This window comes from Maridesulfovibrio sp. (assembly GCF_963678865.1).
GTDB lineage: Bacteria > Desulfobacterota > Desulfovibrionia > Desulfovibrionales > Desulfovibrionaceae > Maridesulfovibrio.
Window position 1 is genome coordinate 152,501 of sequence record NZ_OY787459.1, and the last position, 57,671, is coordinate 210,171.

The 57,671-nt window shown below is 45.9% G+C and carries 39 protein-coding genes and 2 rRNA genes (2 of these 41 running past the window's edge); 23 read left to right on the forward strand and 18 right to left on the reverse strand.

The window, feature by feature from the left end:
• From ACKU41_RS00700 to ACKU41_RS00720, 5 genes are all read left to right on the forward strand, one after another.
• A 23S ribosomal RNA gene (locus ACKU41_RS00700) occupies window positions 1–2,046 on the forward strand (it extends 889 nt beyond the left edge of the window).
• Window positions 2,047–2,143: 97 nt separating this feature from the next.
• Window positions 2,144–2,258, forward strand: a 5S ribosomal RNA gene (gene rrf, locus ACKU41_RS00705).
• A gap of 478 nt (window positions 2,259–2,736) precedes the next feature.
• On the forward strand, window positions 2,737–4,023 hold the full coding sequence (locus ACKU41_RS00710) for a diguanylate cyclase (RefSeq protein WP_321403418.1): 1,287 nt from the start codon (window positions 2,737–2,739) through the stop codon (window positions 4,021–4,023).
• Between the two features lie 206 nt (window positions 4,024–4,229).
• Window positions 4,230–5,171, forward strand: a complete 942-nt coding sequence (locus ACKU41_RS00715; protein WP_321403420.1) for a hypothetical protein — start codon at window positions 4,230–4,232, stop codon at window positions 5,169–5,171.
• Between the two features lie 83 nt (window positions 5,172–5,254).
• Entirely contained in the window at window positions 5,255–6,595 is a 1,341-nt protein-coding gene (locus ACKU41_RS00720) for a PpnN family nucleotide 5'-monophosphate nucleosidase (RefSeq protein ID WP_321403422.1), read from the forward strand.
• Between the two features lie 71 nt (window positions 6,596–6,666).
• On the opposite strand, the gene recQ is transcribed toward ACKU41_RS00720, so the two are convergent.
• The gene (recQ, locus tag ACKU41_RS00725; RefSeq protein WP_321403424.1) at window positions 6,667–8,889 is read right to left on the reverse strand and encodes a DNA helicase RecQ; all 2,223 of its coding nucleotides are present in this window, start codon (window positions 8,887–8,889) and stop codon (window positions 6,667–6,669) included.
• A 5-nt stretch (window positions 8,890–8,894) separates the two neighbouring features.
• On the reverse strand, window positions 8,895–9,674 hold the full coding sequence (map, locus tag ACKU41_RS00730) for a type I methionyl aminopeptidase (protein ID WP_321403426.1): 780 nt from the start codon (window positions 9,672–9,674) through the stop codon (window positions 8,895–8,897).
• Window positions 9,675–9,897: 223 nt separating this feature from the next.
• On the opposite strand from map, the gene atpD reads away from it, so the two are divergent.
• From atpD to ACKU41_RS00775, 9 genes are all read left to right on the forward strand, one after another.
• Window positions 9,898–11,271, forward strand: a complete 1,374-nt coding sequence (atpD, locus tag ACKU41_RS00735) for a F0F1 ATP synthase subunit beta (RefSeq protein ID WP_321403427.1) — start codon at window positions 9,898–9,900, stop codon at window positions 11,269–11,271.
• Window positions 11,268–11,648, forward strand: coding sequence for a F0F1 ATP synthase subunit epsilon (locus ACKU41_RS00740; RefSeq protein ID WP_319779478.1), 381 nt, complete (start codon window positions 11,268–11,270; stop codon window positions 11,646–11,648). Before atpD ends, ACKU41_RS00740 begins: the two co-directional genes overlap by 4 nt.
• Window positions 11,645–12,016 (forward strand): AtpZ/AtpI family protein, encoded by a 372-nt coding sequence (locus ACKU41_RS00745; RefSeq protein ID WP_319779479.1) that lies wholly within the window; start codon window positions 11,645–11,647, stop codon window positions 12,014–12,016. The genes ACKU41_RS00740 and ACKU41_RS00745 overlap by 4 nt, the downstream gene beginning before the upstream one ends.
• Window positions 12,003–12,320 (forward strand): ATP synthase subunit I, encoded by a 318-nt coding sequence (locus ACKU41_RS00750; protein ID WP_319779480.1) that lies wholly within the window; start codon window positions 12,003–12,005, stop codon window positions 12,318–12,320. The genes ACKU41_RS00745 and ACKU41_RS00750 overlap by 14 nt, the downstream gene beginning before the upstream one ends.
• A complete protein-coding gene (locus ACKU41_RS00755; RefSeq protein WP_319779481.1) occupies window positions 12,311–12,982 on the forward strand; it encodes a F0F1 ATP synthase subunit A in 672 nt (223 codons plus the stop codon). The genes ACKU41_RS00750 and ACKU41_RS00755 overlap by 10 nt, the downstream gene beginning before the upstream one ends.
• A gap of 244 nt (window positions 12,983–13,226) precedes the next feature.
• Window positions 13,227–13,505, forward strand: coding sequence for a F0F1 ATP synthase subunit C (locus tag ACKU41_RS00760; RefSeq protein WP_015852105.1), 279 nt, complete (start codon window positions 13,227–13,229; stop codon window positions 13,503–13,505).
• 2 nt (window positions 13,506–13,507) lie between these two features.
• Complete coding sequence (locus ACKU41_RS00765) at window positions 13,508–14,239, forward strand: ATPase (protein ID WP_321403431.1); 732 nt, start codon at window positions 13,508–13,510, stop codon at window positions 14,237–14,239.
• Window positions 14,240–14,316: 77 nt separating this feature from the next.
• Window positions 14,317–15,843 (forward strand): F0F1 ATP synthase subunit alpha, encoded by a 1,527-nt coding sequence (locus ACKU41_RS00770; protein WP_321403433.1) that lies wholly within the window; start codon window positions 14,317–14,319, stop codon window positions 15,841–15,843.
• Window positions 15,830–16,690 carry a F0F1 ATP synthase subunit gamma gene (locus tag ACKU41_RS00775; protein WP_321403435.1) on the forward strand — a complete coding sequence of 287 codons (861 nt, stop codon included), beginning with the start codon at window positions 15,830–15,832 and terminating at the stop codon, window positions 16,688–16,690. Before ACKU41_RS00770 ends, ACKU41_RS00775 begins: the two co-directional genes overlap by 14 nt.
• Window positions 16,691–16,791: 101 nt before the next feature.
• Here ACKU41_RS00775 and ACKU41_RS00780 read toward each other — a convergent pair whose 3' ends face one another.
• The 6 genes from ACKU41_RS00780 to ACKU41_RS00805 form a co-directional block, all read right to left on the reverse strand.
• On the reverse strand, window positions 16,792–18,210 hold the full coding sequence (locus ACKU41_RS00780; protein WP_321403436.1) for a carbon starvation protein A: 1,419 nt from the start codon (window positions 18,208–18,210) through the stop codon (window positions 16,792–16,794).
• Window positions 18,211–18,414: 204 nt separating this feature from the next.
• Window positions 18,415–18,981: a flavodoxin family protein gene (locus tag ACKU41_RS00785; RefSeq protein WP_321403437.1), complete on the reverse strand. Its 567-nt coding sequence runs from the start codon at window positions 18,979–18,981 to the stop codon at window positions 18,415–18,417.
• A 147-nt stretch (window positions 18,982–19,128) separates the two neighbouring features.
• Window positions 19,129–19,491 (reverse strand): hypothetical protein, encoded by a 363-nt coding sequence (locus ACKU41_RS00790; RefSeq protein WP_321403439.1) that lies wholly within the window; start codon window positions 19,489–19,491, stop codon window positions 19,129–19,131.
• 1 nt (window position 19,492) lies between these two features.
• On the reverse strand, window positions 19,493–19,921 hold the full coding sequence (locus tag ACKU41_RS00795) for a hypothetical protein (RefSeq protein ID WP_319779490.1): 429 nt from the start codon (window positions 19,919–19,921) through the stop codon (window positions 19,493–19,495).
• A gap of 68 nt (window positions 19,922–19,989) precedes the next feature.
• Entirely contained in the window at window positions 19,990–21,726 is a 1,737-nt protein-coding gene (locus tag ACKU41_RS00800) for a LytS/YhcK type 5TM receptor domain-containing protein (protein WP_321403441.1), read from the reverse strand.
• Between the two features lie 165 nt (window positions 21,727–21,891).
• Entirely contained in the window at window positions 21,892–22,683 is a 792-nt protein-coding gene (locus tag ACKU41_RS00805) for a LytTR family DNA-binding domain-containing protein (RefSeq protein ID WP_321403443.1), read from the reverse strand.
• Window positions 22,684–22,881: 198 nt separating this feature from the next.
• Between ACKU41_RS00805 and ACKU41_RS00810 the strand changes: the two genes are divergently transcribed.
• Window positions 22,882–23,763: a mechanosensitive ion channel domain-containing protein gene (locus tag ACKU41_RS00810; RefSeq protein WP_319779493.1), complete on the forward strand. Its 882-nt coding sequence runs from the start codon at window positions 22,882–22,884 to the stop codon at window positions 23,761–23,763.
• 46 nt (window positions 23,764–23,809) lie between these two features.
• Here the strand turns inward: ACKU41_RS00810 and ACKU41_RS00815 are convergent, their stop codons facing one another.
• The 10 genes from ACKU41_RS00815 to ACKU41_RS00860 form a co-directional block, all read right to left on the reverse strand.
• A complete protein-coding gene (locus ACKU41_RS00815) occupies window positions 23,810–25,516 on the reverse strand; it encodes a hypothetical protein (protein WP_321403445.1) in 1,707 nt (568 codons plus the stop codon).
• Between the two features lie 161 nt (window positions 25,517–25,677).
• Window positions 25,678–27,678, reverse strand: a complete 2,001-nt coding sequence (locus tag ACKU41_RS00820) for an HD domain-containing phosphohydrolase (protein WP_321403447.1) — start codon at window positions 27,676–27,678, stop codon at window positions 25,678–25,680.
• Window positions 27,679–27,698: 20 nt separating this feature from the next.
• On the reverse strand, window positions 27,699–28,991 hold the full coding sequence (locus tag ACKU41_RS00825; RefSeq protein ID WP_319779497.1) for an HlyD family type I secretion periplasmic adaptor subunit: 1,293 nt from the start codon (window positions 28,989–28,991) through the stop codon (window positions 27,699–27,701).
• 2 nt (window positions 28,992–28,993) lie between these two features.
• Window positions 28,994–31,201: an ATP-binding cassette domain-containing protein gene (locus tag ACKU41_RS00830; RefSeq protein ID WP_321403450.1), complete on the reverse strand. Its 2,208-nt coding sequence runs from the start codon at window positions 31,199–31,201 to the stop codon at window positions 28,994–28,996.
• A 13-nt stretch (window positions 31,202–31,214) separates the two neighbouring features.
• A complete protein-coding gene (locus ACKU41_RS00835) occupies window positions 31,215–32,156 on the reverse strand; it encodes a hypothetical protein (protein ID WP_321403452.1) in 942 nt (313 codons plus the stop codon).
• 36 nt (window positions 32,157–32,192) lie between these two features.
• Window positions 32,193–40,436, reverse strand: coding sequence for an Ig-like domain-containing protein (locus ACKU41_RS00840; RefSeq protein WP_321403455.1), 8,244 nt, complete (start codon window positions 40,434–40,436; stop codon window positions 32,193–32,195).
• 2 nt (window positions 40,437–40,438) lie between these two features.
• Complete coding sequence (locus ACKU41_RS00845) at window positions 40,439–41,986, reverse strand: TolC family protein (protein WP_321403456.1); 1,548 nt, start codon at window positions 41,984–41,986, stop codon at window positions 40,439–40,441.
• Window positions 41,987–42,017: 31 nt separating this feature from the next.
• Window positions 42,018–43,100 (reverse strand): hypothetical protein, encoded by a 1,083-nt coding sequence (locus tag ACKU41_RS00850; protein WP_321403457.1) that lies wholly within the window; start codon window positions 43,098–43,100, stop codon window positions 42,018–42,020.
• Window positions 43,101–43,820: 720 nt separating this feature from the next.
• Entirely contained in the window at window positions 43,821–44,717 is an 897-nt protein-coding gene (locus ACKU41_RS00855; protein ID WP_321403459.1) for a phosphatidylserine decarboxylase, read from the reverse strand.
• 224 nt (window positions 44,718–44,941) lie between these two features.
• Entirely contained in the window at window positions 44,942–46,894 is a 1,953-nt protein-coding gene (locus ACKU41_RS00860) for an ATP-binding protein (protein ID WP_321403461.1), read from the reverse strand.
• Window positions 46,895–47,543: 649 nt separating this feature from the next.
• Here ACKU41_RS00860 and ACKU41_RS00865 point away from each other — a divergent pair.
• The 8 genes from ACKU41_RS00865 to ACKU41_RS00900 all read left to right on the forward strand — a co-directional run.
• Window positions 47,544–48,683, forward strand: a complete 1,140-nt coding sequence (locus tag ACKU41_RS00865; RefSeq protein ID WP_321403464.1) for a site-specific integrase — start codon at window positions 47,544–47,546, stop codon at window positions 48,681–48,683.
• A 144-nt stretch (window positions 48,684–48,827) separates the two neighbouring features.
• A complete protein-coding gene (locus tag ACKU41_RS00870; RefSeq protein WP_321403466.1) occupies window positions 48,828–49,061 on the forward strand; it encodes a hypothetical protein in 234 nt (77 codons plus the stop codon).
• A 134-nt stretch (window positions 49,062–49,195) separates the two neighbouring features.
• Window positions 49,196–49,927 (forward strand): DUF6088 family protein, encoded by a 732-nt coding sequence (locus ACKU41_RS00875; RefSeq protein ID WP_321403468.1) that lies wholly within the window; start codon window positions 49,196–49,198, stop codon window positions 49,925–49,927.
• Window positions 49,924–50,889, forward strand: coding sequence for a nucleotidyl transferase AbiEii/AbiGii toxin family protein (locus tag ACKU41_RS00880; protein WP_321403470.1), 966 nt, complete (start codon window positions 49,924–49,926; stop codon window positions 50,887–50,889). The genes ACKU41_RS00875 and ACKU41_RS00880 overlap by 4 nt, the downstream gene beginning before the upstream one ends.
• Window positions 50,890–50,943: 54 nt before the next feature.
• On the forward strand, window positions 50,944–51,570 hold the full coding sequence (locus tag ACKU41_RS00885) for a hypothetical protein (RefSeq protein ID WP_321403472.1): 627 nt from the start codon (window positions 50,944–50,946) through the stop codon (window positions 51,568–51,570).
• 36 nt (window positions 51,571–51,606) lie between these two features.
• Window positions 51,607–52,185: a hypothetical protein gene (locus ACKU41_RS00890; protein WP_321403474.1), complete on the forward strand. Its 579-nt coding sequence runs from the start codon at window positions 51,607–51,609 to the stop codon at window positions 52,183–52,185.
• 102 nt (window positions 52,186–52,287) lie between these two features.
• On the forward strand, window positions 52,288–56,787 hold the full coding sequence (locus ACKU41_RS00895; protein ID WP_321403476.1) for an AAA family ATPase: 4,500 nt from the start codon (window positions 52,288–52,290) through the stop codon (window positions 56,785–56,787).
• Between the two features lie 396 nt (window positions 56,788–57,183).
• Window positions 57,184–57,671: the 5' end (the start) of a VPA1262 family N-terminal domain-containing protein gene (locus ACKU41_RS00900; RefSeq protein ID WP_321403479.1), read on the forward strand. Its footprint extends 964 nt past the window's final position; the window shows 488 of its 1,452 coding nt (coding positions 1–488); the start codon lies at window positions 57,184–57,186; its stop codon lies beyond the right edge, outside the window.

Genomic DNA, 57,671 nt, shown 5'->3' on the forward strand with positions numbered 1-57,671 from the left:
CTTGCGGAGGTAGAGCACTGACAAGGCTAGGGGTCCCACCAGATTACCAAACCTTATCAAACTCCGAATGCCGTAAGATATATCCTGGGAGTCAGACTGCGGGTGCGAAGGTCCGTAGTCGAAAGGGAAACAGCCCAGACCGTCAGCTAAGGTCCCCAAATCCATGCTCAGTGGAAAAGGTGGTGGAGTTGTATAGACAGCCAGGAGGTTGGCTTAGAAGCAGCCATCCTTTAAAGAAAGCGTAATAGCTCACTGGTCTAACGATTCTGCGCCGAAAATGTAACGGGGCTAAGCATGGTACCGAAGCTACGGGATGCGTCTTTGACGCATCGGTAGGAGAGCGTTCTCAGATGGGATGAAGGTGAATCGGAAGGTTCGCTGGACTAATGAGAAGTGATTATGCTGGCATGAGTAACGATAAAACAAGTGAGAAACTTGTTCGCCGTAAGACTAAGGTTTCCTGGGTAAAGCTAATCTTCCCAGGGTTAGTCGGTCCCTAAGGCGAGGCCGAAAGGCGTAGTCGATGGAAAACGGGTTAATATTCCCGTACCTGTAAGTGTGTGCGATGGAGGGACGCAGTAGGATAGCTCAGCCGGCTGTTGGATATGCCGGTGTAAATGCGTAGGCTTGAGAAATAGGCAAATCCGTTTCTCTTTAGGCCGAGACATGATGCCGTAACTTTACGTTTGAAGTGAGTGATTCCAGACTGCCTAGAAAATCTTCTAAGTTTAGCACTTATAGACCGTACCGCAAACCAACACAGGTAGTCGGGTCGAGTAGACCAAGGCGCTTGAGAGAACTCTGGTTAAGGAACTCGGCAAAATGATCCCGTAAGTTAGCGAGAAGGGATGCTCCAGACGGTGAAGTTATTTACTCTCCGAGCTGTTTGGAGCCGCAGAGAATCGGGGGGGGCGACTGTTTACTAAAAACATAGGTCTCTGCTAAGTCGTAAGACGATGTATAGGGACTGACGCCTGCCCGGTGCTGGAAGGTTAAAAGGAGGTGTTAGACTTCGGTCGAAGCTCCGAATTGAAGCCCCAGTAAACGGCGGCCGTAACTATAACGGTCCTAAGGTAGCGAAATTCCTTGTCGGGTAAGTTCCGACCTGCACGAATGGCGTAACGATCTCCCCACTGTCTCAACCAGAGACTCAGTGAAATTGAATTACCGGTGAAAATGCCGGTTACCCGCGGTAAGACGGAAAGACCCTGTGCACCTTTACTATAGCTTGACATTGGGTTTAGGGCTATCATGTGTAGGATAGGTGGGAGGCTTTGAAGCCGGCACGCCAGTGTCGGTGGAGCCAACCTTGAAATACCACCCTTGATAGTCTTGAATTCTAATCCAATGCCGTTATCCGGCTTGGAGACAGTGTCTGGTGGGTAGTTTGACTGGGGCGGTCGCCTCCCAAAAAGTAACGGAGGCTTGCAAAGGTTCCCTCAGGCTGATTGGAAACCAGCCGTCGAGTGCAAAGGCATAAGGGAGCTTGACTGTAAGACAGACATGTCGAGCAGGAACGAAAGTTGGTCTTAGTGATCCGGTGGTTCCGCATGGAAGGGCCATCGCTCATAGGATAAAAGGTACGCCGGGGATAACAGGCTGATCGCGCCCAAGAGTTCACATCGACGGCGCGGTTTGGCACCTCGATGTCGGCTCATCACATCCTGGGGCTGAAGCAGGTCCCAAGGGTTCGGCTGTTCGCCGATTAAAGTGGTACGCGAGCTGGGTTTAAAACGTCGTGAGACAGTTTGGTCCCTATCTACCGTGGGCGTAGGATAATTGAAGAGGGTCTGTCCCTAGTACGAGAGGACCGGGGTGGACGAACCTATGGTGTTCCTGTTGTCACGCCAGTGGCATTGCAGGGTAGCTAAGTTCGGAAGGGATAACCGCTGAAAGCATCTAAGCGGGAAGCCTGCCTCAAGATTAGTTATCCCTATGCTTTAGCATCTAAAGATTCCAGGTAGACCACCTGGTTGATAGGCCGGAGGTGTAAGTGTGGTGACACATTCAGCTGACCGGTACTAATAAATCGTGCGACTTATTTTTCTTCTCTCCCTATAACTTTAACCACTAAGGTTGAAGGTAAGGGTAAATTCTTCTCTATTAAACAATATATTTTGCTCATCGATAGCAAGCTGAATTTGCTTGCGACCATTGAGGAGAGGTCACACCCGACCCCATTCCGAACTCGGAAGTTAAGCTCTCCATCGCCGATGATACTGCTAGGTAGCTAGTGGGAAAGTAGGTCGTCGCAAGCTTTTATTTCTAAGCCCTGATTAAGTTCAGGGCTTTTTTTTTGCCTAATGAATTTATTTATAGACCGGCATAGATACATGGGCGGGATTTTGGGGTCTACACCAAACAAAGGGGCGCAAGCCCGATAGATCAAATTTCCAGCCGTTGATTGTTGTTTCGATTGCCCGCACAAAACTTGTACACGAAGCCGATAGTGTTTAAAGGATTCTTATACCGGAGTACGTAAACATTCACTTGCGTATGCACTATGACTTTCGTAATAGGACTGGTCTTTTTTTTGCGCAGTGGTATAGGAATATTTGTCCAGCCATTGATTCTTCCTACTTTCACAGAATATTTATCTAATTCTCTTCTGATTATGGCTTTAATATCAAAAGATAACCGCACGAGCATTATCTTTATTTGCCAATTCTAGAAAACATATGTTTTACTGAGGTTACGTGTTTAAAACTAAAATATTAATATTTTGGGGGCCTAACTATGTCTAATGAAGTCTCTTCCGCTAAATCTGGTCAGCAGCTTAAGGTTTTGATAGTCGAAGATAGTATTACATTTTCAGGTATTTTAAAACGCAGCATTCTTGCTAAACTTGATGTAGAAATTGAATTATGCTGTGATTATGCATCAACAGTAGAATGTCTGAAAGAAAGGCGCGATGAATTTTTTGTAGCACTTCTCGATATCGTACTTCCAGATGCCCCTGATGGTGAAGTTGTCGACCTCGTTGTTTCTCATAATATCCCATCCATTGTATTTACCGGAGAGATTAGTGATGAGTTGCGTGCTTCAATGTGGTCAAAACGTATTGTTGATTACGTGCAGAAAGTTAATTTTGACGATATTGAGCATGTGGTTGGGTTAGTGGACAGATTGCGGAAGAATCTTTTTCAGAAGGTTCTGGTTGCAGATAGTTCTAAATCTACCCGAACTCTATTTCGAGAGCTGTTGAATGTCTTCAATTTTCAGGTTGTTGAAGTAGAAGATGGTAAAGCTGCTCTGGAACAAATTGAGACTCAGGATATTCATTTGCTTATTTCCGGTTATGATCTTCCTGATATGGAAGGTGCAGCTTTGGTTAAGGAAATTCGTAAATCATATTCCAAGGCCAAACTTCCTATCATTGGTTTTTCTCGTATTGCGCAGGCGACTACTACTTCAGAAGTTCTAAAAAGTGGTGCTAATGATTTTATAAACAGCCCATTTGTTCCAGAAGAATTTTATTGTAGAGTTGCTAATACTGTGGATACTGCAGAGTATATCAAAACAATTAAAACAATTTCCGATAATGATTCTTTGACAAACTTGTTCACCCGCAGGTCTTTGTTTAAATATGGCAAAAAATTATTTGGACAGCAAAAACGTTCGGGCGCTACATTGGTTGCTGTAATGTTGGATATTGATAATATTAGTGCTTACAATGAAACGTATGGTCAGATTGTAGGCGATGCGCTAATTAGAGAAGTTGCCACCGTATTAGCTAACCGTTTTCGTAAAGGTGATGTTGTAAGCCGTTACGGTGGAGATACATTTTGTGTTTTATGTGCAGATATGAAGTTGCAATATGTTGAGTCTGTTTTTAAAGAACTGACCGCAAAGATTGCAAAAGATGCTATTGAAATTGGTGAATACCAGCTTAATGTAACAGTGTGCGCTGGAATCAATACTTTAGTCGGAGATAATCTGGAAGATATGGTTGTCGGTGCTGAAAAGTTGCTCCGTGAAGCCAAGAAGAAAGGTCCTGGCAAGGTTGAATGCGGGGCAGTCTAGGTTTTCGGGCGAGAGCAGGGAGTCTGGTTAAAATGAATTTTATTCTGCCTATAGCCTGACTCCTCCATTTTTTTTGTTTCAGATGTAGTCGTTCATACTTGATCTTACAGTATTCCATCTTTGCTGGGACCGGAATTGCTTTTCCTTGCTGAGTTCTTTGCAGTTTTATACTGGTGAACTGGTTTAGATAGGTTAAGGATTTCATCATGAGTATAAAGGTTGATGTGGCTATAAATGTCTTCGGTAAGGTTTATCAGACCGCGCTAGCTGTGCTTTCCCTGCTTGAATGCAGTGGAAAGCACATCAGCACAATTTATTTTCAGGAAGAGCCGCTTACTGCCGAGTATGAATTCAAGAAACATGACGCGATTTTAGAGTATTTCAGTAATAGTGTTGAGCATTATATTCCTAAATTCTGGAACGGGATTGAACCTACAGATGTTAAAAGGGCAGCTTCTTCCGAAGATTATCGCTTGTCTATTAGGTATCAGTATGGTTGGGAGAAAAGTCATGAACGCTATCTGCTTACCATTCATAACGATATTGAGGTCGTTGCAGATATTGTTGGAAACCTTTTAAATGAGCTGGACGGACATTCTGGGGTCGGTGAAATCGGTCAGTGCTGGTGGTGTCCGGCTGGACAGAATGGGCTTTGTGATTCTGAAAAGTATACTGAATTCAAACCCTCCTATCAGTATCTGATGAAGATTTATAATAAGGACATGGATTATTCCCAAAGACGGGCTTATAATTTAGAGCTTGCCGGCCAGTTCAGGGATAATGCATGGCCTTTGCCTGAATGCCGTTTGAATGAGTGGTGTGCGCTGATTGATATGGAGAAGGTCCGCAACGATACCATGCCTTTGGGCAGAGCAGTTCCCTTTGGCGCACGTGTGCCTTCAGGTGCTATGATCGGTGAGAATTGGGATCGTCCAGTCTGTCTTGACGTCGCGGTACAGTGGTTTCGCGATATGTTGCACATGGGGCATACCTTCAAACATTATGACGTGAACAAGGATATAATTCATGATAGGCGTGGAAGTGTGAAGCTTGATTCTGCAGAGGCCTACGTTATTGCGGAGCAGAAGGCGTTGCTCCGGCTTAAGGATAGATTTCCGGAATATTGCGAGTTTGCCGGTTTGTTATAGATTTATTTGAGTGAAGTTAGATTCTCCCCTGATACGCAATTTATCCTTGCTTTTAATTGCGTTCCGATTACTTCTTTTTCATTATGCAAACAGAGTTAAAAATCCCTATTCTTCCCCGCAGGATTGTTTCGCAGCAGTTCAGTGATGCTGATATTGAACGTCTTGCCCAAGGTTTGGCTGATCCTGAAAATCGTATGACTGAGATCATCGGTGCTTTAATCAATGTACATAAGAATGATGTCTGCGATACCCGCGAGATACGCGTAAAATTTAAAGATATGCAGATTGAAGTTGCTCCGGTCAACGGACACATCAATCTGCAGTGCTCCCGTGTTCCCAGAGATTGCCTGTATGATGGACGTAATGTTATCTGGCAGTCAGTTGAGCATATTTCCGCAGTTATCCGAGATATTATTTTTTCCCCGAAATTTGAGTGTGGTACAGATTGTTGCCGTTCAACCAACACCAAAAAATTTGTTGAGCATTCCGGGGTGATGTATCGTGGAGAACGAGGGTTGGTCATGTTCACCTGGGGCGGACATCAGGTCCCTCTTGACGAGTATAATTTTGCCAAGGAACTCGGCTATTGGACTGCGCTTTTCATGCCTGATATGGAAAATATCACCGGGTGCGGTGTCGGGGTTATGAAGGCTCCGTTCAAAGGGGCTCAGGTTGCTTATGGTAAGCAGAATTCCTTTGAACGATTTGGGCATCGCGATTTCATTGGTTTTTCGGAGAAGAAAATACTGGCTGCGGAGGCACCTAATGAACTGGTCACCCAGCTTGTGACTTTCCCGACCATTGAAGAGCGGATGGAAGCCTTTATTCGTGCTTCCCATCGGGGGAAGGTCCATCCTGGTGGTGCCGGAACAGTAGAAGAAATCCTGACAATGCTTGCCCTGCTTTCCATGCCTGAGAACAAGGGTCTCCCTTATGAGTTTGATCTTGTTGAGCGCGGGGGAGGAGTTTATTTCAAAGAGCTGGTCGAGTATCTTAATATCTGCTTCGACGATGCGCTGGACGGTTTGTACAATGTGCATGTGGGCACGGCCCGTTCCTATGCGAATTATGTGGCGTATCAGTCTCAGTATCTGAATACACGTTATCTTTGGAATGATGATCTCGTTTTTGAGCCGCGTATTCAGGAGCCGTTTGAAGTAACCTTTGACTCTATGGAAGGATTGGATCTTTCCCGTAATCAGGAACCTTTTTCACTGTTGATCAATCTGCGCCGTTTCTTTTCTGCAGTAGTTCATCTGACAGTAAAAGATCCGGATATGCTTGATTCATGGGGTGATGACAGGCCGCTGATAAAAGGTGATAAAAAAATTCTGGATGCTACAGACCAGTTGGTTCGAAAGTTGGCCCTGCAGGGCAGGATACATCCCAGCAAGAATAATACACCAGCTTATCGTATTGCGTAGTTTCTGGAAATAGTATGAAAAACTAAAACCGGCCTGTTTTCTCAGGTCGGTTTTTTTATAAATAAATTTATTTACATGGCGGCTCGAATCATGCGTAGCTGTTCGAATGAATAATTCCCGCATAGACCGTTAAATACCGGGCTGAGCTGCATGAGCCCTTCTTCTTTGTAAAATGTGAGTGTGTCTTTCAGACATTCCAGTTCTGAAGCACTGAAATCGAGAATATCCGTCACGTCCACTTTTCCGGCTTCAATACAGGAGGTTAGGTGCGCGTAAACAGTGGCCGGTTTGATCTTGCGGGACTCGGCCACTTTTTCGATATCCATGAGTTCTTCAAAAAGCTCCATGGTTTCCAGTGCAGAAGCGGAAACGGTTGGACCTTCATCTTTGGGCGTAGAGCTGGGCGCTTCCTTTATTTTGTCTTCCGGAATGGGAAAAAGATCATCCGGTCTGCCGTATTTTTCCTGATGTTCCAGCAGAACATCGACAATTGCAGCTCCGTAACGGAAAATTTTCTGGTCGCCAAGACCGCTTATAGCATAAAGCTCGCCGGCATTCTGCGGACGGTAGCATCCAAGTTCCAGAAGGGTCTTGTCCGCGAAAATAGCGTAGGCCGGTACATGCTGTTCCTGCGCAAGAGTATTTCGGAGTGCGCGTAATGATTCCAGCAATTCCTGTGCTTCCGGGGTGGAAAGGGATGGGCTGTTTGCATCGCCGATAATCAGCTTTTTCCGTGTCCGGCGGGTTTTAGTCTTGGCAAGTACCGGGTCTTTGCGCAGGGCCACTTCTCGTTCCTTACGCAGTACTGCCCAACTTTTGGCATTCAGTTTCAGGGAACCGTAACCTTCTATATCCACATCAACCAGCCCTTGAGAAACCAACTGGCGGTGGATGGAAAGCCATTCGTCGGCGTTGAACTCCTTCCCGATGCCGTAGGTACTCAACTTTTCGTGACCTTGGGCTTTGATGCGTTTGTTATCTTTGCCGAGCAGGATGTCTATCAGATAGTTGGCGCCGAAAAGTTGTTCGGTGCGGTAAATATTTGAAAGAACTTTCTGAGCCGGAATGGTCCCATCAAATGTGGAAGGCGGATTGATGCAGGTAAAGCAGTTTCCGCACGGTTCCTTTAATTCTTCTCCGAAATATGAAAGCAGGGATTGGCGCAGGCAGCCCGGAGATTCGCAGTAAGCGAGCAGGGCGTTAAGCTTGCGCAACTCAAGGGCCTTGCGGTCATCCGGACTGTTCCCGGATATGATCATCCTTTTCAGGAATCCGATGTCCTGAATTCCCACGGACATCCATGCTTCAGCGGGCAGGCCGTCTCGTCCGGCACGACCTGTTTCCTGATAGTAGGCTTCGATGGTCTTGGGCAGGTCCAGATGGGCCACATAACGCACATCCGGTTTGTCGATACCCATGCCGAAAGCAATAGTTGCCACCATGACGATGCCGTCCTCGGCCATGAACCGGGCCTGATTGCTTTCCCGGGTCTGTGCGTCCAGTCCGGCATGGTACGGAAGGGCATTGATACCCTGCTTGCATAGCCATGCGGCGGTTGATTCCACTTTTTTGCGGCTCATGCGGTAGACTATGCCACATTCGGCGAAGTGCTCGTTTTTAATAAAATTGAGCAATTGCCGCTTTTCCTGATCCTTGGGTATTACTGTGTAACGGATATTGGGACGATCAAATCCGGTGGCGAAGATATCTTCGTTACTGAATGAAAGGCGATACAGTATTTCTTTGCGGGTAGGTCCGTCGGCAGTGGCTGTCAGGGCCATGCGCGGTACGGAAGGGAACATTTCCGTGAATATTGATAGCCGCAGGTAGTCGGGGCGAAAGTCGTGTCCCCATTGAGCTACGCAATGGGCTTCATCAATAGCGATCAGGCTGATTTTAATCCCTGAAAGCATGTCCATGAATCCCGGCTGAGCCAACCGTTCAGGAGCCACATAGAGCAGGTCCATGTTATTGCTGTGCAGTTCATGGATTATGTGGTTGGCTTCGGAAGGCTGCACTGATGAATTCAAACAGGCCGCACGCACTCCCATCTGTTGCAGAGCCGCCACCTGATCACGCATCAGGGCAATGAGCGGGGAAATGACAATACCCACTCCCGGACGTAGAATCGCCGGAATTTGGTAACAGGCGGATTTACCGCCCCCGGTGGGCATAAAAACCACGGCATTGCCGCCGCTCATGATGCGGTTGATGACATTCTCCTGCAACCCGCGGAATGATTCATATCCGTAGGTTTGGCGCAGGACGTCTAAAGGAGTGCGCGGTGCAGTCATTGAGGCTACATGGCCCAGCCTTCACCATTGGGGCCGCAGGTCAGTACCTGTGATCCGTTGGCGGTTACGGCGATTGTGTGTTCGAAATGTGCGGAAGGTTTGCCGTCCTTGGTGACTATTGTCCAGTGATCTTTCAGGGTTTCTGTGGACTTGACCCCCGCGTTGATCATGGGCTCCACAGCAATTACAAGACCTTGTTTAAGCTTGAAATCCCTAACAAGCCTGCTGTGGTAGTTGGGTACCTGCGGGGCTTCCCACAGACCTTCACCTATCCCGTGACCGACCAGAGATTCCACTACTGAAAAGCCTGCATTGCGGGCATATTTGGACATTTCCTTGGCTATTTTGCTCCATTTAACGCCCGGTTTGATCCTTTTGATGGCGATACGCAGGCATTCTTCGGTTACGTCCATGAGTTTTTGCTTTTCTTCATCAATTTCACCGATGGCATGAGTGCAGGCGCAGTCTGAGCACCAGCCGTTCAAACGCACGCCTATATCGATGCTTAAAATGTCCCCATTTTCCAGCTTACGTGCGGAAGGGATTCCATGCACAATAGCTTCGTTGATGGACATGCAGCATCCTGCAGGGAAAGGTACTTTGCCCGGAACCCCTTTGAAAAGCGGAATAGCATCGTTGGAGGTGATGAATTTTTCCACTTCGGCATTGATTGCCTCGGTACTTATACCCGGTTCGCACATTTCTTTAGCTACCATATGGGCTTTGTGCAGAAGAATTCCGGCTTCGCGCATGAGGTCGATTTGATTTTTATTCTTTATAATCATTTGGATAACTCCAGAAAATGTTTTGGTAACCGGGACAGGCTACTCTTTACTATATGGAAGTCAACCGGAGATGAAGCCGTTCTTTGCATAGAGCACTTACTTCTGTGAAAAAACAACATTATTTTAAAAATGCTTTACTAAACTTCCTGTTTCCGTATTCTATAAACAGAATAAGAAAAATCTTTGTTGCACAGGATTTGATTCAAAGAACGGCGGTGATTTCATGGAACATAAATATTCGGGTAAAGTCATATCCGTGCGGGGGAGCGTGGTGGACGTGCGTTTTTCCGAAGCAATACCTCCTTTGCTTTCAGTCATGTATTCCGCCGGTGAGAAGGCGGTGACTCTTGAAGTTGCCGATCATCTGGACATGAATTCTGTTCGTGCTATTGCCATGACCCCTACCGGAGGATTGTCCCGTGGTGAGACTGTCTACTGTAACGGAGAAACAGTGCATACTCCTGTCGGTGAAGGGTTGCTGGGCCGGGTACTTAATGTGTTCGGTGATCCGGTAGACGGCAGAAGCTTGCCCGAAGACATGGAGTTTCGTTCTATCCACAACAAGCCCATCCCGCTTGACCGGCGTGTTGTTTCCGAAGAAATCTTTACTACCGGAATCAAAGTAATCGACCTGCTCATGCCTCTTGAAAAGGGTGGTAAGGCCGGACTTTTTGGTGGGGCAGGGGTAGGCAAGACAGTGCTCATTACTGAGCTGATCAACAACATGGTGGGTGCTCATAGCGGCATCAGTATTTTTTGCGGAATCGGCGAGCGCTGCCGCGAGGGAGAAGAGCTTTATCGGGAGATGGGAGATGCCGGGGTGCTTGATAATACAGTCATGGTTTTCGGACAGATGAATGAGCCTCCGGGGGCGCGGTTTCGTACCGGGCATACAGCCCTGACTATTGCCGAGCATTTCCGGGATGATCAGGGTAAGGATGTGCTTTTGCTCATCGATAATATTTTTCGTTTCATTCAGGCCGGGATGGAGCTTTCAGGGTTGTTGGGCCGTTTACCATCGCGTATGGGCTATCAGCCTACTCTCGGTTCCGATCTAGCAGAATTGCAGGAGCGCATTTCTTCAAGCAGTTCCGGGGCCATTACTTCCATTCAGGCTGTATATGTTCCAGCCGATGACCTGACTGACCCTGCTGCGACTCATACTTTTTCTCATCTTTCCTCATCCATAGTCCTTTCCCGCAAGCGTGCCGGCGAAGGATTTTATCCGGCGGTGGATCCGCTGGAATCCCGGTCCATGATGCTTTCCCCTGCAATTGTAGGGCAGCGGCATTATGATGTGGCCCGTGAGGTCCGCCGTACTCTGGCTCAGTATGAAGATCTTAAGGACATTATCGCCATGCTCGGCCTTGAAGAACTTTCCCGCGAGGATCGCAGTATCGTTTTTCGGGCGCGCAGGTTGGAGCGGTTCATGACCCAGCCTTTCAGCACTACTAAGCATTTTACCGGTATGGAAGGACGGCTTGTCTCCCTTGATGATACGATTGTCGGCTGCGAGCTGATTTTGAATGATGATTTTCCCGATGCGTCTGAACGGGATTTTTACATGATCGGTTCAATTGAGGAGGTTGTTAAATGAGGCTCAAGATACTGGTTCCCGCGGGGCTTTTTCTGGACCGACTTGTGGATAAGATTTTGGCAGAGAGCACTATGGGCGGATTTTGCCTGCTGCCTAATCATATCGATACCGCTTCGGCTCTGGCTCCTGGGATTTTAACATATGAGGCAGAGGGAGAGGCATATCATCTGGCGGTAAACGGCGGGGTACTTGTTAAAAAGGGTGAGGACGTGAGGGTTTCCTCCCGTGCTGCTGTTGCCGGGGAGCTTGGTAAGTTGGAGGCGGAAGTTTTACGTATGCAGGATGAGGCCGCAGAGGCAGAGAAGTCGGCCCGCAGCGCGGTAGCCCGGCTGGAAGCTGGATTCGTGCGAACTCTCATTGAAGTGGAGACCGCATGAGTGAGCAACAGTCCGGTGACCGTAAGCAGGATGAATTTCGTCAGACGGTCGGCTCCAAAGAGCAGCGCAGGATTCGTGCTGAGCAGACAGGAACTGTGGGGACTTGGTCAGCTTTCGGGGCCATGGGGGCAGTAGGATGGCTGGTTGCTCTACCAGTAGTGCTGGGAAGTCTGCTGGGAGCGTGGCTGGATTACCGCTGGCCTGCTGAAATCAACTGGACCATGACCATGCTCGGGACCGGACTGGCAGTAGGGTGTTTGTTGGCCGGAATATGGATGAACAGGGAAAAGAATAAGATTATCAAGGAACGTGAAAAATGGGAGCAGTGTGACGTAGAGGAGAAAAGCAAAAATAATGATCATCAGTAATCTCATGATAATCGTTGCCGCTTTCGGTTTTGGTTTGCTTCTGTCCGCAATTCATTTCGGCGGACTATGGCTGACTGTGCGTATGTTGCCTCGCTGTGAAAGGCCCCGTTTATTTTTTTGGTCCAGTTATCTGGGCCGCTACGGTATTACCCTTTGGGGTTTTGCGCAGGTTATGGGGCAAGGTCCTCTGCCGTTTGTTTTTGCCTTTTTAGGTTTCTATTTATTACGGTCCTACGTGCTGGCAAGTCATTGCGGTATGGGAGTGCTGGAATTTGTTAAAATCAAGAGGTCTGAATGGAAATAAGCCCGGACCATATTATTTATTTCAGTTTTGGATTGTTCAAGCTGAATGCCACCATTGTTTATACATGGCTGGTTATGGTCCTGCTTGTGTTGTTTTCGTGGTTTGTAACTCGTAGAGTCACTTCTTCTGCACAAATTTCAGATCAGCAAAATTTGTTGGAAGTGTTGGTGGGCGGATTGCTTTCCCAGATCAAGGATGCCACCAATCATCCGCCGGAGAAGTTTCTGCCTCTGCTCGGAACGCTGTTTATCTTCATTCTCATATCCAATCTGTTGTCGGCCGTTCCGGGATTCAAGCCGCCTACAGGCTCTCTTTCCACCACGTCCGCGTTCAGTTTGATCGTTTTTTTCGCTGTTCCCTATTATGGTATAAGGGAGAACGGCTTGTTGAATTATTTAAAAAGTTACGTGCAGCCTTCACCGTTTATGCTGCCGTTCAACATAATCGGTGAGGTCAGCAGAACTTTTGCTCTGGCGGTGCGTCTGTTCGGCAACATACTTAGCGGGACCATGATGGGGGCTATTCTATTGGTAATAATGCCTCTGTTTGTACCGGTGATTATGCAGATGCTCGGGCTGCTTATCGGAGTAGTGCAGGCATATATTTTTACCGTGCTTGCGGCGGTCTTCATCGCCGCAGGTCTTGAAGTGCATGAAAGTTGATGCGCTTAGCGTTTTTGGATGAAAATATTTTGCCTCTGGCGGCTTAAACCCTTTTTGTAAAAAGGGTTTAAGAATCCCAAAAACTTTTAGTATGGCTTCGCCACCTATTTATTTGAGAGGCATACTATTGCGCTAATTGCGAAGCATATTGAAAAGTTTTGAGGGGATGGGGTCTGGGGAAGGGGAACTTTTCCCAAAAGTTCCCCTTCCCCAGCCGCCGGAGGCAGTTAAAAAGGAGGTAACTATGGAAACTCTTGGTTGGATTGCTTTTGGGTCGATTATTGCGGCCGGGCTTTGCATGGGAATCGGGGCCATCGGTCCTGCTATCGGTGAGGGGATGGCCCTCTCGCGGGCGTTGAGTTCCATCGCCCAGCAGCCGGATGAGACCAATACCATTGTGAAGTTCTTGTTTGTTGGTATGGCGATGGTTGAGTCAACTGCTATTTATTGCTTTGTTCTGGCAATGATCCTTCTTTTTGCTAATCCGTTTTGGTCTTATTTTCTTGAAAAGGCCGGAGGCTGAAAATGTTATTGGACTGGTTCACGATAATTGCCCAGATCGTGAATTTCTTTGTGCTTATCGCATTGCTCAGGTTGTTTCTGTATAAGCCTATTGTTACGGCCATGCAGCAACGTAAGGAGCGTCTTGCCTTGGAAACGCAAACACTGCTTAAGGACCGTGCTGAAGCGAAGGCCCTTAGCGCAGAGCTCCGACGTCGGCACGAGGATATTGAAAACCGTGAATCCCGCGTCATGGCCGAAATTCATGCTGAGGCTGAAAAGTGGCGGAAACTGGCAATGGATTCCGCTCGTGGCGAGATTGAAATTATGCGCAGGGAATGGCTTGCTGCTTTAGAGCGCGAAAAGGAAAGTGCTGCGTTAAATCTGCGCAAGAAAATCGTCCATGAAGTCTCCGCCACAGCTGCCCGTATTGTGCAGGACCTTTCCGGTAGTGATTTTGAACAGTTGATTTTAAACGGTTTTATGCAGCGTATTGATGCCGAGGCCCGCAACATTGATTGCGGTAATTCGGAAATCTTAATTCGTACAGGCTTTAAGCATACCGGCCTGCAAGAACAAAGTCTTAGGCAATTGCTTGAAGAATTGTTTCCGGTCCGTAATGAACGAATATTTTCAACTGATCCCGGATTGGGCCTTGGCATTGAGTTGATTGCCGGGGACCGCAAATGGGAATGGAATCTGAACTCATACGTAGCTGAATTAGAACAAAAAATTTTGATGGAAATAAATAGCTGAACTTCCCGCATGATTTTTCAAGCGAAGCGGCGAAGCCTATTAAAAAGTTTTGAAAAGGAGAGCCGCCGGAGGCATCCATGTCATTTCTGGAAAAAAATATAAATCAAGCCTTGAACGCTCATGAAAAGGGCCGCGAGAATATGGACTACAGCCCGGATTCCCGTGAAGTGGGCCGTGTGCTGTCATTGGCTCGCGGCGTGGCTCGGGTACAGGGGCTTGGTTCGGTGCGCTCGGAAGAGCTGATCACACTTGGTAATAATGTTCCGGGAATGGCTCTTGATTTATTGCCGGACTCAATCGGTGTGGCGCTGCTGGGCGCGAATACTGAGCTTAAGGCCGGGGATGAAGCTGTTTTGTCCGGTACTGTATTGAGTGTTCCCGTGGGGGATTCTTTGATCGGGCGCATTGTGGACCCGCTGGGCAATCCGTTGGACGGGGGACCTGAGCCTGAGACATTTCAGACTCGCGTGGTTGAATCGGAAGCACCACCTATCCTGATGCGCGCTCCTGTGGATACACCTATGGCCAGCGGTATTAAGGTCATTGATACGCTGATTCCTATCGGACGCGGACAGCGTGAGTTGATTCTCGGTGACCGCCAGACCGGAAAGACTTCCATAGCCCTCGACATTATCTTGAATCAGAAAAAGGGTGACGTAGTTTGCGTATATTGCGCTATCGCTCGACGCAGCACCTCTGTGGCAAGGGTCATGGATACTTTGCGTAACCACGGGGCTATGGATTACACTTTTGCGGTCGTGGTTGATGGTGATGCTCCCTCGGGAATGCAGTATATTGCCCCCTATGCTGCAACAAGTATGGCTGAATATTTTATGGAGCAAGGCAAGGATGTACTTATTGTCTATGATGATTTGACCCGCCATGCTCAGGCTTATAGACAGCTCAGCCTGCTTATGCGCCGACCTCCGGGGCGAGAGGCTTTTCCGGGCGATATTTTCTATATTCACTCCAGATTGCTGGAGCGTTCCACGAGGCTTAAGCCGGAACATGGAGGCGGAACACTTACAGCATTGCCTATAGTTGAAACTGAAGCCCAGAATATTTCGGCTTATATCCCTACCAATCTTATTTCCATTACCGATGGGCAGATCTACCTTTCCCCGGTTCTGTTTCAGAAAGGCATGCTCCCGGCAATAGATGTGGGTAAGTCGGTTTCTCGCGTGGGCGGACGTGCACAGCCCAAGGCATATCGTAAAGTTTCCGGCGATCTGCGTTTAACCTATTCCCAGTTTCAAGAGTTGGAGGCTTTTGCTCGGTTCGGTACGAGGTTGGATCAGGAGACCAGAAATCGTATTGAGCATGGGCTGAGGGTGCGTGAACTGCTTAAACAGGATCGAATTTCTCCGCTCAGTGCCGTGCAGCAGGTGGTCGTTCTCTGGGCTGTAGCCCTTGGATTGCTGGACGATACCCCGCTGGAACAAATTGCCGAGGTTCAGCAGTTCCTGTTGAGCTCTATGGAACAAAATTTTGAACCCATTGACCGTTTGGTTCAGGCTGACCCAAAGGATGAAATTTGGGCCGAGCTTGAGAAAGCGCTTGGTCAGCAGATGCGTAAGTGGAGGGAGGCCCATGCAGCAGCTTGAGGCTGTACGCAAGAAAATTGCGACTACAGGTGACCTGCTTTCAGTGGTCAAGACCATGAAGGCCCTTGCTGCGGTTAATCTCCGTCATTTTGAAAACGCAGCCAAGGGAGTCGGCGAGTATGCCGAGGTCATTGAGCAGGGCTGGACCGTCTTTTTCCGCAATGCCGGAATACTTTCCCGTGGTCTACGGAAAGATGTGGCTGTAGTACTGGCAATAGGTTCCGATCAAGGGATGTGCGGTCAGTTTAACGAGCTGGCCAGAGTCGAGACCGTGAAAGTTGTGGATGAAATGCGTAGCGCCGGGCAGAAAGTCATCTGCTGGACCTGTGGGGAACGGTTGCGGGGTGCGTTGGAGGATTCCGGCATTGAGGTTGATTTAAATTTTCGTGTTCCGGGCAGCTTGCGTGGTGTTAATTCCGTTGTTGATGAGATTGAGCAGCATCTGGGAGAGTGGCGCAATAAGCGCGGAATGAACCGGTTCAGCATAGTTAACAATTTGCACATCAGTAATGGGGCCAAGGTTGCGGCCCGTCATATTCTTCCCCTTAACAAGCGTAGCGGAAGCATGGAATGGGATGGAAAATGTCTGCCCATGACCAATGTTCCGATCCATGATTTATTCTCAAGTTTATTCAGTGAATATCTATACATCTCCGTATATGGCGGAATTGTTCAATCTTTAGCTGCCGAGAACAGCTTCCGCCTCGCCGCTATGCAGGTAGCCGAGAAAAATATCATTGAGCATGTTGAGAGCCTTGAGTCTGAATACCGCACTACCCGGCAGGGCAACATCACCGGTGAGTTACTTGATATTGTAGCTGGAGTGGAGGCAGTTGTCGGGGGGTGATTGACACAATAGCTTTCTAACCCCAAAATAAAACTCCCCCGCCTGCATCAGCAAGCGGGGGAGTTTCATGTGGTATGTTATCCGTCTATAGGAAGAAGGTCTTAGTTGGCTTCAAAAGCTGCTTTGGGGCGAACGTATTTCACGAAGAATGCGCCGAATGCCGCTACTGCTGCTGCGATACCGATCATGATGGAGATGTTCATGTCCAGTCCGAAACCGATCTTGGCCTGACAGATGAATGTGGCGACAACTGCGGTCATGAAGGTTGCGGGGATGGATGCGATCCAGTGCATTTTTGCTTTCTGGGCAAGGTATACTGCGGAAGTCCAGAGAACGAGCATGGACAGGCACTGGTTGGAGAAACCGAAGTATCTCCAGATTGCGGAGAAGTTCTGGGTGGAGATAATGTAGCCCAGAGCGAACAGGGGTATTGCTATAAGCAGACGTTTGATAGCGGGACCCTGATCCATTTTGAAGGTTTCCGCTACGATAAGTCTGGTGGAGCGGAAAGCGGTGTCACCACTGGTGATGGGCAGGATTACAACTGCGATGATAGCGAAGATGCCGCCTACGGGGCCGAGCAGGGAGTTTGCAACTTCAGATACTACTGCGGAAGGGGAACCGGCAGCGATAACTGCGTTGAGTGCTTCGGGAGATTCGTAGAAGGACAGGCCGAGAGTACACCAGATCAGGCCGATGATACCTTCGATGATCATTGCGCCGTAGAATACGGGACGGCCTTCTTTTTCATTTTTTACACAACGGGCCATAAGCGGGGACTGAGTAGCGTGGAAGCCGCTGATTGCACCGCAGGACAGGGTGATGAAAAGAAGGGGCCAGATGGGCTTGTCGCCGGGGTGGAAGTTAACCGCGAAATCAAGGTTGGGCAGCATGGTGTGGCCGCTGAACATAAGTGCTACTGCGAGGGATACGGTCATAACCAGAAGCAGTGCGCCGAATATGGGGTAGAGTTTACCGATGAGTTTATCAATGGGCAGGATGGTTGCGAGGAAGTAGTAACCGAAGATGCAGGCCACGAGGATTCCGGTCTCTATGCCGGTGAGCCCGGTCAGCAGCTTTGCGGGGGCGAGTACGAATACAACACCGACCAGCATGAGCAGTACGAACGCGAACACACGCATTACCTGACGAGCCGTCATGCCGAGGTATTCACCGACCAGTTCGGGAACGGATGCGCCGTTGTTGCGGATGGAGAGCATGCCGCTGAAATAGTCATGTACGGCTCCGGCAAAGATACAGCCGATAACAATCCAGAGAAGGGCTACGGGACCGTAAAGAGCACCTAGAATGGGGCCGAAGATGGGGCCGATTCCGGCGATGTCCAGAACCTGAATAAACATGAGTTTCCACATGGGCATGGGCATGTAGTCAACATCATCACGCATGGCGTATGCGGGAGTGGTGCGGTTTGCATCAGGCGCGAACACGTTGTCCACGAATTTACCATAGATAATATAACCGACGATAAGTGCTGCCACACAGGCAAAGAAAAATAGCATAAGAAGTTCCTCCGTCCTTTTGCTGAAAAAATTTATGCGCTTCTTATCTCATAAAGGAGGGGGGCAATTCTATGCTTTGTGTTTGAAATGCCGTTTTCGATGTTTGAAACGACTTATAGCTGTCGAGAGGGGGCCTCTCATAAAAAAGCCTGACGCGATCATAAATCACGTCAGGCTTTTCAGTAACCGGTGTGAAATAAAAAATTACTTAACCAGCTCTCTTGCGAACTCAACAGCTTTTTGTCTGGCTTCTTCCCCAAGCTCTTCCGGGTTCTTGCAGCCGCCTAAAAACAGTGACGCGGTGTGGTTGGTCAGGTGAGGTTTTTTCATTCTGGAGAACGCGGTAAATGTTTCTGCAGCGTTGTTTTCGTAAGGTCCGCCGCCGGTGACAAGGAAACCGTGGCGCTGGTCCTTGATGAGGGAAGCGTGGGTCGGCATATGGTAGTCCACGTACAGGCTGTAGGTCCTGTCTATTACTGTCTTGAGCTGTGCGGAGGGACCCCAGAAGTAGAGCGGTGAAGCAAAGACCACGGCGTCGGAAGCTACCATCTGTTCCAGAATTGCCGGGATGTCGTCTTTAATCACGCAGCCTATCTCTTCCGGTTTTTCCTTACACTTCATACAAGCCATGCAACCTTTCATTTCTTTGTCGTGAAGGTAGATGGTTTCAACTTCGTGACCCATTTCCTTGAGTTCTTCTTCAACCCATTCGATCATTTTTGCGGTATGGCCTTTTTTTCTGGCACTGCCTTGAAGGCAAAGAACTTTCACTTTTTGCTCCTGAATTTTTATTGATAATGGTGATTAATCAGGCGTGATAGAGTAATACGCCTGTGTTTAAAATAACTTGAAGTATGATTGGCGCAGGCTAATCAAGAATGGATCTGTGCGCAATCTCCAAATGGTAGAATTCTCAAGTTAATGCTCGTTTTTAAGCTCTTTGACGACTTCATTAACAGCGCGGTTGAAAAGTTTCATGACCTGTCCCTCAGTCTGGGGGCGTCCTTTTTTGAAGATAAAAATGGGGACGGCCTTGTTTTTCTTTTCGGAGTAAAAGTAGAAAAGCCGTAACCCCTTGCGGGGTGAGATTCGCAGGATTCTGATGGCAACCCGGACTTTGCGCAGGGCAATTTTGTTGAGGCCCCGGTAAACGACACCCCGGGCCGGGCGCTTTATAATTTTTTTCTTGGCGCGGGTGATGTCCCGTTCAGCCTGCGGATATTTTTTGAGCAGGCTTTTTTCGTAGCGTAAATAGGCGTCTGTTTCTTGAAGCAGGATCATCCTAAAGCACCTCCTCAAGCTCACTGAGCGAGTGCTGGATTTCCGGGTCTGAGGCGATGGAAAGGTCCAGCACCAGATCATTCCAGTCCAGCACCGGACCGGTCAGTCTTCTTCCGGCCCAGCGGGCGAAAGGTGAGGGCTGTGTGCAGAGTAGCATGTGTGTCTCTGTCAACCGGTCTTTAAGTATGATTGCTTTTTGCAGCACACTCATACACCCGGCATCAGCATTGATGTGGCAGGATGCTTCCTGCCAGTCTTTGGAAAAATTACGGATGACAATACGGCTGAGGCTTTTGATTACGAATAGGGTCCTGATTGTGCTGTATAGTTTGATGCCCGAGGTGGATTTAGAGTGCACTGTTTCGTGCAGGGTCTTGATGCGTGCGGAAAAGGAATCAAATATGCGGGTATTGCAGGAGCATTTATTCATAGTTGCGGCCTTTAATTAATGGATTTGCAAGATTCAATTTAGAGCAGCCTAGTTTTTTTGGCAAGATTCTATCTTGTCTTACCGGTAAACTCCTGCATTTGAACTGCGGTGCGCAACTTAGGAACGCGGAAGGTTATTTCAGTCCCCTTTTCTTCTTCACTGGCAATAGCCATTTTATATTGCGGACCGTAAATCTGTTCCAGACGTTGAATGCAGTTGCGGACCCCGATTCCTTTTTCGCGGGAATCGATTTTCTTTTTGGCGTAGATGGCTTCAATTTGTTCCCGCGCCATTCCGATTCCGTCATCTATGATAGAGACGTCCATTTCTTCATTATCACAATGAATTTTAATGGTGATTGTCCCACCTTCTTCACGGCCCATTAGACCGTGTTTAACGCTGTTTTCCACCAGCGGCTGGATGATTAGGGGGGGGATTGGCCAGTCAAGACATGTTTCCTCTACATTCAAATCAACTTTGATGCGTTCGCCGAAACGGGCCTGCTCAATGGCCAGATAGCTTTGCAACTGCGCAAGTTCTTCGTGCAGGGGAACGTAACCACGGCTGCTGTCGAGGTTTTTGCGCATATATTTTGAAAGCTCCAGCAAAAGTTCACGGGCGCGGTCCGGATTGGTCCGGCAGAAAGATGTGACTGTGTTCAGAGAATTGAACAGGAAGTGGGGGTTGATCTGGGCCTGTAAACGGCGGATTTCCGCATGGCTCAGCATTTGTTCCTTTATCTGGATTTCTTCCAATTCCAGCTGGGTGGAGCAAAGATTGGCCAGCCCTTTAGCCATTTCAAAGGAGAGTTGGTCCAGCTGGTTTTTACGGGTTCCATACAGTTTGAGTGTGCCGACGACTTCACCGTTTTTATGTAGGGGAACCACAGCCGCAGATGTGAATGGACAGCCCGGATGAGCGCAACCGATTATTTTACTGCTTTCCAAAAACAAAGGTTCTCCTTCAGTGAGGACCTTCCATGTGGATTCAGTACGGATTTTTTTTCCGGGTAGATGGTGATCTGCCCCTGCTCCAACATGGGCCAGCACATTAACGTTGTCGCTAATGGCAACAGCCGCTGCGGTGAGGTGGGCGTAGATGATCTTGGCCGTTTCCTGCGCTGAATCCATGGTCAGCCCTGATCTCAGATGGCTGACAGTAAGGTTGGCGATATCGAGAATGTGCTGGGCCTTGACGGAATCCTGCTTGGTGCCGTGGCGGAAAACTACATTGATCACCTGTGCGAACAGGGCTGCGCCGAATGTGTTCAGCACTATCATGGGCATTGCTATGAGCTTCACCAGCTGCAGGGCCTCTTTATAGGGGTGAGAGAGGTAAAGGACCATGATCATATGGAGGATCTCACCCCCAAAGGCAAGCCCGGCTGCGGCCCGCCAGTCCATTTTATTGGTTAGATGCAGAGAGACTATTCCGGCTGCAAGGCCTTCGATCATGGTTGCCGTTCCGCAAGGGATGGCACTGAATCCACCTATATCGATTAATATACGGTGTCCTCCTGCAATCAGCCCTGCGCCGAGGCCCACTAGCGGTCCTCCGAACAATCCACCGGTAATAACCGCCATGGCACGTAGGTTTGCAACGGATTGGAATACGAAGTTCCCGCCGTAAGTTCCTAGAATACCGCAAATTCCAAAAATAAGTATCTGCAGAATGGTATTGGTTCTGGGAGAACTCTGGCGGAATCCGATTCTATGAATCGGAGTAATAGTCAAGAGCAGGAAAGCTCCTGCTACGATCAGGCCGAACCGTTCGGCAAGAGTGATAATTAAAGTTTCTGGATTCATAATAATATATTAGTAAAATTTAACTGACGAAGCTGCGATACAAATTAAAAAGCTTGAAAGATTCCAGCGAAAATTTTCCAAAGCTTTCTTACCTATAGCCGTTAGGCGAGAGTTTTTTGCTCGGGTCTTACGGAGATAAAGCAGCACTGGATACTGGAGATATTTTTAAGCCAACCCTAAACGCTGGCGGAAATTTTTGACTCGGCCTTTGCTGATGATGATTTCCTGCTCAGCAATATGTTTCATGGTGACCACATATTTGCCATTAAACCACGGGGCAAAATCGCGCACATGGGTAAGATTGACCATCTCGCTCCGACTGGTACGGAAGAACGGCTGGCCCTGTAGTCGTTCTTCAAGTTTATCAAGAGTTTTGTCTCCGTTGCAGGGAAATATGCCTTTGGCCGTGTATATCATTATTTTCCGTTCTTCGACCCGGCAAAGAATGACATCGGAAGGTTCAAGCAGCAGGATGCGTCCGTTGGCTTCGACTGAGATGCGCAGAACCTTCGTATTCATACCCATGGAGTTGAGCAGGGCGTTCATATCCGGCAGTTCAACCTTTTCTTCACAATTGGCGTAAACAAGGCACCGGACCCGTTTAATACTTTTTTCCAGTCTTTCCCGTGATAGGGGTTTGAGGATATAGTCCACCGCATTTTCCTCAAAGGCCTGCAGGGCATACTCATCATATGCAGTAGCAAATACCACCAGTGGAGGTTCAGGAAATTGCATTATTTCCTGCAGGACATGAAAACCGTTTTTACCGGGCATCTGGATATCTAGAAAAACAAGATCCGGTTCTTTTTCCGCAATGATCTTCACTCCCTGTGATGCAGAGTTTGCGGTTCCTATGACACTGATATCACTGAAGTCCGAAAGCAGAAAATTCAATTCATCAATGGCTGGTATTTCGTCATCTATGAGGATGCAGCGTATTTTTTGTGATGAGGGCATCAAATTATCCGGTTGTGGGGTTTGGATTACGTATTTTCATGGATAAAGATAAATCCGGCTAAAAGCAAATGTACGGATTAAGCAATTTCCACTTATATTTTTCAATTCGTCATTGCCTCAATAATGGCAAATGAGCTAAATAGAGATTAAAGGAAAGGCCTTGTCAGTCATTAATAATCAAACATACGGGTGGTTTTCATGAACGGAACTGGAAAAGTTGCGGTTGACGCTATGTCACAAATGCAGATTGATCTTATGAACCCTGATTCAGTAAGTAAATTTGCTGAAGACGCCATAGCTTTTGTCAGTGTGAATGGCTTGCGTATTTTAGTAGCTTTGCTTGTTTTACTGGTGGGGCGTCTTGTTTCCCGGCAGATTTCCAATTTAGTCAAGAAAGTTATGATCAAGGCTAAGGTTGACGATATTCTGACCACTTTTATCGCCACTATCATTTACTATGCTTTATTGTCGGCATTTGTTGTTGCAGCACTAGGCCAAGCAGGAATTAATGTTACTTCGTTTCTCGCTGTTTTAGGTGCCGCCGGTCTTGCTATCGGTCTTGCCCTGAAAGACACCCTTGCCAACTTTGCCGCCGGAGTTATGCTGATTTTGTTCCGCATGTTCAAAAAGGGCGATTACGTTACTATCGCCGGGACTTCCGGTACTGTTCAGGAACTGTCGGCTTTTTACACGGAACTTTCCACTCCCGATAATCAAAGGGTGGTTGTGCCTAATTCATCTATTCTCGGTGCGGTAATTGTCAACACCTCTGCCCATAAAACAAGGCGCCTCGATTTGATTATAGGCATTGGATATGAGGATGATATTGAAAAGGCTAAATCCGTAATTAAATCAATTCTGGATGCAGAAGACAGGGTTCTAAATTTTCCTGAACCGTTGATTGCTGTCGGTAATCTCGGAGATTCGAGCATTGATATTTTTGTGCGTCCATGGGTCGGCAGTGCGGACTATTGGGCCACCAAGTTTGCTCTGCTGGAGAAAATCAAGATTTCATTTGATGAAGCCGGTATATCCATTCCTTATCCGCAAAGCGATGTGCATATGCACAATGTAGAGTAATAAAAAGGGTTGCAGACTATGCCTGCAACCCTTTTTATTTTATTGGTTATTCAGCTTTGTGAACCACAATCTGGTCAAAGGGGATTCCCCAGCCGAAGTTGGTGCAGGCTTCGACACTGTAGCGTTGCAGGGCGCGTTGCAGGCGTCCGTAGAGGGCTGCAATATCTCTATGGAAATCAGCGATGATAACCAGATTAAGCGATGATGCACCAGCGGATTCAAATTCCACGTTCAGGTTCAGCACGTGTTCGGTGTAGCCGTCTTCTTCCAGTTTGGCTGCAATAAACTCTTTGGCCTGTGCAACAATGCCGGATGTGCAATCAGCCTGATGGGCATAGTCGATGCCGAATACCGATTTCAGGCGGAAATTGCGGGACAGGTTTTTGGGGTTCAGACCCAGAAAATCAGAAGTCTGATAGGTTACGTAGGTTCCGCCGCGCTGGACCAGTTCCACCATATCAGGGGACTGGCTGACGACTTTACCGCGTACTCCGTCAGAGAGTATTACCCAGTCGTCAATCATGCACGGGAACCACGGTTCATTTTTGCCGACCGGACGGGAAACGACATTTTCCAGTTTACCAATGGGCAGTCTGATGCGGCTGGGGTCGAGGGCCGGGTTTTTAAGTTTGGCGAAAAGTGCCAGCCTGTCTACCTGCCAGGGTACTCCGTTGTATGTGATACGTTCATTTTCACGGACAGAACCGAGGTTGAGAATAAGTTTTACCTGCTCATAGTAGCGGGTGAAACCTTCCCGTGCAGTCCAGAGTGCGCCGATGATGAAAATGATGGCAATGCTAAGCAGGAACCAGTCACCGGATATGTAAAGGGTAAAAAGAGAGGCAGAAGTCGCGGCAATGACTGTGAAGATAAGCAGCAGGACTTCAATTAACCGGATGTAGAATGGGCGTTCTTTGGTTTTGAAAGCCGGGTGGCTTTTCTTGAATACTTTGTCCACAAAGCGGAAAAAGAAAAAAACTCCGGCAAAGGCCAGTATGGAGAGGAGAATGTTTTTGCCGCGGCTTTTAAAAAAGACAGCCATAACCTTTTTAGTGGACTCGTAAAAAGACTGTTTGTCCTTGGTCAGTTCCGCCAGCTCAAAACGGGCTACATCCAGTTGGTTATCAATATTGGTTTTGCGTTTTTCAAAATCAGCTCTGAGAGTGCCCAGCTCTGTTTTCAGTGCAGGGGATTTGGCTGCGGCAATCAGGGTATCAATGCTTTTTACGGCTTCTTCTGCTCTGGGCAGACGGCTTTCAAAATAAGCGACCCGGCTTTTCAAGCGTTCAATCTGACGCGGGCGTTTTGTCATTTCTTTCAGTTCCTGAAGCAGCGGACGGACCAGTGTTTCCACTTCTTCCTGCCAGACAAAATTGTGCTGTGAGTCTTCATTGAATATGGCAAGGTCAAGGCCGGTGGCTACTTTGATGAAATTCTGGCTGACGTTATGGAGCTGTTGTTTCAGATCGTTCAATTTGGCTGCGAGAGCTTCTTTGTCCATCTGATGAGGTGGCTTTTTCAGCAGTTTTTTTGTGTCTTCTATCTGCTTTTCGAGCTCTGATTTATACTGCAGCAGGTTTGCAAGAGTTTCAGCCTGAGATGTATGTTGGTCTACCAGTGATTCCGTTGACTTCATCGCAGGCACAGAAGTTAATGTTTCAGTCTGTGCTATGGAGCTGGTTGGGCTATGGAGCAGAAGAATTGCAAATAAAATAGCAATCACCGGGAGTATGCGATAACTCTTAGTTTTCATTGTTTATTCCTGAATATATTAAAAATTAAAACCATCATTAAACTGTTAGCTAAAATCTTTTGGTTAGATCAAGCATTAATTGTTGAAGGTTTTCCGTCAAAAAAACAGGCATGTAAATAACATGCCTGCCTGAAATAATGAAATAATATCTGGTTGTGATTTTATATATCTACATGGCTTTCGTTTAAAATTACTTTACCTGCCCTGGTTTCAATTACAGCGCCTAAAGCTTCAATTACCGAGCTGTCGTATTTTTTGTCGGCCATGCTTTGTAAAATTTCAACTGCCTGCCGTGCGGTCTTGGCCTTGCGGTAGGAGCGTTTCTGAACAAGGGCACTGAAGGTGTTGGTCACTCCGAGAATTCTGGCCAGAGTGGAAATGCTCTTTCCCTCCAACTGGTTGGGATACCCTGTACCGTCTAGGGTCTCCTGCATCTGCCAGATTGTCTGGGTGATAGGCAGGTCGAATTCAACGCCTTCAAGTATTCTACAGGTATGCTCAATGTATCTTTGTGTTTCTTTAATTTCTTCCGGGGTCAGTTTCCCTTCTTTCTCCATGATTTCACGGGGGACAAAGGTTTTACCAACCTGTGAAAGAATTGCAGCCGCTTCAACTGTGGCACAGTCAGCGTCACTGAGGAGCAGGGTTTCGGCAATCTCAAGGGCCAGTTTACGCATGAGGGAAGTATGACCGTCTAGAAAAGGGACACTTTCCACCGCACGGATCAGTGCGTTAATGACTTGCTGACGTACTTCAATACCTCTTTCGGAGGCCATTTTTTCACTGGTAACATCGCGGTAAACCGTAAGGATTGAGTCTCCTTCCTCTTCAACAGAACAGGGAACGAAAGTCACCTGCAGGGTTGAAGTGCCGGCTCCTCTGGTCAGGGTTATTTCTTCACTGTAGGTGCTGTTGGACATACTGACCATCTCGTCTCCATGAGAGAGAGCTTCGGCCTCATTATGATCGAAAACCTGGTTATCAGTAAGGTTGAGGGCGTCGGTTTTATTCAGCCCGGTTAAATCCATGAAGGATTTGTTCACGTGTAAAAATGTTCCACTCTCACTCTTTTTGAGGCTTACCGGTTCCGGAAGGGAATTATTCACAATGCGCAGCAGTGCGAGTTCTTTCTGCAGGACCGGAAGTTTTTTTTCCAGCCTTGAACTTTTAAGGTGGTATTTTCGGGTGGAAGCGATAAAGCGGACAGTAAGAATGAAAAATATAATCCCGGCAAGGGCCAAGCTAGCGAAGATAATACTTTCCTGTTTGTATATTGTGAAAATCCGGTCTGCTACAGCCGTGTCGGTCTCTATCATGACCCACCAGTTGACCACAGGGATGAACTGCGCTGATGAGTATACTTTTTTGCTCATGGAAAGGTCGGTCCTGATCCCGAAAAGAACTTCGCTGACTCCGGCAAAAGAGACTTTCATAGCCTGAAGTTTAAGTGTTTCCGGGTAACTGAAGACCGTTTCTTCACTTGTGTCACCGTTTTGCTGAATAAGATGGATTGAGCTTTTGTACTTGAATGTGCGTTCTGATTCCAGAAAAGCACGCAGGATTGAAGTCATGGGAACTTCAAGCATGAGTATCAATGACGGCGGTTCGGATGTGCTGCTCGCGTAAGCGTCATATACCGGGATAAACAGATCGGTGACAAGGCCGGTACTTTCCATACGCAGGGGGGAAAACATGGGGGTCCGGCTATGAAGTGTTTGTTGAACGGATTCAGTATTGCCCTGTCCTGAAATTTCTTCCGGGCCGGCCGTAGCGGCAAATATTTTACCGTCCGGTTCAAAAAGGTAACCTGCGGCGAATCCGCATGCTTTTACAAAATTTCGCAGGTCTTCCTGTGCTTTGGTTACTTCTTCATTGTCATGTGAATTGAGTTTGTCCATGGCAATTCTGAAGATTCTGGATCGGGCAAGCTCTTTCCCGCGTGTTACAAAGCTGACCAGCTGGGCGGAGAGGAGTTCTGATTCGTTTTCAACAACCGCCTGCTGATATTCTTTGAGGTCGGCTTTCACTGATGCTTTTTTATTATTCCAGAGGTAGTTGAGTGTCTTGTAACCTCCTCCGAGGAGTGCGCCTATCAGCAGAATCAGCAACAGGTTTTTAATCGAGAATATCCGTTTCATGGTTTCGATATTTTTATTCGGCATTATGATTTCCTATTTATGGACTAGCGGGTGTTATGTTCCGAAAGGGCTCCGCGCATGCCCCGTGTGATCGGTGAGAGCAGGTATTCAAGGACGCTTTCCTTGCCGGATAGAATGTTAACTTCAACGATCATCCCTGGCAGGAATTCTTTTACCTTGCCGGCGTCTTCTTTAACCGTATTGAATATGACCCGGTAATACCATGAACGGGTCAGATCGTCGAAATAGGTCTTAGCCGAAATGTTGACGATCTTGGCTTTGAGCATGGTCTGGTCGGAAAATTCATATGATGAAGGCCGGATTTTGGCCATCATCCCGTTCCAGATTTTGGTACGGTCACTGGGCTTGACTTTGCCTTCAATGCGGATGGTCGCGTCAAGGGGGACGATTTCGGCCAAAGCTTCCCCGGAACGGACGATACCGCCGACGGTGTTTGCGCTCAGTTTGTAGATTGTTCCGTCAATGGGGGAGCGGATAACGCTGCGTATAATCTGTTCATTTGCGGCGTTGAGTTCTTCGCGCACTGATTTAAGTTCAGAGCTGACGAGGTTGATTTCCTCGCGGATGTCGCGGTAAAAATCAAGCTCTTCCTGATTGATGCGTTGTTGAAGTTCCCGTATTTCAAGGGAGTATTCATCTCTTTTGTTGTAGATTTCAGCAATTGCGGTGGTTATTTTTGCCAGTTCTGTTTTGCGCTGCAGCAACAACTGCCGGGAACCGATACCTTTTTTGACCATTGGTTCAAGCATGTCGTGCTGTTCTTTAAGCACCTTCTGTTCATCAAGCAGGTTTTTAACGTGCTTTTCGCTGGCGGAAAGGGCGGCCCTTGATTGTTGAATCTGCGTTTTGAGGATGTTTATTTTTTCATCCAGCGCATCTCCTCTGATGCGGGCGAACTGTATTTCGCTTTTTTCTTCCGGGGTGGATGCTTTTGCTGCAAATTCTTCTGTGTTCTTGGTGCTTTCCGCCATCAGACGATTGAGTTTGGCCTGCAACCGCTTCATTTTAATGAGTGATTTGTTGCGTTTCTCCGTGATGTGCGTGTTGGCGATAGCTACGATTTCCTGCCCTTTACGGACGGTATCGCCTTCCTCTACGAAGACTTTTTCAACCACACCACCCTCAAAGTGACCTACGATTTTATCAGTCAGGTTGGTTTCAACAACACCCTGTGCGCGTACGGTTTTCTCAATGTTGCTGGAGTGAGCCCAAAGTAGAAAAATAGTCATGAAGGCCAGGATCAGCAGCAGCACAATGCAGTTGCCGAGGCTTTTCTCCAGAGACCACAAGAGGTTGCTTTTCCAGTGTTTTCCCATGACTAACCCTGATTTGCCGGAGCCTGGCCGGAAAGTTTGCGTATGATCTGGTCACGTGGGCCATCAGCTACTATGCGGCTTTGATCAATAACCATAATCCGGTCCACAACTTCAAGAATCTGTGGTCTGTGGGTGACCACAAAAATGGATTTCTCAGCCATGGTTTCCTTGATCTGGTTGATGAGTATCCTTTCCTGCGTGGAATCCATGGAGCTGGTCGGCTCATCAAGCAGCAGCAGCGGCGGATCACTGATCAGGGCGCGGGCGACAGCTACAGCCTGCCGCTGTCCTCTGGAAAGGTTTTTGCCCCCTTCAAGAATGGGCATTTTCAATCCCAGCGGGTGTTTGGAAACAAATTTATCAATCCCAGAAATAGTCAGGGCCTGACGCAGTGATTTCTGGGTGGCTGTACGCGAGCCCATAAGCAGGTTCAGCTCAAGGGTTCCGTGAAAAAGAACCGGGGACTGCGGAACCACACCCACAAATTCGCGCACTTTTTCAATATTCAGGTGGGCCATGTTATGCCCATCCAGCATGACCAGTCCTTCACTGGGGTCAGCCAGTCCGGCCAGCAGTTTGAGCATGGTGGATTTACCGCTGCCCATGGGGCCTATGATTCCTACTTTTTCGCCGGCTTTTGTTTCAAAGGATATATTTTCAAGGGCGTATGCAGCTTCCGGATGGTAGCGGAAGGATACGCTGTCAAAGCGGACTCCGCCACCCAACTGCTGGATTTTAAACTGGCGTGTTTCGTTTGTTTCTTTTTCCAGCTTCAATATCTGGCGCAGATCTTTGTAGGACCGGCGTGCAAAAAGATAGGATGTTATTAAATTGGACATGCTGGCGGAAACTGCAATGCAGCGTCCGGAAAGAACCATGGTCGAAAGCAGGCCGCCGCTGCTCATGTGCCCGCTTTTGATCAGGAAGAAAGCCACAATCAGCAGACCTGCAGAATTCAACTGTCCCAGAAAACCTGTGGTCATGGAACAGCGGGATTGGGCTATGCGGTATCTTGAGGCCATTTCCCCCGATTTTTCAATCTCAGAAGCCCAGCGGGAAACAAAGAGTCTTGCGGCATTGGTGATTTTGATGGATTCAATGCCATTGAAAATTTCATTTAAAAATGAAGTCTTGCGTGATTGTAGTTTGCTTTGCGCAGATACGTTGGTGTCAATGAAAAATCCGTAGACAATAGCCACAATGAGCACCAGAAAAGATGTCACCGCCGGAACGGCGAAAAGCATTCCGCTGTTCAGATAAATTATTAACAGGAAAAAGAATAAAAAGAAAAAGTCGATGGAGCCGACCACCAACTGGGTAGTAAAAAGAGATTTGATGCGCGAAAATTCCTGCACTGCATGGGCCAGATGCCCCGCGGAGATGGGAAGCTTGGAGTAGGTTGTATCCAGAAAAAGTGAGAGCAGCTGTGGTTCGGCATCCTGCTCAACACGCAGAGCGGCTTTTTCCACAAGGGATGTGCGTACGTTTTTGAGAATATAATCAAAAGCCAGCACAATGATGGCACCGGTGATCAGTACCCGCAGAGAGTTTTCCGCAAGGTTGGGCAGGATGCGGTCATAAAATATGCCCATAAGCAGGGGGATTACCAGTGTAAAGCAATGGATCAGCACCGTGGCCAGAATTACCTGCGAATACATGGGCCACATTTTCCCGATCTGTCCAAGAAACCATGGCAGGCTTAAAAATGGAACCTTGTCTGTTTCAAAAATAGGTTTGAGTGAGCAGGACCAATCCTTGAACTCGGAAAATTCCGACTTTTTGTTGCGGATGATTTCCTGCTTGCCGTTCCAGAGGGTCAGTCTCCTGCCTACTTTTTCCTCCAGCAGAGCAAAACTGCCGTCATTGTATTGTACGATGAGCGGCAGCATGTCCTCTTCAATTCTGAAGGGCAGGGGCTTGATGGCTAATCCCAGTGCCATGTTGTCAGCCTGGAGGCGCAGGTATTCATTGACCGGGGATGAGCTGCCCAACTGCAGGGAACTTCCGGTTACAACAATACCGTATTTATCAGCTATTTTTTTCAGGCAGGAGGTGATTGACGCCCCTTTTTCATCTTCGCCGGGATTGAATAGGCCGATATTCTCCTGCGGCACGAAGTTCTTTTTCTCCGTCCCGTCCGTTGTCTCCTGACGTTTTTTTTGAGTATCGATAGTATCGTTTTTTACAGGGGCTTGTTTTTGATTTTTCAACGCCTGCCCACCTTTATTTCTTAACGGAAACATTCAGATCCGCGCCTTTACCTGCTTTGCTGTTTCCGATGGTGACCACAACCTGATTGGTTCCTGGAACACCATCGTTCAAGGCCCTGAATTTTATTTTATTTTTAGGTATATGCGCTTCAGTGTTCACAAACTTGATCAGTCCGTAAAGTCTTTTGAATGACACGGAGTTGGCCATACTGGAAGATACCCCTTCATGGTTGAGGGTAGCGGTCAGCGTCAGTCCTTTCTGCATGACGGCAGATTCGTTCTGCTTGACCCAGGCCAGAAGCTCTGACTGTGTTTTTTCTTCAAGGGTACTGGTCAGTTTGTTGTAAAGGATGATGACCCGGTGCCTGTTGTTAATTCCCTGAACAAGTTTGGTGACGAACGGCGGCGGGACGTATTCATCTTCAGTCTGTACTTTTTTCTCTTCAGCGCCGGAAGCCTCAAGGCGTTTGATTTTTTCGAGAGCGGCCTGAAGCTTCGCTGCCAGTTCGGGATCTCTGCTGGCATTCTGTTTTTGTTGTTCTTCTTTTAACTTCTCAAGTTCCAGATGGGCGGTCCATGCTGCGCTTTCAGCAAGGGCAACCCGTTTCTGGAGCATTTCTTTTTCGCGTTCAAATTCTTTGATGTCAAAGCGTTGCGGCGGAGGCGAGGTTACAAGGTCTTCTTTACCCAGAACAGCACTTTGCGTCATGGTTTCGGCTAGTTTGTCCACGGAAGAAGGTTTTTCCATAAAAGAAAGATCCTGCGCTGCAGCAACCTTGGTTTCCACCTGTTCGGTCGAAGTGGCTGCTCCGGGCTTAACTTCCTTCAGCGCTACAATATATGAGAGTGTACCTGTCACCAGCACCATGAGCAGGGTGAAAAAGACCATCATCATGAGTACGGTGGAGAGGGCATCAACAAAACCCGGCCACGGTGGGCCGTTATCAGCAGACATTTATATATTTTCCTCGTAAGGCTTTTTTATTAAAAATTAAGCTATATTGAACTCAATATGGTCCTGATGGACTTCGGTTTCTACAATCGTGTGCGTGTCGGAGGTGGTATCAGCCGTATTTCCTCCGTTTCCGTCTTTAGCACCGTTGAAGTCCTGTGCGCTATCGGCAGCGGAATTAAAAATTTCGTCGCCGACAGTGCCTGTATTCATGTCACTCAGGGTGAAACCAATGTCCTTGGTATTCAACTCGACGCTGGAGTCCGTATCATTATCAATTCCGGAAATATGCATTTCAAAATCTCCGGTTTGAAGAAGGCTGTTACTGAAATCAAGACTCCATGAACCGGTATCTTCGTCATGATGTACAGTTACACCATACTTTTCGCCACTTGCTATAGCTTGGTTGGTATTTGTATCAACGAGCGTAATCTCGTTTGTATGAGCATCAATTAATGCTGATACTGTTTCTGTTCCGCTATGTGTGGAATCAAATTCACCGGTGATAGTAACCTTAACATCGTCAATCGTTTTATCACCAACGTCAGCAGTATAGTGCAAGTCGCTTTTGTCAAGGTCAATGAATTTTGAGTCTGATTCGTTACCGGAAGAGTCTATGACTTTGACTTCTGCGTAGTCATAAATATCGTGTTTATCAGTAATACTTAGCCGGATGTCATCGCCCTCGACCAAATTCTGTGTTTGGGTAGTTGAGCTGTGTGCATCATTGTCATATGCGGTAAGTTCGGCATGGTATGCTCTAGCGGTTGATGCATCACCGTCGTCTCCATAATTATCCATCCCAACCTGAATAGTTGTCTCGCCCCACGCATTAGTCCCGTCTGCAACGTTGATGTTTTCAATTGACTGCATTGTGTGATTGTCAATCGTGATATGTGCTGATTTTTCAGCAGAGGTGTTTCCTGCTTCATCGGTTGCTGTTACTGTTACAGTATAATCTCCATTGGCCAGAGAGTGGTTGGGATCATTAATGTCAAATGAATAGCTACCTGCATGTTCACCGCTTTCTGTGACGTTGACGCTATGTATATAATCTCCTGCATCATGTTCGGTTGTCCCGTCAGCTCCGGGGTTGTGCGTATAGGTCCACACGAAATCATTATCAGGATCAGCGTCATCAGTGTTGCTGGTGATGGTAATTGTGTATCCTATATTGGCGTAATTCGTAGTTTCTTCGGTGAACGTCCCTGTGAAAGTATAGATTTCGCCGCTGGTGATGCCGTCGTTCGCATCAAAACCACGGTCTGAATCACTGTCGAGTACAACAGAGTCTACAGTAGTTGGTGCGGTATCAACAGTCATGGTCAGTTCGACATCACTGGTATCGGTGTGGTTTCCTACATCATCAATAAATTTAATAATGTATATCTGGGTGCCGTCATCTATGCTGTTTTTATCATCTTCTTCTAGAACCAGAGTTGCTGTGCCGTCGCTGACTTGAGCACTGCATTTCATGGTGTTAGTGGTCTTATCCCATAACTCAACACGCGCAGTGTCTGCAGCTGTATGCACTACCAGGTCTGTTTTGTTGTCGCTGGTGTGTATGCTTGCTGTGTTGTTAGTAAGATTAATCAACTCAGAGCCCGGGTCTTTCGTAGTTCCATAGTCAATCTGAGTTGCAGTGTCAGGTGGAGCTGTGTCCACATCCACTGTGTAGTCGGAAGTCTGGGCTGTGCCGGCTTCGTCAATTGTGACCAGCTTGTATTTAAGTTGATGCGCTCCGTCATCAATATGGACTGTTCCGTCTAAATCAGTAACAAGGGTATTGTCGGGATAGTCTGTTTCCTGAACAGTATAGGTCGTGTCGGAAGCCAGAACCCCGCCAGCTACTTTTACGTATTTGCCGGTATCTTCGTCATAGCAGTAAAGAATATATGCAGCTCCGGATTCTCCGCGGAGACTAAGTGTTGCGTCTGTTTCACTGGTATAAAAGATGTCGGGGGTGCTGTCCCCTCCATCATGGCCGACCGTGCCGTTGACAACTGTAATGTCCGCATCTGTAGAGAGGGAACTGTCGATTTTTATGGTCAGTTCAGAGCTCGACTCGTCGTTTCCGGCAGTATCTGTAGCGGTGACGGTTATGACGTGTTCTCCATCAGAAAGGGCGTTAGTTAATTGCAATGACCAGTGACCGTCTGCTCCTGCATTTGTAGTGTAAACGCCGGAAGTACCATCAATGGCTATGCTGATTAATGCCCCAGCTTCGGCTTCACCTTGCAGTATGGGGGTAGATTCGTTGGTTAATTTGTCAATCTTGAAGTCACCATCATCCGCCTTTTCTTTGAATTCAGTCGGCAGATCGTCATAAACGTCCGTATCGCCGCCATTGATTTTAAGTTCGTTGGCGGTAAATGATGTGTCACTGTCCGGGTGTAGCTCGACCGTCGGAACGGTAGTGCCGGTATCCAGTACAACGAGTTTGTCCGAAGTGAAGGATTCGGTATTATTGGCTTTGTCCGTTGAAGTTACGGTTATCTGGTACTGGCCGTCAGCAAGAGTGCCTCCAGTTGTGAGGGTTTTGATATCCTTGCTGTAACTTCCCCCCTCAGTGTCTTTGCTGTCAACAGTGTACTCTTTTACATCGGCGGAATCTGCAAAGTAGGTTTTGCCGTCGTCACCGGTATAAATGCTGTTGTTTGCTGTGAGGGCGGCGGCATCTTCAGCACTGATTGTAACGGTGGATTCTCCCTTGATATAGGTATAGGTATCCCCGTCAGCTGTCAGAGTATAAACCCGCGTTGCTGTGATGGTTACAGTTGATCCTTTTTCAACGTCACCGCTGATGGTCGGATCCTTGGTGACCCAGTCCGAGTTATCTGAGCCGCTGTCATGTTCAGTGCTAATGTTGATTGTAGGATCTGTGTCTATGTCGTTATCTATTTTAAGAGTGAAAGTTTCAGATTTCTTGCCTTCGCAGATGACGTAATATTCGATAGTTCCTTCTGCTTTCTGTTCAGTGGTAAGCGGGTAGCTCCAGTTACCTTCGGAATCGACATCAATTGTGATCGGAGCATCGTCTCCAGCGTATAATTGAACTTCACTGTATGCGATAGCCTTACCCTGCAGCAGCATCTGGTCTGAGTCGTTGTCGGGATCGCTGTCGTTATCGAGAATTTCCAGACTGGTATAAGTTATACCTTCGTATGTGCCACCCGTAATCTGAGAACTGTCCAGCCCGATGGTCGGTGCAGAAGCCACATCCTGTTCAATGTGGAATTCAACATAGTCTTTGCTTTCGTTACCGGCTTCATCCGTGCTGGTGATTGTTGCAGTGTAGTTACCGCCACGAATGTGTGTGAAGTTGCCGTCATCTCCATAGTGGTAACTCCAGTTTCCTGTTGCCGGGTCAATCGTGAAATCCTTACCTGCTTCCAGTGTCTTGGAATACGATTCATCATCATTATTGGTTATGACGATTTTAGTAGTAATTTCGCCGGTTGCATCTTTAGAAGCCGTTCCTGAAAGAGTAGGGGTCAGGTCTGTGGTGCTGTCATAGGTCTTATTATTCTCATCCGTATAACCATCTTCAACCAGAACCCCCTCATCAACTGTCAGTGCAATTGAGGGCTTTACCGGAGGCTCGCTATCATGGTGGAATTCAACAACCTGAGCGGAAAGGTTACCGGCCTCATCTTCGGCAACAAGGACTACCTTGTAGTTTGTGTCTTCCGGGTTGGAATCAAAGGAAGGATTGGCGGTCCATACGCCATCAGCGAAGCCGACAACGTTGTCATCAAGATCATCAAGATAGGTTGTGACAAAACCTTTCAGATTATCCGAATCGCTGAGGTCAGCGAAGTCATATCCGTCATCACCTTCTTTGAAAACCATCATGCGAACCTGACTTTTAGCTTCTGCGGAAATAGTGATTTCCGGGTTGTCAGCATTTGTCAGGTAGACTCCGTTGTCTGCAGAAAGTTCAGTGTCGCCGTTTTGTACTTTGCTTATTGCGGCAGCAGGGTCTGTTGTGTCAACGGTGATAGCGACTTCCACTGGAGTACTGGAGATTTGGGATGCGTCGTCCGTAGCCGTAAATTCAAAAACGTAGTGCCCGTCATCAAGGCCGCCGGTAATAGCATCAGTATTGATTGCCAGCGCGGAGATATCACTGTCTTCATTATAAATATTGGTTTGTATATCGCCTATTCTGTCACCGGAACTGTTTACTTCCCAATAACGCACGGTTACGTAAGCTCCGGCACTTTTGGTAACAGAGAATTCTCCTTGATTATCGGAGGTGATACCGTCATCTGTCGTGTCTTCTGCACTAAAGAAATAGGGGGTGGTATCATTAAGGAGTTGGGCAGAAGGTGGATCCAGATCAGGTGCAATTACCAGATCCGTGTCCATGTCAATCATCTGCGTGTTTCCGGCTACGTCAGTAACCGTGGCTACAACTTTATAGCTTCCGGCAGGAAGAGTAGAGGGAGTCACATCCCAGTCACCTGTGTGATCATCAGCGTAAATAGTTGCTTCATATGCAACACCACCATTGTCACTGGTAACATTCCCCTCGGAATCCAAGGTGGAAATCAAATGGCCGTCACCGTCCAATTTGAGAATTTTCAACTCAATTTTGGCTCCGGCTTCGGTTTTACCTTCCAGAGTGGGGTTGGTTACCGTGGTGATTGTATCGGTCTTGTCACCGGCGTTGTCATCATCATTAAGAAGGATGTCCCCGGTGGGATCTGTCGTGTCAATTACGAGTGACTCGGTAAACGGTTCGCTGGTATTGCCGGCTTTGTCAGTAACAGTGATTGAGACCGAGTTGGAAGTTCCTGGATCAGTGTTGAGAGTCGGCGGAGTGTCGGTCTCGCCATCGGGATTGGCAAGGTCGATAGTCGCTACTCCGGCATTAATTTCCGCAGTTGTCAGATTACGGGTGTAGGTAACCCCGTTCAGTACAACACTGATGGTGTCGGGGTCGGCTTCATTTATTGTAACATCAATTTTGAGCCCGGAATCAATTTTTGTGATCCAGTCATTGTTTTCAAGCCCGGTATCCATACTGTGGCCTTCTGCATCATTGGCCAGAACAGCAGTAATTTCCGGGGGGGTGCGGTCGATGTGGACATCGATTGTATCGTTTGCATCAGCAGGAACTGTGGTGATGTTTCCGGCTGCATCTTCGATTTCAATTGTGAAGGAATAATCCTTTGCGACAACATTGGCATTTACGTTGCTTTCATCACCCAGCTTAAAAGACCAGCTGTACTCACCGTCAGCATCGACAGTTACTGTTGCGATGCCGATTTTAGTGCCATTGTCATAAACGCGTACCACAGGGGAAGGAACATCAATATCAGTATCGATTAGATCGGTGAATGAACCGCTGAGGACCAGAGCCTTGGCGTTTGAATACTCACCGTCCGGGCAGGCGGCAGTGGTCGCCCCATCTTCAGACAAGACAGCTGTGACGGTTATGCCTGTTTGATCAACCGGGAGCGAATCATCAAGAACCATGGTGTAGACATCGGAAGTGTTAGTGTTACCGGCTTCGTCCGTGGCAACAGTAACGAACTTAAGTTCTGTGGCTTTGTCGTCGTAAGTGGCTGCATCAGCAGTAAAGGTAACCACATCTCCGTTTACTATATCACCGCCGGTTTCGATCTTAACACCATAGAGGCCATTGCCGAGATCGATTCTGCCTTCAGCGGCAGTATCAAAAACCTGATAGACTTCAAGTGTAGCATCGTCGTCTGCTGTTACTTTCAGGTTTATATTGTGGCTTTCTACTTTGGTGCCGTTATCGTCCTCAGTGACAAAATCAGTAATATTGTCACCCTTTGTGGATGTGTCTGTGGATGCATCCAGCACAATATCCGGTTTCCCGGTACCCTGATCCGAAGTAACGTTTATGACATCAGATTTGGAGATGTTCCCGGCGGCATCTTCCACGGTCACGTAGTAGGAGTACTGCTGACCGTCCACTACGCCGGTTCCGTTTTCACCGTCCTCAATATATGACCATTTAAAGTCATCGCCGGAGGCTTCCACTTTAAGCAGATCAGGATTCTGTGCGCTATTGGCAATTTCGTTTCCGTCCTTGTCATACAGAGTGACAATAACCTTTTCTTTGCCTTCGGTGATAATCCCGCTCAATGTAACATTATTACCTGTTACAGATGTAAATAAACCCTCGGCTGTTTCTTTGGTTTCAAGGGCACCTTCCACAAAAATAGTGGATTCTACAGGTGCATCGTTATCAATAGTGACATTCAGGTCGGCGTATTCAATGTTACCGGCAATATCGGTTATTTCGGCACGGATGGTAAGTGTCTGCTCTCCATCTTTACCGTATATGCTGGCATCAAAATTGTCATAGTGCCAATTGCCGTCTCCATCCGCTGAAATATTTCCGCCGGTGTCGATCAGGGTTTTGCTGTTATCCGCATTTATAATATAGAGCCGTACCTGACCGCCTGCACCTGCATTTGTCCCGGTAATTCTTATAAATCCCTTATCAATACCGTCAGTACCTTCTTCGGCGCCGTGGGTGTAGTGATCTGCATCTACATCCGCTCCTTCCCTACCAAGCAACTCTCTGCTGTCTCCGGAATCACTATTGGGATCAAGATCAATAGTCAGACCTGTGTTCTGGGCCGGTTCGACGGTACGGTCGATTGTCACGGGCAGGAAATAGCCGGGGTTTGTAGTATTGCCGGCCACATCCGTAGCTTCTACCCAGAAAGTGTAGGTATCATCATCCGGTATATCGTCATAATCAACAGTGTAGGTCCATACCTTGTTAACCGAATCATATTCCGCTGTACCCAGTTCGGTTTTATTGCCGTCTGTGTCGGTATGGTAGACAGTCACCTTGCGGACACTTTCATCGTTTAAGTTAATAGTCAGATCAATGTCTTCTTCATAAGTAACTCTGTCACCATCTTCAGCTAGGGAATGGGTTCCCTTGGAGTCGGATTCGATATCAAGGGCTATGGTTGCATTTGGATTAAAACTATCTTCCAGCTTAACATAAACGTTCTGGATCTGTCTGTCCGCGGTGAGATCATTGCCGGCAGCATCTGCACCGGTAATGGTGAAGGTATATTGACCATCAGAAAACTCCTTGCCCTCGGGAACACGGCAACTCCAATTGCCGTTGTCGTTCACAACGACGTTTTCAATTGTACCACTGTCACCATTGTCACTGCTATAGGTGATGGTAAGGATTGTGCCTTTTTCTCCGGTTCCTTCAAGCAGCGGGCGGGATTCGTTGGTATAGGTTTTCCCTGCATCCACGTCCTCAAAGCCATTTACGGATGGAGCTGTTGATTCCACTGTGGCATCGTCATTAATTGTAGGAGCACTGGTATCCACTTCCACTTTTAGTGTACTGGATTTTGAGGTCAGTTCTGTGCCGTCAAATGAAGATTCTGCCTGTATTGTATATATACCGCTGGTTCTGGTTATTTCACCGGAAAAGTTACCGTCCTCATCCGCAGTCAATGTGTCTTTCAGTTCTCCATTAACGAGCAGCTTAGCGGGTTCCCCGTCAACGAGAATTTTAACAGTCGCACCGGGGTCTGCTGTACCTTTTATTTCAAGGGTTGATTTGTTTGTTATGTTGTCTGTATTGCTTATCCCTGAGTCAGAGTCATCAGCAAGGTCTATAGTCGTATTGCCTATAGTTTCCTTAGTATCAGTTTTAGTATCATCTTGCGGATCAGGCTTTTGGAGATCGTCCTCCGGCTGGGGCTCAGGCTTATCTTCTTTTTCCTCTTCTTTTTTATCTTCCAGTTCTCTATCCTCTGCCTCCAATCTCTGTGAACCCTGAGAACTTACATCACTGGAAAGGCTGTCCTGCTCTGCGAATTTGTTGATATCATCAAACATGCGCTGCTGGCTTTTGAGGATGTCATCAGTGGGGTCGGTCATGAGCGCAGCCTGTGCGGTCTGGATGGGCTGAACCTTCTCCCCGGCGAGGTTTCCTTCTTCGGAGTTTCCTTCTTCGTCTGAAGGAGTGGATTCATCGGACACAGCTTCCCATTCAGGGGCTTCTTCATCCTGTTTGCCCATGTCCAGCATTCTAGAGCGGTTGAATACGTCTTGCGATTGCAATGAATTCCCGTCTGAAAAATTCATGTTGACCTGACCGTCAAGACTCATAATGTTGCCGACAAAAAGAAATGTCTGCTCTTCATGGGTCTGCTTATTGATCAGAATAAGGTCGGCGCCTTTAAGTACGTAATCGTAATCATCAGGGGAACCCTGAACATTATATACAGTCGATGGAGATACTTTCTGTGTGTCGGCCATAATTATTCACCTTTGGCAGAGTAGAGGGCATTGTCGGTTACAAAAGGGGTGTCTTCAATGGGCAGTCCCAGAACTTCCGGTAAACGTCCCTGCTCGAGAAAAATATTGAGTGCCGCCCGAATTCTGGCGTAGCGGGCGTTTACTTCACGAACTGCCGCACTTGTCTGGCCTTCCCTTGCGGTGATTAAGTCCAGCAGGGTGCGGATACCGAGATCGAATTCGCTCAAGTAAAGTCCCATGAGGTTGATACTTGCATCGTAGGCATCATGTGCCAGTTCGAATTCTTTTTTAGAAGATTTGTAGGCATTGAAAGCATCGGAAAGAATATTCTGAACCTCAAGTTCAGTAGCTTCCTTAGTTGCGACAAGACGTTTGAGAACAGCCTCTTCTTTTTTTATGCTTTCATCTGTAGCGTAGCCGTTAAAGAGGTTCCAGTTAACGGTGAGCTGTCCGTCCAGTGCGTTTTCATACCCGTCCACTTTTTTGAACTCACTTTTGGCCTGCAGGCGGTACCCGAAAGAGGGGTAGTAGCCAGACTCAATGGTTGAAACAGCCTTTTTCTGTGACTCGATTTCAGCATCGTAAGCCTTGAGGTTTACGTTGTTGGCCTTGGCGATCGCATAAGCTTCTTCAAGGGTATCGGATATGGCCATTTTGTCCATGGGAATATTTGTATCCACTTCATTGACCGGCTGCTTTATGATGTTCTCAAGCATGAGTCTGGCAGTTTTCAGCTGCTGCTGTTGCACTGTTACCTGAGATTCTGTTGAGCGCAGAGATACTTCCACTTTCCGTGCATCAGCTTTGGAGGAGATTCCCGCATTATAGCGTTCCCAAAAAGTTTTCAGCAGTTTCTGGTAAAAATTCAAGGTGTTATTGTAGACGTCAAGGGTCTCCTGTGCCTGCATCACGCTCAGGTAGGCATTGATGGTCAGGGCTGCGATGTCTTCCTGAGTTCTGGCAAGACGGTATTTTGCTCCTTCAGCCTTGAATTTGGCACTGTCCACACTGGCATCCAGACCGCCGAAATTGTACAGGGTCTGGGTCATTTCAACTGCGGATTGACCGTAACTGGTGCTGTCTGCATCTATGTTGTGTGAAGGCCCGGCCTGCGCCCTAAAGTCGATGCGCGGCAAATATACGCTGCGGGCCATGCCGTACTCAGCATTCTTTTCCAGCATGGAGTAGCGAGATGACGCAACCAGCGGATGACCGCCCACGGCAAGTTCACAAGCATGGTATAGAGTCAGGGCTGTACGGTTTGTATCAGGATTCTCTGTTTGCAGGGAAGAGCCTTTTTCTGCCGGGTCATCTATCTTGATGATTCCCGGCTTGAAGCTTTCAATATTTACTGCGCTTTTGTATGATTCGTCATTTTTTTCCAATCCCGAGAGGCCGACAGGTTCTGCGGTTTCAGCAGATACGTTTTCCACATCAGGCAGGGGAGTGCCCGATGTGGAATTTTCTGCGAAACAAATATTGCCTTGAAACGTAAGCAGCGCACATAGCGCGCAGACAGTTCCGAATTTTTTAATCATCTGCCCTGACATATATTCACCCGATTTATATTAACAGCCTGAATTAATTCTTAGGCTGTTTTCCATTCATAGAATTCATGGCCTCAATGCCCTTTTCCAAAGTAGTTACCATCTGGCGCGATTCTTTAATCAGTCTTCCTGTCAATTCATTGCCCAGACCGATTTCCTTGGTTGTTTCAAGAGACTGGTCCTGAACTGTATTGATGGCTTCTGCGGAACGCTGTTGGAGAAGTGTCAGCTTGAGTAAGAATTTGTTGGTATTCTCCAGAGATTCCAGCAGGGCCTCATTGTTCCTTTCCAACTGTGCGGAAATGGCAGACATCTGACTGCCGAGATCTTGATCCGCAGAAACAGTGCCCGCTGCACCGGATTTGCTGGAAGAATATTCGGTTTTTTCATTGAGCCAGTTTTCAAGACGCTGTTTGAGTTGGTCATGCATGCGGCTCAGCAGAATGGAGAGGACTCCGACAACACCACTGCCCGCAAGTCCGAACAGGGATGTTGAGAAAGCAGTACCCATTCCGGCCATGGGGTTTTTAAGCTCTACGATGAGCTGAATCATGACCTGCATAATTGAAGTGTCGCTGGAGTCGGTCAGTCCTCCTGCGAGGGTCGAAAGAATTTCCCCCATGGATTGCAGGGTCAGGGTCAAACCGAGAAAAGTACCCATAAGGCCAAGCAGAACGAGGAATCCACTAAGAAATGATATCAGTGATGAACGAGAAGAAAAACTTTGTTCAAGGCTTTCTATAATGGAACGGCTGTCACTGGACGATTTAACGATCAGGATGCCGTTTTCCTTTATGGAGCATCCAATGGAAATAAGAACATTACCGAGAAGTCCCTTGTTCAAGTCATCAAGTTCAAAGGAACTTTCTTCCGGATGTTCACACCAGCCTGTGAATTCAGCGAAAAGATGCATATCCCTGCGTACTGAGAAGATGTACCGAAAGGATATTATCAAACTACCGGCAAAGACCGCGAGGATGATTGAGTTTATTATTTCCGAAGTAGCAAAAAGGGTTTTCAGAAATGCAAAACTGATTACCACGCTGGAAATAACCACAAGAAGTACGAGTATCGATAAAGTTAAATATAATCTGTATTTATTGCTGTTGTAAACCATCTTGTTATTAAATTCCTTTGACTTTTATCTGAAAAAAATGCCTCTTTGACATTATTTTATATAAAAGAAATATTATTAAATGAAAAGTTCTAAAAAAAGTTTATAAAACAAATTTTATTTAAATTCATTACGATTAAAAGGCAATTTTTCGCTTATGCCACTTTAAAAATAATCATTAAACCGAACTTGGCATTTTGGTGTAGAACGAATTCTGGTGGATATAAACTATTTGAATTCGCTTTTCATGTCTCCTGAAATTTCTCCACAGACGGTGCCTTGATGGAGGGCGAAGGACATGTTTCGAACGGTAAAGATGTTCTTGCCATCGAGAGGGGGGGGGCTGGCTATATCCGCGCCGCAATCACAAATGTGGTATGGGGCCGCAACTGGTTTCTTCCTGCATGAGAATAACAGGAAAAAAGTCCATATCGCGCCATTAAGATTCGCAATTATTTGTTCCACAGACTCCCTCCCCGGATCAGTGAAGTGTCAGCTTTAGCTGAAATGCGTTAATTTTTGACGAAAGTGCGACTGTTTGCGTAATAATTATGCCAGCACAGGTGTGTATTTTTATAATATATCAAAATAAAAGTGAAGCATTTACTTAGGTGTTTTTAGGATTGCAATGCGCCGTTAAACATGCGTGTACGTATAATTTGAGTCGTAAAAAAATGAAGAATTATACATGGTAGAGATAATTCTTCATTTTGTGGTTATGGATCAATTACAGGCTTCTGCTATGCGTCGGCCCATCTTTATACTTGTTTCGAATCCATTTTCAGTGTTTTGCAGTATGTCTGGATCAATGCTGGCCATACCTTTTTCCAGAAGCATGATCACTGTAGAACCGCCGAATTTGAACCATCCTTTCTCCTGTCCTTTTTTTACATCACAGTCAGGGCTATACGATTGCTCAATGGAACCGACCATGGTTGCTCCAACTTCGCAGAGCAGGATATCTCCGGCAACCGGAGTTTTTAGGAGGCTGTATTCTCTTTTGTTTTCCCAGTATACGCTGAGTCTTTCTCTTACAGCGTAAGGAGAAACTGAAAAAAAGTCGCCGTTGATCAATGTGGATGCGGTAATATTACCGTCTGCAGGAAAATGGAAACGATGATAATCAGCAGGAGCAAGGCGAATTATCAGCAGAGTGCCGTATTCATACTTTTTGCTGAGCATGCAGTTCTGCAGGAAACTGTCGAGCGAGAACTGCTGTCCTTTTACAAAGAAGGAATCCAGTCCGGAGATGCCTTCAAAGGCCAGTATCTTACCGTCTGCCGGTGAAACAATTGCCTTAGGTTCAGGGTCGACCGGACGTGCTTCAGGTTTGAGTTCCCGGATGAAAAAATCGTTGAATGAGGTGTAGTCATCTATTGGGCGGGTCGCCTCATTCATATCAATATTTAAATCCTTTACGAAACCGGGAATTTTCCCTTTAGAGGACGGGGCATCCATTTTGTTGCCGTACCATTGGGAAATAATTTTTCTTTTAATCACTCCATGCAGGACTAACTTCCCCAGAGGATTATGGTATAGCCATTTCAGCCATCCCTCGCCCGGCACAATTTCCTTGCGCCGTTCTCCTGAGTCCCGGTCAATGTATTCTATGTAATCCATGTTTGCCTCTTGTTTGAGATGTTCACTTGTGGCGTGTGATAGCACTTGGCGGGTGGGGCGGCAAGAGGTTCGAGATGAAGGGGGAAGGTGAAGTGACGTCTCCAATATCTCTGGCATGGTAAATTGCAGGAGCAGGCTTTGTCATTACTATGTTTGAGAGCAGAAAAGGTGTGTCTGAAAAGGCAGATACAAGGTGGATAGTAATTTTGCAATGGAATTAGCTATTAATCTGACAAGCCTGAAATTGTATGAACGGCATCAATCTCAAGCGGAACAATTACGGAAAAGCAACTTCCTTCACCTAACCGACTGTGGACATGAATCGAACCACCCATCTTATCTATCAACAGCTTGCTAATCGCCAAACCTAAACCGGTACCGTTTTGGTTTCTAGACATTGAACTGTCGGCTTGAGCATAACTTTCAAAAATTGTTTCCAATTTTTCGGGAGGAATGCCGATCCCGGTATCGTTGACCGAAAACTTGCAAATTCCACTTTCACTCATTTCTATTTCAAGACAAACTTTACCGCTCTCAGTAAATTTAACTGCATTGCCAAGAAGGTTCAGTATAATTTGCCGTAATCGTACTGAGTCACTAGTAATTGTATCAGGAAGCAAATCGTTCTTATGTATAACCAGTCCGATCCCTTTCGCATCTGCTAAAGGCCGGATTATTTCTTTAATTTCAGAAATGAATGCATGAAAATCGATTTGTTCTTTTAAAAGAACTATAGAACCATTTTCAATGGCATCTATGTCATTAATGTTACTGACAATTTGCTTTAAATATCCTGCAGAGCTCTGAATTATCGAAACAACCTTGCTTTGCTGTGCATCAAGCCTTGATTCCAGCATTTGTCTGCTCTCCGCATTGATTCTGTCAAGCGGTTCACAAATATCATTGCCCACTGCAGTTATAAATGAACTTTTGAGTTGATTTATTTCGTTGGCAATATGTTTTTTTCGACGATAATTTTCAATTCTATCCGCCAACGCCAGAGACAAAAGAAGCAATTCAAAAAGGCTCGAAGCCTGAAATAAAATTAGCATCTGCTCCAAACTGCGTACAATTCCCAAGCCGCCAAGCCCAATCAGCATTGCAACAAGGAGAAGCACTGTCCAGGCAAAAAGAAAAAAGCGCGCAGGGGAGTAGCCTGACTGCAATGCCCAACTGCCCAAAAATAAGTACACGGCAGGGTAAAAGACATTTAATACGGAGATAAAAGTTGTCGTAAGGACGACAGGTAAAAAGAAAATAGCCAAAAAAAATCCAGCTGGAATTATAGGTAGGATGTTAAGTAGAGTCTTAAACCAACTGGGAGAGTCAGCGGTTGCAAAAAAAGTCTTCACAAACATTGCACTGAAAAAATGAAAAAAAGCCAGAAAAGCAAAAGTAAATGGAGCAACAAGAGAAGCGTCAATGAGGACATATTGAAAGATAACACCGCGAACTAATAAAAAATATATCGCAAGTGAAAGCCCTTGCATGGAGTACCACAAGTAACTTTTATCCCACAGGCAGCAGAATAAAAATAGGTTGTAACTTATCAAGGCAAAAGCAAAACCGAAAGCTGTGGCGGTCCAAATATTTTCGATCGTTCTTTCCTTGAAAAAAATATTTTCGGTGACAAGCAGCAATGGATTGAAAAATGAATCCTCAGCCTGCACAAATACATAAAAGGTAACTGGAGTAACACTCAACCTGATCCCGTGTGCAAGGAACAATTCACCTTGCCAGCTTGTTCGCTTCTCGTTTCCGTATCCGGCATGCCATTCGGTCCATCTTTTGGCAGCGGGGTCTTTGGTGTACAAAATTATTTTCTTGATCTGGGGAGGTACGACTTTAATAATCCACCTGTCGGGCAAGGATGTATTTTTCAAGCTTGCGCTGAAGCGCAACCAGTACCCGGACGGATTTTTACCCGGATAAAAGAATTCGTTCGCAGCTCTAAATTTGTCCGAAAATTTTTCAGATGAAATTTGCGAAATTGAATAGCCATTGTCTGGAAGTACAGTGGCGTAATCGCGGAGGTCGTATCTTGCATGAGAATCATCTATAAGAATTGTGTCAGGTAGGTAGGATGCATGAGTGGAAGGGCAGGGCAGGCAGCAAAGAATAGTTGCCGACCAAAAAAATATTTTCAAAAATTTATTCATGTACCCATCAAAAGACATTGTTTCCCCAGCTTGATAAATACGGGCATTTATTCCGGCTATACAGACAGGATTGATGAGTATCAAGATTTTTTTAAATTCATTCTAGTGCGTTATCTGTGCTACTCGTTTAAATGCTCAAGATCGATAATGCCAAAACCGATAGCATGACTTCTGATGAGAAGGGGATATAGCTATGCAGGTAGCAACACAGAACCTATGCTGACTTTAAGGATTTGCGGGAAACCAAGCCGCATGCTTTGGCAAAGGCTTTGGAGCGTTTGGTGAAGACGTGGACCTTAATTTTTCCCCTTGAACTAACCCCACCCTCTGTGTAGTCATCATTTTTTTAATCCAACCAAGGAAAAATATTTTCATGCCTTTGCATCAATTTTCATCCCAGCTGTGGGGGAAGGAAAACCAAAAAGAAAAGGGTTTACCTTCCGTAGAAGATAAACCCTTGAAATATCATGGCGGGGCAGGAAGGATTCGAACCCTAGGCCAACGGCTTAGAAGGCCGTAAATAGCTGTTTGCACTTATTTTCATCCTTTTTCATATTCTACATATTTTCAGTGGTTTAGTCGAATTTGCTTTGCATCCTTTTGCTTGCTTTTTCATCAATTTTGCGCTCAAGTGTGGGGGAGAGTGTGGGGGAAAATAGGAGGCGATATGGCAAAGGAAACAAGGCATAAGACGAAATACCCCGGTGTATTTTACGTCGAAAAAAAACATGAACTGAGCGGAAAGCCCGAAAAGGTCTATTTCATCCGCTACCGCAAGCACGGAAAACAGGTTGAAGAGAAGGCCGGTCGCCAGCATCGTGATGACATGACCCCGGCCAAGGCTTCAAAGCTGCGGGCCATGAAGATTGATGGAGACCTTCCGACCAACGATGAGGTCCGCATTGCCAAAAGGGCGGAGAAAGAAGCCGAGAATGCCAGATGGACTATCGACAAGCTCTGGAATGAATACGTCCGGCAGCGCGGTGAAGTCACCAAAAGCCTGAAGAGTGATATCAACCGCTACAACAGGTATCTCAAAGATGGCTTCGGCAATATGGAAACCGCAGAGCTGAGGACCATCGAGATTGACCGGCTCCGTTCCGATCTGTTGAAGAAGCTTTCCCCGCAGACCACCAAACACGTCCTTGCGTTGCTCAAGCGCATCGTAAATTTCAGTATCAAGAAAGGGCTCTGTGCAGCCCCCGATCCCCGTTTGCTCCATTTTGAAATGCCCAAGATCGACAATGTCAAAACCGAGAGCATGACATCAAAGCAGCTCAAGGCCTTCTGGCAGGCTCTTGATGAAGAGGAAGACCAGAATGCTGCTTCGCTTATCCGTCTGGCACTGGCTACTGGTATGCGTCGTGGAGCACTTTTTGCCCTGAAATGGGAAGATGTCGATTTCGAAGAACGGTTCATCACCCTGCGCGGAGAAGCAGCCAAGAAAGGTAAGACCGAAAAGATCCCCATGGCCCAGCTCGCCTATGACATCCTGAAGCAGGTGGATCAGGTGGAAAGCGAATATGTGTTCCCCGGCCACGATGGCGGCAAACGAAAAGAGTTCGTCAGGATTGCCCGCAGGGTTCGGGATAAGGCAGGCCTGCCCAAAGACTTCAGACCGCTCCATGGATTACGCCACACCTTTGCTTCATTGCTTGCTTCCAGTGGTAAGGTTGACCTCTATACCTTGCAGAAGCTGCTTAGTCACGGAAGCCCTCAAATGACCCAGCGGTATGCCCATTTAGCGGATGAGGCCCTACGAAGGGCTGCGTCTGTTGCGGATGATGTTTTGGGTGGTGTTGATTGATTGTTGAGGGTTTATTTTAGGGCAATGTATTGGTTTTCAAGCATTTAGTTGAAAATTTAATGTAAAATGTTGACGAGGTAATAAATATGAAGCCACGTTGCATGTGCCCATCAACTGGTAATGATTTGTTATAAGGAGATTTAAATGTTTAAAGCTGGTATTGAAGCTATTCTTGACATGTGGCGTATTTTGCTTGTTGGGGGAGTGGTTTTTTCGTTTATTACTGCCTTAAATTTAGTGGAATTTCAGAAAGGCTTTATTAATTGTGCTGAAAAAGCGATCAGCGAGCAGAGTGCCGGGAAGAATGAGGCGTTAGAGTCTTTGAATAAATATGTTGGTGCTGCGAGTAAGGTGCGTATAATTCTCGACTCTTTCTAATCCTGTTCTGGCGATGTGTTTGTGTTGGGGTCTTGTATTTTGTGTTCAGTGACTAATTTAGTCAAGTTTTTACATGCAAAAACTTGACATATGACGATAAAAGAATAATTTTTGATTAAGAAGAGGATATCACCATGCAGGTAGCAGCACAGATTAATAACTATATTGAATCCGTCCCGCCAGGGAAGATCATCACCTATGGTGACTTTAAGGATTTGCAGGAAACCAAGCCTCAGGCTCTGGCGAAGGCTTTGGGACGTCTGGTGAAGAAGCAGGTTCTTATCCGTCAGGCCAAGGGGGCATTCTATCGTCCCAAGAAAACCCTTTTCGGATCAGTTGGTCCTGCTGATGAAGAGCTTATTTCTTTTTTGACTCGCAAAGGGGATGAGATAACCGGAATCCTTACCGGGCAGTCTGTGTACTTACAGCTTCAGATTGCAACGCAGGTCCCGAGTGTGCTGACCATTGCCAGCGTTGCTCCCCGTAGAAAGCAGAATATCGGTAAGATTCAAGTCCAGTATGTGCGTAGCTATGTAGATGAGATTCAGGAGGCGGATATTCCGCTGCTGCAATTGCTTGAGGCTTTACGCTTCATCAAGAAGGCGCAGGATTGTGCCCCTGATGATGTGATTCAAGTCGTTGGTACAAAAATGGTGCGGCTTACGAAGTCTGATCTGGAAAGATTGGTGAAGTTGGCTAAATCCTATCCGCCCATGGTTCGAGCCCTTTGCGGATGTCTTTCTGAAGGGATGGTTGAAAGCATTCAGGTTGATTCCTTAAGGGGTAGTCTGAATCCTTACACAAAGTTCAAGGTTATGGTTTCGGATGCGGTTTTGAAAAACAAGAAAGCTTGGGGGATAATGTGAGGCTTCACGAATCAAAAGATATTTTTCGGGATGCCATTCAGGCAACTGCGGATAATTTGCGGTTGCAAAGCATTTTTATCGAAAAAGATTACTGGCTGACTCTCGCGCTGTACCGGATTACTCAGACTGATCTTGCGGATGTTACGGTCTTCAAGGGTGGGACTTCTTTGTCCAAGGCATATGGTTGCATTGAACGCTTTTCTGAAGACGTGGACCTCGCTGTCATCACTGAACAGGGCATTGCATCCAATCAGATTAAAAAGCTGCTCAAGAAGATTACAGAGATAGCCAGCAAGGATTTGACTGAAGAGCCAGCGGGAAGCAGTAAAGGCTCCATGATCCGCAAGATTTATTATTCCTACCCGCAAACCTTTGAAGGTGCTTTCGGACCGATCTCTAACAAGATTTTGTTGGAAGTGAATGCTTTTGCTCATCCTTCGCCATACCAGCCGCTGCCGATCTCTACGTATATTTATGACTTCCTGAAAAGCAGGGGAGAGGATGCGCTTATCAAAGAGTTCGGGCTTGAGCCCTTTCCATTTCAAGTCCTGTGTCTTGAGCGGACATTCACGGAAAAAGTCATGGCGATTGTAAAAGCATCTTGTAGCGACAATTCAACTGAATCCCTGCGCCAGAAGATCAGGCATATTTACGACATCCACCAGCTCATGCAGCGGGAAGAGATTCAGAAGTTTGTCAACTCTGCTGATTTTCAGCAGCTTCTTGAGGTTGTGCGTAAATTCGATCAGGAAGCCCCGGTAGGCGATGCAAAGTGGGTGGATATGGATATAGCAGAATGTCCCATTTTTGCTGATACGGAGGCCGTATGGAAGTCCTTGTTGCCTGCATATCGTGATGGTCTTGGGGCTATCGTTTATGGGGAACTGCCTGCTGCGGATGATGTTTTGGGGAGTTTGGTGGAGCTGGGTAGGATTTTTACGAAAATCGACTTGTGCGACTAAGTAACCTGTATAACGGCTAATAATAGTTTGTTTATGTGATTAAAGGAAATTTATATGGAGCCAACAGTACAACGATTTGTGAGATTTGGAGAAGCTGTCAATCTTATTGCTCAACATGATAGCAGTAAAAGCTTTAAGTCGTTAATTGATTCAGCTCCTCATTTGTTCAAAGGATTTCAACTTGTATATTCAAGTGACAATACAGAACTTGATTTTGGATTTGCTTCGTTGAGCGATATTGAGGTGAGTTGTAAGGCTTTGAAAAAATATTATTGTGGATCTGGAATACTTGTATACGATGATGAAATTTATGGAAAAACTGCGTCTTCAGGACGTGCTGAGTTTCCACTAAACTTTTCGATATACTTTGACTCAAATGTAGCAGCCGCATTTAGGACATGGGAGGCTGGGGGAGAGGTGCGTGATCCAAGGTTTTTTGAGCTGATGGAGTATTTAAAAAGGTATAATCTTAACTTTAATCACTCTTTTTTTCTTCTTGAGCGTTTCGAAGAGTTGAACAATAGGAATAATTCGCACCCGTTTGATACAATTCGAGCTTTGAAGCGTTTTGATTATACTAAGACAAGAGAGTCCTTTAATGGTTTGGAATTTGAGCACCTTCTAGACCGAAAAGAGGCGGGAAACCTAGCTATACAAGACATAATGACTTTTGCTAGGTAGCCTGCTGCTAAACAAGCTGTATTGCAGCAAAAAGGCATGCATCTGATCATGTTGAAGGCGTTTGAGTTGTATCTAAATGATAAAAGCGCGATAGATCAAAATCTTTGTGAAATTACTAGGTTCTGTCTGGGTACGATTGGAAGTTTTGCAAAACTGGAATTGTTCTTCGCATGGAAATTTTTTAAGTACAGGACAAAGTTCAATTTTTTTAGTCCGATGAATGCAGCAAATTCTAAGTCTTTGAAAGGGATAAGAGGAATGAGTTGGGACCTTTTTTTTCTTAGATTTCAAGAGACGATTACTTCTATTACTCCTAGTGGGGGATTTAATATTCCTTTTATGAGTTCATTTGATAATAAATTTGTCGAACTTACCAAAGCTTGCCCTATTAGGTGTACTTTATTGGATTTAAGCTACTCTAGGATGCATACTTTGTATGAAGATGATTTAGAGTTCATGGAAGATTTACAACGTGCATTGCCTCAATCGATACAAAATGAAATTAATGATCCTAATCTTGCCTTGTGGCGTCAGCAACATAAGCCATTCACTGAAAAGTTAGCTGACAAAGAAATCAAGGGAATTTCTGAAAAATTAGCATGCAGTTTAACTTAGTAAGTTGAAGCAATAGTGACTTATTTGCTATTCTTGACTCTTTCTCTTGAAAAGAAATATAAATTTGTTTTTAAAATATCAGTCATAATAAGAGAGTTTGTAATGAGTCACAGCGGAGCCGCTTCCTCTAAAGGGGATCACTACCAGCGTAGAATAGCTCTTCATTGGCTTGTCAGGATGATAAGCGATAATTCTATTGATTATATTCAGGCAGAATCGACTGGAATTCCGGGGTCTGATAGTCCGGTGGATGTTGATGATGTTGTAGTTAGCTATCACGGTGGTAAGAAGCTGTTTATCCAAGCTAAAAAGAGTCAAACTAACCATGCAGTGTGGAAGATTGATGATTCAAAGCTTGTTCCTGAGTTGAAGAAAGCTAAAAGACAGCTTGAAAATGAGCCTGAATCTTTAGTTTATTTTTATTCCCAAACTCCTTTTGGTGACCTCAAAAAATTATCTGAAAGAAGACCTGAGTACCTTTCATATAAATACTTTTATGATAATGCTCCCAACACTCTGAAAACTCCATTAGCTAAGCTTGCCGAAGTATTAACTGTTTCGGAAGAGGAGGCTTTCGAAATTGTTTTCAAGCTGAAGTTTGGGCCTTGTCATACCTTTGAGGACTGGGACGATTTAAATCTTCAGGCTATCGATCGTGTTTTGCCAAATAAGTCAGTTGCAATGAGGGTCTTGGAAACAATGATTGGTGATCATGAAGCCGGTCTAAGGGATTCGAAAGTGACTATCACTAGAGAAGATGCCCTATGCAAATTGGTTGAATATGGTATCGCTCCTACCCCGAAAAGAGATATTAAAGAGCTTAGCAAAGAACTTGAGAGAGCTTCTGCGATAGGTCGCCAATGGACGAGGGATATTGCAGGAGAAACCATAGATAGGCCAGAGCTGCCAGAGATTGTAGACTTACTGGAAAGCGGAGAAGAATCTATCTTGCTGGTTGACGGTCCGGGTAGTGGCAAGACCTGTCTGCTTTTAGATTTAGCTGATCATATAGAACAAAATAAAAACTGGCACCTTCTGTTTATTAAAGGGGATTTGTTCTCAAAGTGTGAAAGCGAGGATGATTTCGTAAAGAATGGACTTCCTGATGATCTGGTTGGTGTTTGCGCAAGGCTTGCAGAAGATAAGAAGGTCGTAATTGTGCTTGATTCTCTGGATGTGTTGTCACTTGGACGAAATCATACTTCCCTAAAATATTTCTTATCTATTTTAGACCGCCTCTCCAAGGTTAGTCATGTTTCAGTTGTTGCTGCCTGCCGAGAATTTGACCTCAATTATGACCCCCATCTTAGAGGGCGTAAATGGGGGCGTAAAATTCCTATTAAGGCTCTTGATATTGATAGTGTGGTTAAACCCTTGCTGGCAAAGACTGGCGGTGATGTTTCTGATCTACCAGAAGAGCTGCTTGGTTTATTGCAAAACCCACAAAATTTATCCCTGTATTGTAAAATATCATCTGTACGTCATGACGCGCATCCAAAGACAGCATGGCAATTGTATGATTGTTTCGTTGATGAGGTCGTCAGAAAAGATGTTCTTCTAGGAGAGAGTGCGATTGACTTTTTGGAAGAGCAAGCTTCAAAAATGATGTCGGAGCGTCGAGATTCTTTGCTGTACGGTGAAATAAGAATACCAGCCGAAATGTTACAACGGCTCGTTAGTCAAGGAATCTTATTTGAGCGGGCTGGTCGTTACAGCTTTGCCCACCAAACTTTGATGGAAAATTTCATTGTTCATGATGTTTTGAAAAGGAACCTTTCACTGCGTGATTTTATTCTGTCTCATCCCCCACTTCCTTTTATACGTCCTACAGTTAGAGTTTTGTTTTTTCATTTGGAAAACCAAGATCAAAGAAAGTTTGTAAGACAAGTAAGAGAAGTTGTTAGCAGTGATGAAGTTGCCATGCATTTAAAGCGATTGGTCGCAGAGTCATTGGGAGAGGTGCAGCCTGGTTCCGCACTGTGGCCTTTAGTGCGGTTCCTTTTTAATCAGGATGCTACCTTATTTAAGCGTTTTTTATGGAGAACATCTCATCCAGATTGGTTTTTGTTTTTTGAGGAAAATTTATTTTCATTGATTCAAAGCCAGTCTGATGAATCTTGGCACAAAGAGTACATCTTTAAAATTCAAAAATGGATGAATGCGTTTCCCGATGCTGTTGTTCAGCATTGGTTGAGAATAGTAAGGGATCCTGCATTAGCAGATAGTTTTAGATGGGAGATAACTCGTGCCCTAATAGAATTTGCTCATTGGAAGACTGATGGTTTGTATGAGGTCTTTTCATATTTAGTTAATGCTGAGCAAGACGAATATCCATTGATTGGTGGGCCATTAAGTAAATTTATTGCAGCTACAGGAGAGGGAGATGATCTTCTGTGGCTTTTAATAACAAGCAAATCAGGTTCTGATGAATCTGATCTTAAGAAAAAACTATTATGTTCAAAGAATGTTTTTGTTAAAGACGATTTCCTAGTAAAACGTTTTGGAAAGTCTAATCTTTTATTAGAAAATGCTTTAGAGCTGTTTAGTATGATTTGTTCTGAATGTCGATTTAAATATAACGAAGGGAGATTTTTAACTGATTTTATATCTGACAGTTCATATAGATTTAAGCTTGGTGATGAAAGAAGATATTCTTCTGATTTTAACGTCTTTTTGGATTGTATTGAATATGGACTGATCAGTAATTGTAGAGTTAACAGTGATTGGTGGCGAGATCGTTCGCATTCACTGTATTTAAGTACTGAATTTTCTGTTGTGTATTTTTTAATTAATGCTTGTTGTGAAAATCCAAAGTTCAATGTTGACCTTATAGGTAAGATAGTTACCGATTCAGAAGTTTTTAAACATAGACGTAGTATCGGCCCTTCTTTGGGCAAACTTATAAATACAGCGTATCCATTTCTCTCAGTGGAAGTTCATGATCTAAATCAAAATTGCATTTTGTCTTTGTATGATGATGAAGAGAAGACTGACGATTATAAAAATGGTTATAAATTTGATTTATTACAATGGATACCATCCATGTATCGGACTGTTGAAGCTCAGAAATTTATGGATAATATGCTAGAAAAAAACTGGCTTCCGGATCGAAAAACATATTCTTCAATTAGAGCGGGTAGAGTGAAGTCTCCTTGGCCTTTGGCTGAAATAAATAAGCTTTCAAAGGAAGGTTTTTTTAGTCTCTTAAAACATTTTGATAGTCACTCTGATAATTGGGAGGAAGATTTAGATGGAGATTTGAGAGGAGGGCGAGAGCAGCTAGAGCGTGCAGTTTATCAAGGGGCTGTGAATGATCCAACAAAGTATATGTCGTTTGTTGATGACATCATAAATGCTAACGTAGGTGTGAAATATCACTGTGAGATTCTGTCCGGTGTTGTTGACCATCTTGATCATCGTTTTGGTAACTTGAACTTAAGTAATAGCTGGAATCCAGTGGAGCCGTTTCCTGATGGCAAAGAGGTTGCGCGGCTTCTTTTGGATACTGTTCACAAGGGAGGGAAGCTTTGGGATGATCCTTCTTGCGTTGCAGATGTTGTTCGAGTTGTTTCAAATGTTTTTGAAGACGAAAGCCCTTTAAGTGAGTTAACGGATATTCTCATTAAGTTAGATAAGTTGAATGAAGATGATAACATTGATGAGTCAAGCAGAAAACGTACACAAGGCCATCTTCTTCAATCTATTGTTGCTGTTTTGGCGCAAAATTATAAGGTGCACGAGAGTGGGAGTGAAGTTTTAAAAGATATTGCATGTCATAGATCTATTGGATTGAATTCTTATTCAAAGAGTTATGTGCTGTCTAGACTGCCATACATAATACACCATGACAGCAATTTGGGTTGGATAATTTTTGATAATATTTTTCTCGAAATTGACGATGACGGCATATCGTTCGTAGAAGCAGTTTTGTATAATAATTACAGTAGAAATTACCCAAAAGTTAAAGAATATCTAGATTGCTTTGTGGATAATCATATTGAAGGAGCCTATGAGTCATGGGGGAGGATTAGCTCTCTTGCATATTTATCTGGTCATGTCTCTTGGGATTCTCTCTGTTTGCATATTGAGCAATTGGGAAAAGATTGTGCAACTGGGTGTGCGCAGGTTTTTGCAACAAATATAGATAAGAAAGAATGTATGGAAATGTGCGATAAGGGCTTGCAATATTTACTTCTTAAAGAAGTAGTTTCGGATGATGTTGTAAACAAGGCTGCAAGAATTTTCGAAAAAAATACTGTGATTTCTGATGAGTTAATTTATGCCTTTTTGGATGCCGTTTCTAAGACTAAAAGCCGTATTGGCGTAAGAAGATTTAATGATTGGCTTGCACAACGTGCTGCTATGAATCCATGCTGGGCAATTGCTCCGTGTGAGAGACTTGCTGATGTTTGCCTCTCTAAGACTGACTCTTATTTTTATATGTCAGGTCGCGAGTCCCTTATCTGCACTTTGACAGAAATTCTTCGTGAAGCTGACGAAAGTGATGACGAAGAACTGATTGAGCGTGTTTTAAATGTCCAGGATCGGTTTCTTGATCTTGGTATAACTGACATAGAGAAAATATACACAGATTATAATTAGCCTCTCTTTCGGAGTCTATTTTCCAATTCTCAATGTCCCGATTCATATCTAATGGTCTGCAAAGTTATTAACGTTGTTCTAGCTGGTAAGAATGGCTTGAAGTTCGTGTTTTATGCCCTGCTGTCCTTTTAGTGAGGGGAGGTCATAGTGTGGGGTTTTATAGTGTAATTCTACCCTCGCTTATTTAGAGATACTTTGATTCACTCTTACAGGCTGCCTATGATCTGTAATTTGATTGATGAATTACTATAGCTAATTATGTGAGGTTGAGTCGTGGTGGATCATTCAGAAGAACGTTTTTGGCATTGCTGGATATATAGAACTGAGTCTAGTCCTGTAGAGTTCATTTACGGGTATGCTGCCCAATCAAATATTCCTGCAACAGAGTCCCAGTCCATGGTCACCAAGGTTAGTGATGATATTTTGGAGTGTTACTTTCCCTTGTCTCAGATAGTGGGGGATGAGTTTTTTTCGGCTTTTGATGATGGGGTAATCACTCTTGAAATTTTGGATGATTGTCTTGGCAAAGAGCATTGTAAGTTCATGCAGTCATCTATCCAGCCTGCGTTAGGCTCCTCCACAGCTAAAGTTGATTCATACTACACCATGAATGTCGTAGGGCATGACTTTTTAAAAAATGAAATTCAAAGTATTTTCAAACACTTTCAAAGTAGCCTCCCTTTTGCTGAGCCACAGAAATACATGCATCGCCTTGGTGCTTTTGATATTATCCATATGCCGATCTATGCAGAGGATGATATTCCGCCTTTTCGTTTTAGGCTTTCTGGGTTGAATACAAAGGATTTCCTAGTAACGGTCAGAAATGAATTTAAAATTTTACGGCGTCAGGATTATGCTCAGTCAAATCATATAGCTCATGTTCA

Coding starts and splice junctions, on each gene's coding strand:
- ACKU41_RS00710 (WP_321403418.1), top strand. CDS start 2,737: ATGTCTAATGAAGTCTCTTCCGCTAAATCTGGTCAGCAGCTTAAGGTT.
- ACKU41_RS00715 (WP_321403420.1), top strand. CDS start 4,230: ATGAGTATAAAGGTTGATGTGGCTATAAATGTCTTCGGTAAGGTTTAT.
- ACKU41_RS00720 (WP_321403422.1), top strand. CDS start 5,255: ATGCAAACAGAGTTAAAAATCCCTATTCTTCCCCGCAGGATTGTTTCG.
- recQ (WP_321403424.1), bottom strand. CDS start 8,889: ATGACTGCACCGCGCACTCCTTTAGACGTCCTGCGCCAAACCTACGGA.
- map (WP_321403426.1), bottom strand. CDS start 9,674: ATGATTATAAAGAATAAAAATCAAATCGACCTCATGCGCGAAGCCGGA.
- atpD (WP_321403427.1), top strand. CDS start 9,898: ATGGAACATAAATATTCGGGTAAAGTCATATCCGTGCGGGGGAGCGTG.
- ACKU41_RS00740 (WP_319779478.1), top strand. CDS start 11,268: ATGAGGCTCAAGATACTGGTTCCCGCGGGGCTTTTTCTGGACCGACTT.
- ACKU41_RS00745 (WP_319779479.1), top strand. CDS start 11,645: ATGAGTGAGCAACAGTCCGGTGACCGTAAGCAGGATGAATTTCGTCAG.
- ACKU41_RS00750 (WP_319779480.1), top strand. CDS start 12,003: ATGATCATCAGTAATCTCATGATAATCGTTGCCGCTTTCGGTTTTGGT.
- ACKU41_RS00755 (WP_319779481.1), top strand. CDS start 12,311: ATGGAAATAAGCCCGGACCATATTATTTATTTCAGTTTTGGATTGTTC.
- ACKU41_RS00760 (WP_015852105.1), top strand. CDS start 13,227: ATGGAAACTCTTGGTTGGATTGCTTTTGGGTCGATTATTGCGGCCGGG.
- ACKU41_RS00765 (WP_321403431.1), top strand. CDS start 13,508: ATGTTATTGGACTGGTTCACGATAATTGCCCAGATCGTGAATTTCTTT.
- ACKU41_RS00770 (WP_321403433.1), top strand. CDS start 14,317: ATGTCATTTCTGGAAAAAAATATAAATCAAGCCTTGAACGCTCATGAA.
- ACKU41_RS00775 (WP_321403435.1), top strand. CDS start 15,830: ATGCAGCAGCTTGAGGCTGTACGCAAGAAAATTGCGACTACAGGTGAC.
- ACKU41_RS00780 (WP_321403436.1), bottom strand. CDS start 18,210: ATGCTATTTTTCTTTGCCTGTGTGGCAGCACTTATCGTCGGTTATATT.
- ACKU41_RS00790 (WP_321403439.1), bottom strand. CDS start 19,491: ATGATCCTGCTTCAAGAAACAGACGCCTATTTACGCTACGAAAAAAGC.
- ACKU41_RS00795 (WP_319779490.1), bottom strand. CDS start 19,921: ATGAATAAATGCTCCTGCAATACCCGCATATTTGATTCCTTTTCCGCA.
- ACKU41_RS00800 (WP_321403441.1), bottom strand. CDS start 21,726: ATGAATCCAGAAACTTTAATTATCACTCTTGCCGAACGGTTCGGCCTG.
- ACKU41_RS00805 (WP_321403443.1), bottom strand. CDS start 22,683: ATGCCCTCATCACAAAAAATACGCTGCATCCTCATAGATGACGAAATA.
- ACKU41_RS00810 (WP_319779493.1), top strand. CDS start 22,882: ATGAACGGAACTGGAAAAGTTGCGGTTGACGCTATGTCACAAATGCAG.
- ACKU41_RS00815 (WP_321403445.1), bottom strand. CDS start 25,516: ATGAAAACTAAGAGTTATCGCATACTCCCGGTGATTGCTATTTTATTT.
- ACKU41_RS00820 (WP_321403447.1), bottom strand. CDS start 27,678: ATGCCGAATAAAAATATCGAAACCATGAAACGGATATTCTCGATTAAA.
- ACKU41_RS00825 (WP_319779497.1), bottom strand. CDS start 28,991: ATGGGAAAACACTGGAAAAGCAACCTCTTGTGGTCTCTGGAGAAAAGC.
- ACKU41_RS00835 (WP_321403452.1), bottom strand. CDS start 32,156: ATGTCTGCTGATAACGGCCCACCGTGGCCGGGTTTTGTTGATGCCCTC.
- ACKU41_RS00840 (WP_321403455.1), bottom strand. CDS start 40,436: ATGGCCGACACACAGAAAGTATCTCCATCGACTGTATATAATGTTCAG.
- ACKU41_RS00845 (WP_321403456.1), bottom strand. CDS start 41,986: ATGTCAGGGCAGATGATTAAAAAATTCGGAACTGTCTGCGCGCTATGT.
- ACKU41_RS00850 (WP_321403457.1), bottom strand. CDS start 43,100: ATGGTTTACAACAGCAATAAATACAGATTATATTTAACTTTATCGATA.
- ACKU41_RS00855 (WP_321403459.1), bottom strand. CDS start 44,717: ATGGATTACATAGAATACATTGACCGGGACTCAGGAGAACGGCGCAAG.
- ACKU41_RS00860 (WP_321403461.1), bottom strand. CDS start 46,894: ATGTCTTTTGATGGGTACATGAATAAATTTTTGAAAATATTTTTTTGG.
- ACKU41_RS00865 (WP_321403464.1), top strand. CDS start 47,544: ATGGCAAAGGAAACAAGGCATAAGACGAAATACCCCGGTGTATTTTAC.
- ACKU41_RS00870 (WP_321403466.1), top strand. CDS start 48,828: ATGTTTAAAGCTGGTATTGAAGCTATTCTTGACATGTGGCGTATTTTG.
- ACKU41_RS00875 (WP_321403468.1), top strand. CDS start 49,196: ATGCAGGTAGCAGCACAGATTAATAACTATATTGAATCCGTCCCGCCA.
- ACKU41_RS00885 (WP_321403472.1), top strand. CDS start 50,944: ATGGAGCCAACAGTACAACGATTTGTGAGATTTGGAGAAGCTGTCAAT.
- ACKU41_RS00890 (WP_321403474.1), top strand. CDS start 51,607: ATGCATCTGATCATGTTGAAGGCGTTTGAGTTGTATCTAAATGATAAA.
- ACKU41_RS00895 (WP_321403476.1), top strand. CDS start 52,288: ATGAGTCACAGCGGAGCCGCTTCCTCTAAAGGGGATCACTACCAGCGT.